This is a genomic window from Frankia nepalensis (assembly GCF_016786325.1).
Classification (GTDB): Bacteria; Actinomycetota; Actinomycetes; order Frankiales; family Frankiaceae; genus Pseudofrankia; species Pseudofrankia nepalensis.
In genome coordinates this window covers 1-41,461 of sequence record NZ_JADWYU010000120.1, presented here as the reverse complement: position 1 = coordinate 41,461, position 41,461 = coordinate 1, and the positions used below count along the sequence as shown (strand labels likewise).

Genomic DNA, 41,461 nt, shown 5'->3' with positions numbered 1-41,461 from the left:
AGCCCCAGGAGGGGCTCCGGCCGTCGGCCGTTAGCTGGCTGTGCTCTGGTGTCAAGCGCTGGGGGCCGCGGCCCTTCGCTTGTTGGTCTTCGGATCCAGCCGGCGCAGCAGCCAGGACGTGATGCCGATGAACACGACGCCGCCGACCAGGCCGAGGCCGATGTCGGTCACGTACTGCTTTGACGTGTGGTCGAACAGCGCGTCCCGCTCTGGCGCCCGCGGGTTGACCGGCACCTCGCTGTTCGGCACCACCTGGCCGTTCTTGGTCTCCGGGCGCTTCAGGCCGGCCTTGGTGAGCAGGTTGAAGTCGCCGACCGAGGCCATGGCCGCGTAGCCCCACCGGGCGGGCGAGACGACGGCGGCCTGCTGCAGGCCGGGCGTGCCCGACACCGGCACGATGCCGGCGCTGAACACCAGCTGGATCATCGTGACGACCACCATCAACGGCATCGTCTTGTCGGCGTTGTCCACCAGCGCGGAGATCATCAGGCCGACCATGGCGGAGGCGAAGAGCACCACGAACACCGCGAGCATGAATTCGAGCAGCGTGTTCACCAGCAGCGCGTCCGGCGGTATCCGGGTGCCGATCGCGATGAGCGTGAACGGGATCGCCTGCAGGAGCGAGATGACCATCAGGACGAGGACCTTGGAGCCCACGTAGGCGCCCCGCGACAGACCGATCGCCCGCTCTCGGCGATAGATCTCGCGTTCCTTGACGATCTCGCGGATCGAGTTCGACATGCCCATGAAGCAGGCACACAACACCATGATCAGGACGATCGTGGGTGCGTCCGAGTTGGGCGAGAAGTTGTCGTTGGTGTCCTTGAAGTCACCGCCGATGGCCAACGGAATCGCGCCGAGCACGAACGGCAACGCGATCGACAATCGTAGGTAGCCCTTGTCGGACGCGATGACCGCGAATGTTCGTCGGCTCAGCGTGAACAGCTGTTTGACCACCGTCTGCTGCCGGATGCTGGGCAGCTCCTCCGGGGCCGGCCGGGCCGACGGCGCGGTGACCGCCGACGGCACGTAGTGCCGCGACGCCCGGAACTTCGACGCGGAGTCGGCGCCCGGCGTGGCCTCCAGGCCGCGGAAGACACGCGGGTAGTTGCTCTCGCCGAAGAACGGCAGCGCGTCCTGCGGCGGGCCGAAGTAGGCGACGTAGCCGCCCGGCGCGAGCACCAGGACGTAGTCACAGAGGTCGAGCTGCAGCACGCTGTGCGTGACGACGATGACCGTGCGGCCGTCGTCGGCGAGCTTGCGCAGCGACTCCATGACGTTGAGGTCCATGCCCGGGTCGAGACCGGAGGTCGGCTCGTCCAAGTAGAGCAGGGTCGGGCGGGTGAGCAGCTCCAGCGCGACAGAGGTCCGCTTGCGCTGGCCACCGGACAGCCGGGAGACGACCGTGTTCGCGTGCTGGGTGAGGCCGAGCTCGCCGAGCACCTCGTCGACCCGGGCGGTGCGCTCGGCCGGGGTGACGTCCGGCGGGAACCGCAGCTCGGCGCCGAGCTCCAGGGCCTTCCGGACGGTCAGCGAGGTGTGCAGGATGTCGTCCTGCGGCACGTAGCCGATCCGGCGGCGCAGCTCGTCGTACTCGTCGTACAGGTCCCGGCCGGCGTAGCGGACGGTGCCCTTGTCCGCCGGGCGGAAGCCGGTGAGCGCGTTCAGCAGCGTCGACTTGCCGGCGCCCGACGGGCCGACGACGCCGAGCAGCGCGCGTCCGGGCAGCCGGAACGTCATGTCGTGCATGAGCTGCTTGCCGCCGCCCGGCGCCCAGACGTTGAGGCCGTCGGCCTCGAAGCTGACGTCGCCGGAGTCGACGTACTCGACGAGCTGGTTGCCCTCGAGCTGGAAGACGTGGTGCCCGACGGCGATCACGTCGCCCTGGTTGACCCGGCCGCGCTGGACCCGCTTGCCGTTGAGGAACGTGCCGTTCGCCGAGTCCATGTCGACGAGGTCGACGTTGCCGCCCCGGACGGTCAGCTGCGCGTGGTGCCGGGAGGCGAGCAGGTCGGTGATGGTGACGTCGTTGTCGCGGCCGCGACCGATCGTCATCGTCCCCTGTCGCAGCGGGTAGGTCGTGCTGCGGTCGTGCTCGCGGTCGAGCCGGGAGTGCCCGCTGACCTCGGCCTGCTCGTACTCGCGGTCGTAGCCGCCCGTGCCACGGCGGCCGCCGTCGTCGTAGTCGTCGCGCCGGGTCGGCCGGGTGGGCCGGTTGCCGCCGCGCGGCGGGGTGTACCCGCTCTGGTTCGGCAGCATCGTCTGCATGTCGGCGTCCGGGCTGTACCGGTCGTCGTAGCCGGAGCGCTGCGCCGGCAACTCGGTGACGATGATGACCTCGGGCCCGGTCGGCGTACCCAGCCGGAAGCGGGTCTCGCCGCGCACCTCGACGGTGTTCAGCATGCGCTGGCCGTCGAGCCAGGTGCCGTTCGAGCTGACGTCACGCACGGCCCAGCCGTAGGCGGTCGACTCGATCATGAGATGCTGCCGGGAGACCCGGCTGTCGGCCATCACGTAGTCCGCGTTGCGGGCCCGGCCGATGATGAACCGCGGCTGCCCCGTCGGAACGACGATCTGGCCGGATTCGTTACTCACTACTCTCAGAACGGCCGTGGACACGTGTCTCCCCCTTCAGGCCGGGACGCTGGCCGGGCTGCCCCGCCGAGCTCTTTGAGCCTTTTCCGTCTCATCCGGTGCGCACGAAGGCCGGTCCCCGTCCGAAACGACGATGGAAACGGCTCACTCTGACCGCCTGCCGCCAATCTGCCCAGCGCCGGGACACCCGGACTCCGGGACGTCCCCCAGGCGTGGGACGCGTAGTGCGGCGGCGTCACTACCGGACCAACCTCGTCTCGAAACGACCGATCTTGCGGGATGGCCGGATCGTAGCGTCGCGTACCCCGGCCGGTTCCGGCCGGGTGACCGGACGGACGGCCCCTTGGCCCGCCTGCCGGGCGTACCCCACGGGGCGGGGTCCCATCGGCACGTAGCGGCCTCGGCCGGCCACGCGCCGTGCGGCCCACGACGTCACCACCCACCATCCGGACTCCCGCTCCTCCCGATTGGCCATCCGGTCGGCACGCGTCGTCCGACGCGTCCCGCATCCGTTGCGACGAAGGTACCGACCCGTCGACGAGATATCCGGATCGGACCGGTCTGAGCATGCCGTCACCCGTCCGCGAACGCGTACCTGTGTCGCTGAACCGACCCGGATCGCCCAGCCGGGAGCGCCTCACCGCCAGGTCACCCCACCGACGGGCAACCAGGTAACACTGTCAGCCCCAGGGATGCCGGGAAACATCAGGAACATCCCTGGGCACCCAGACAGGTCACGGGCTCCCCGGAGGGCCCTTGGCGCGCGAGACTTCAAGCACCTTCGACACGCTCACGACCGATTTCCATCGATCATGGAATTCGACACAGCCGCGTTCGACGCCGCCGCTTCGTGGGTCACCTAGTCGACAGACCCGGCGACCGGGACGCTCCCAGGGAGATTCCCGCGCTCTGGAAGGACAGCGCTCAGGCCGGCGACAGGGCTGATCGCCGGCCATGGCGCTACTTGGCCTTCGGGGCCTCCGGCAGGATGACGTCCTTGGCGTTCGCGGTCAGCGACAGCCCGGTCGCGTCCGAGCCGGCGCTAACGATGTTCAGCTCGAACGGCAGCTCGTCCGGTAGCGGCACCTCGACCGGGGCAGTCAGGCCCGGCGGCAGCTTGAGGCCACCGCCCTCGTTGAAGTCGACACCGAACGCATCAATCTTGATCTTTCCGGAGATGCTGGTCGGCCGGATGAACAGGATGTTGTCCTTGACCTCGAAGGCGCCGATACCGCTGAACTCAATAGTCGCGTCGGACAGCGGGTTGGCGTCTCCCAGCCCCGGGATCCCCAGGTTCCCCAGATTTCCAAGGCCTGGGATGTCGCCCAGCCCCGGAAGATCGGCGAGGTCCCCAAGGTCGCCGTTGAGATCCTCCGCCGTCGCGGTGCCCGTGAGCTTGACCTTCTTGCCATCCTCGGCCGGCTCGAGCTGCAGGTGGAGCGGCTGGTCCTTGAGGAAGGCGTTCAGGTCGGTGTAGTTCATCTTCACGGTGGCGGTGACGTCGTCCACCGGGATCTCGCCGATGTTGCCAGTGATCGCGTCCCCGAGCGGGACGTGCAGGCCCTTCAGGTGGGCGTCCACGCTACTGATCTTGGGGCCCGGCGTGGGGATCTGCTCCACCACGACGCCGAGGTCCTTGAACTTGCCGAGCAGCGGCTGGGTGAGGAACGGGAAGCCCCCGATGCTCACCTTGCGCACGATCGGTGGCTGCTCCCCTTCCTTGAGCTCAAGACTCACCGCGAGGCTGTCCTCGACCGACTTGCGCATCTGGCCGACCGCGAAGTTCGCCGCGAGCCGGTCGGCCGGGATGAAGCCGACCACCAGCACCAGCAACACGATGAGCGCGATCTTCCGGCCGCGCCTGCGCCGCTTCGGCTTCTTCTCCTCGGGCGCGCCGCCGCCCGGGACGGGCGTACCACCGGTCGCCGGCGCGCCGAGCACGTAGCCGCCTGTTCCCGGCCCGCCGGCACCCGCGCCGTCGACCCAGCCGCCGCCCTCGCCCGCGCCCCAGCCGCCGCTGTCCCCTCCGGCGACCCAGCCTCCCCTGCCGGCTTCGTACTGGCCGCCGAGCGCGGTCGCCTGCTCTTCGGCGCTCGCCGGGCCGCCACGCGCGCCCCAGCGCAGCTGTTCGGTCGGCTCGCCGGCGCCGGCGCCCTTGTTCAGCGACCGGGGACCGGTGGCGTCCTCGGAGCCGACCCGTCCGATGTACTCGGTCGGCCGGTCCCGGCCGGGCCCAGCCGCGCCGGCGGGGTTCTGGGCGGGCCGGGGCGTGCCACCCGACGTCGACGGCGACGGAGCAGCCGGGGGCACGGGGGGCGCGGCGGGAGGCGTGGTCCGGCGGGCCGGCGGGACCGGTGCCGGGTACTCGCCGGGACGCGGCGTCGGGTAGCGCTCCGCCGGGATGCCCGGCTGCGAGGTGTACCCGGCGCTGCCCGGGCCGCCCTGCGCCTGGTCACGCCGCGGCCGGACCGTCTCGTCGCCGGAGTCGCGGCGCGACCGGGCCGGCGTGTCGCCCCCGCGGCCGGGCTGGCCACCGGGCGCGCCGGGACCCCGCCCGGATGCCGGCTTGAACCAGTCCGCGGGCGGCGGCGGACCGGCCGGGCGGAAGGACTCCGCGGGCGGCGGCGGCGCGCTCGGCGCGCCAGGACGACTCGGCCCCTTGCGCCCGGTGTCACCGGAGTCACGCCGGAGCCGGGTCGCCTCCGGCGAGTCGTACGCCTCGTCGTCTGCAGCGTTGTTCACGGGGTTATCTCCGATCAGGGACGCGCCGACCCACGCGCGCGAGGACATCCCCACCCCGTCGGCTCATCTTCCGGATGGTCGCACGTCCTGGCCCGCTCTGGGGCGTCCGGGGCGTGATCGTCCTCGCCACACGGTGTCCAGTTTCTGACCGCTGCCCCGTCCGGTCGGCCGCCGCGGGCCCGGCGCCTCCGGGAGGCCGCGCGGCCGGCCGGCGGCGTCCCGCGCGAGGACGTACCCGGCACGGGAGGTGCCGCCGCCGGACCGGTACGCCCTCAGGGGCGACCGGATACCGGACGGTGGTCAGACCTCGAGGGGAAGGGTGGCGGCCGCGCGGCGCGGGCCCGGCGCGGCCAGGCGGAAGACCGTGCCCCGCGGGGCCGCGTACGCCTGCCAGAAGTGGTCGGCGACCGCCTGCGGGCGCAGCGGGCCGGACGGGCCGACCCGGCCGTCCAGGACGACGGTGCGCAGTCGCACCCCGTGGTCGGCGAGCGTCGGTCCGACGGCCGCGGCGAGCGCCGCGAGCCCGGCCTTGCCGACGGCCAGCGCGAACCGCCCGCCGGGTGGCTCCGTACGGGTGCCGGCCGCCGTGACCAGGATCGTCGCGCCGACCCGGTCGACCAGCAACGGCGTCGCCGCCTGGACGGCGGTCAGGGCGCCGGTGACGTTCACCGCGAGCGTCTGGTTGAGCACGTCGGCCGGGACGGAGAACGCGTTGCCACGGATCGACAGCTTCGCGTTGTAGACCAGCACGGTCAGCCCGCCGAGGTCGTCGGCGAGCCCCTCGAGCGCGGCCGTGAAGCCGGCCGCGTCGGTGACGTCGGCCACCGCGCCGCGCATGGTCAGCCCGGCGCTGGCGAGCTCGCCGGTGAGCCGGCCGAGGGTGTCCGCCGAGCGGGCCACCACGCCGAGCCGGAAGCCCTCGAGGCCGAAGCGGACGAGCAGCTCGCCGCCGAACGCGGCGCCCGGCCCCACCAGGATCAGCCCGCGCGTGGCCGGCGCCGCCGGCTCAGGCACGGCGGTCGCCGGTGGATCGGGTGGCATGCGTCCCATCCTGGCCTGTCCGCCCGCCGCCCCGCCGCCGAGTTGCCGAGAAATCCGCCGCCGTTCCCGGCGGCGGGCACGCCGCTAGTGGTGGGCGAGCTCGCGGGCCTTGCGGGCGCGCGCCGCCTCCGCCTCGACCCGCAGCGGGTGGCTCTTGCGGTAGTAGTAGAACAGCGGCGGGAAGACGAACAGCGGCGGGATCGCCATCAGCAAGGCGAAGATCACCACGGCACCGATGACTTCCACTCCGCACCTCTCCCTTTCGCGCCCCGCCTGGGGCGCCTGGCAAGCGTTTCGCGCGCCGTGGCCGGTGTCCCCCGAAGGCCGGGCGAAGCCCGGCACCAGGAGCCCGGTGGCCGCGCCTCGGGGCGTCACACCCGATGCGACCGACGGCTTTGTCAGCCTATCCACCCGGGCCGCGCCGCGCTCCCCCGGCTAGCCCGCGCGCCCGCGCGCCCGGCCGGGCGGCCGGGCGCCCCGGCGACGCGGCGCTACGGGATGAGCACGCCGGGGTTGAGGACGCCGGCCGGGTCGAGCGCCTGCTTGACGGCGCGCAGCACGCGGACGCCGACGTCGCCGATCTCGGCCCCGAGCCAGGCCAGGTGGTCGGTGCCGACGGCGTGGTGATGGGTGATCGTCCCGCCGGCGGCGACGATCGCGTCACTCGCCGCCGCCTTCGCCACGGCCCACAGGCCGGACCGGTCCTCGCTGTGGCCGGCGACGACGGTGAAGTACAGCGACGCGCCCGTCGGGTACAGGTGCGAGACGTGGCAGAGCACCACCGCCGGCACCCCGGCGGCGGCGTAGGCCTTCGCGAGCGCCTCCCGGACCGCCCCGTACAGCTCCCCCAGACCCGACCAGAACGTGGCCGTCTCCAGCGTCTCGGCGAACATCCCGGCGTCGAGCAGCGCGTCGCGCAGCCGCGGGCCGTGGAACCGCCCGCGCACCCACTCCTCGCCGACCTCGGCGCCGAGCGGGCGGGCGCCCCTGGCGCCCAGCAGCGCGGCCACGTCGGCGGCGTGCCGGCGCACCCGCTCGGGCTCGCCCTCGAAGCCGAGCACGACGTAGCACCCGCCGGCGTCGCCCGGCGCTCCGGTCGTCGACTCGCCCGCGGCATGGGCGTTCGCGGCGCCGGCCGCCGTCTCCAGCTCGTCGGAGAGCCGGGCCACGGCGGGCAGCAGGTCGCGCTGGGCGAGCGCGCGCAGCGCCGCGAGGCCGGTGGCGAAGTCGTCGACGCGCCAGCCCTCGTAGCGCCGGGCGGCGGGCAGCGGCCGCACCCGGACCCGGACCTCGGTGATCACCCCGAAGGCGCCCTCCGAGCCGAGGACGAGCTGGCGCAGATCCGGCCCGGCGGCGGACGCGGGCGCGCGGCCGAGCTTCCAGTCGCCGACGGGGGTCGCGACCCGCAGCCCGACGACGACCGCGTCGAACCGGCCGTAGCCGCTGGAGGCCTGCCCCGCCGACCGGGTGGCGGCGAATCCGCCGATGGTGGCGTACTCCCAGGACTGCGGGATGTGGCCCAAGGTGAGGCCGTGCTCGGCCAGCAGGGCCTCGGCGTCCGGACCGCGCAGCCCCGGCTGGAGCGTCGCGGTGAGCGACACCGGGTCGACGTCGAGCAGCCGGTCCATCCGGCGCAGATCGAGCGCGACGACGGCGGCGAACCCGGCCCGGCGCGGCGCGAGCCCGCCGACCACCGACGTGCCGCCGCCGAACGGCACGACCGCGACCCGGTGCTCGGCGCAGGCCGCCAGCACCGCGGCGACCTCGTCGTGGCTGGCCGGCGTCAGCACCGCGTCCGGCGCGGCGGAGGCGTCGCCGGCGCGCAACGCGAGCAGGTCCAGGGTGGAGCGGCCACGGCTGTGCCGGACTCGCCATTCGTGGTCGGTGCGCACGTGCTCGGCGCCGAGGACCCGGACAAGATCCGCTCGCGCCGGCTCTGGCAGCTTCGACGGCGCGAGCCGCACGGCCGCCAGCTCGACCGGCGGGCTCGGCCGGTCGGCGAACCCAAGCCCGGCGACCAGCAGCTCCCGTGCCGCCGGAGGCAGCCGCGCCTCCTCGCCGGCGCGCCGCCAGCCGTACCACACGGGCTCACCCGCCCCGTCCGGCCCGGTCCGGGCAATGGACCCGGAGCCGGATCCGGTCTCGTCCACCGCGGGCGACTCGCTCACCCGACCACTGTGCCGGACCCGGCACGCCACGTCACTCCCAGCCGGTGCGCGCCACAGCCAGCGCGCGGGGCCCGCCGGCCGCGAGGCCGGCCTGGCGCGGGCCACGGGCCACCCTCCGGCCGTTTCGAAGGTCGGGATGGACGGACGAGCCGTCGACCGCGCACGCTGAGGGAGATCCCCGCGTCGGCGGGGACGGCCCGGGCCTGATCCACACCTCGGGTGATCACGCACACCGGCCCGAAGACCGCGAACTGCCCCTCTCCCGGTCAACCCTCACATTTGACGGAGATCACACCGGTGTCCAACTTGGGACGGCACGCCCTCCCCGGCTCGTTGACCGGGGTGTGGACGCCACGAGCCAGATGACCGGGGCCGGCGGCGGGCCCTCGCCCCTGCCCGGGTCCTCGCTGTCGGCGGCGCGGCGCGACCGGGAGCTCGCCCGGCTCGCCGGCGGCGAGGTCGTCGACCTGCTGGTCGTCGGCGGCGGGGTGACCGGCGCGGGCGTCGCGCTCGACGCGGCGAGCCGGGGGCTGTCGGTCGCGCTCGCCGAGGCGCGCGACCTCGCCTGGGGCACCAGCCGGTGGAGCTCGAAGCTGGTACACGGCGGGCTGCGCTACCTGGCCAGCGGCGACCTGCGGCTGGCGACCGAAAGCGCCCAGGAGCGCGACATCCTGCTGCGCCGGACCGCCCAGCACCTGGTCCACCCTGTCCCGATCATGGTGCCGCTGACGCCGGCCGTGAGCCAGGCCGACGCGGCGGCGATGGACGCGGGCCTGCGGTTCGCCGACCTGCTGCGCCGCGGCGCGCGCACGCCCAGCGGCACCCTGCCTCCGCCGCGCCGGCTGACCGCCGTGGAGACCCACCAGCTCGCCCCCGCGCTGCGTGCGGCCGGGCTGCGCGGTGGGCTGCTCTACTGGGACGGGCAACTGGTCGACGACGCCCGCCTCGTCGTCGCGATCGCGCGCACCGCGGCGTCCTACGGGACACGGGTGCTCACCCGGCTGCGCGCGGTGGCGCTGAACGGCACCGAGGCGCTCGTCGAGGACGCCGCGACCGGCGGCACGTTCACCCTGCGGGCGCGCGCCGTCGTCAACGCCACCGGGGTGTGGGCGCCGACGCTGGCACCCGAGATCCGGCTGCGGCCGAGCCGGGGCACCCACCTGGTCGTGGCCGCCGGCGCGTTCGGTGGCACCCGCACGGCACTGACGGTCCCGATGCCGGGCGAGCGCAACCGCTACGCGCTGGTCCTGCCGCAGGACGACGGCCGGGTCTACGTCGGCCTGACCGACGTCCCCGCCGACGACGTGGCCGACGTGCCGCGCCCGAGCGCCGCCGAGATCGAGACGCTGCTCGGGGTCGTGTCCGCGGTGCTGGACGCCCCCCTCGACCGGGCCGACGTGCTCGGCGCCTTCGCCGGGCTGCGCCCGCTGCTCGACCTGGCCGACGACCAGAGCGCCCGCGGGTGGCGACGGCGCGGGGGCCGGGCCGAGGCGCGCAGCGCTGACCTGTCGCGGCGGCACGCGGTGCGGGTCGGGCCGGACGGGGTGGTCACCGTCGTCGGCGGCAAGCTGACCACCTACCGGCGGATGGCGCGCGACGCGGTCGACGCGGCGGTCGCCCACGCGGGGCTGGCCGCCGGGCCGTGCCGCACCGCCCGGCTGGGGCTGGTGGGCTCGGCGCCACGCGCCCGGCTCGCCGCGATCGACGCGCCGAGGCGGCTGGTGGAGCGCTACGGCACCGAGGCGCCGGCGGTGCTCGCCGAGGCCGGCGGCGACCCGGGCCTGCTGGCGCCGATCGCCCCGGGCACCTCGGTCACCGGGGCCGAGCTGCTGTTCGCGCTGCGGCACGAGGGGGCCCGCGACGTCGACGACCTGCTCGACCGACGCACCCGGATCGGGCTGGTCGAGGCCGACCGGACCGCGGCGCTGCCGGCCGTCGCCCGGCTGTTCGAGGCCTTCGCGGCCTCCCCGCCCGTCCGCTGACCCGGCCGGCGCTCGGTCGGTTCAGCCGATCGACGCCGCGAGCGCCGGCCAGCGCAGCTCGACGACCGCGTTGTCCTCGTCCTGCTCGGCGCGGACGGTCAGGGCGGCCGGCTCCGGGCCGGCCGGGTCGGCGTCGCCGGTCTCCGCGAGCCCCGGCTCCGGCTCCGGGACGGACGACCAGTCGAGGCCGGCCCCCACCGGGGCGGCCGGCCAGTCGAGACCGGTCGCCGCGGCCTCCGGGGCCGCCAGCGGATAGGACAGGTAGCCCTCGCCGGCCGCGCCGTCGCAGAGCAGGGTGACCATCACCCGCCCGGGCGGCGTGGCCAGCAGGGTCTCGCTGACCAGGTCGACGATCTGTTCGCGGACCTCACGCGGCACGGCGGCCAGATCCCCGGCGACCTGCAGCACCACGGTCGCGCCGCGCGCCTCGGCCGCGTCGATCGCCGTCTCCAGCTCGGCGAGCGGGCCCGCGCGCCCGCCGGAGCCGACGAGCATCCGCCGCAGCGCCCGGGCCCGGCTGGCGCACAGCCGGCGGATGTCCTCGTCGCGCGGGTCGGCGGAGCCGTCCACCACGGCGCGCAGCAGCGGGAGCACGTCGCGGTCGAGCCGGGCGAGGCGGCGGGCCCGGTCCCGGCGCACCGCGGCCGCCGCCTCCTGAGCGGCGCCGAGCTCGGCGTCCAGCGCCGCCGCTCGTGTGGTCGTCTCCGCGGTCGCCATCAGCACGGGCCCGGCGACCGTCACCAGCAGTTGCAGCGTCGAGAACCCGTAGAGCGTGCCGAGCAGCCGAACCAGCTCCAGCGGGCTCGACCCGACCCGCGGCAGGCTGACCGCCAGCGCGGTCCCGGAGACCACGGCGACCGCGGTGGCCCAGCGCGGCCACGGCTGGGAAACCGTGATCGAGAACAGCAGCAGGGTCGGGGCGATGATCCCCGCCCAGTTGTAGATCCTGATCACCTCGCCACCGGAGGTCGTCGCGGCGCCGGCGAGCACGCAGGCGACGGCGAAGCCCAGCGTCGCCAGCGACTCGGGACCGGTGAGCGGGCGGTGCCAGGTGACGGCGGCGATCAGGCCGGCACCGGCCGCGACCACCGCCCACAGCAGGAGCGAGGCGACCGGCACGATCGGCTCGAGCGCCGCCAGTGAGGGCGTCGAGTGGCCGCGGTAGGCGATCGCCGGCAGCGCGAGCACCGCGACGCCGGCCAGCAGCGCGACACCGACGGCCCGCCTGGCGGCCCGTTCGTAGGACCGGCGCAGGTCGGCGCCGTCAGGCGAGCCCGCGACCGCCGGCCGCGGCGCCTGCCAGTGCAGCCCGACCGTGGTCCCCTCGCCCGGGGCCGAGTCGATGCGCGCCCAGCCGCCCACGTCGGCCAGCCGGCCGTGCACCGACCCACGCAGGCCCAGCCGGACCTCGCCGGCCCGGTCAGCCCGGTCGGCCCGGACAGCCGGCCCGGCGGCGTCCTGGCTCGGTTCCTCGTCGGGGCGGGCCGGGTCGAACCGGGCGGCGTCGAAACCGGCTCCTTCGTCGCGGACCTCGACGCGCACCCCGTCCAGCCAGCGCGCCACGTCGACCCGGGCGGCGGCGACGCCCGCGTGCCTGCGCACGTTGATCAACGCCTCGCGCAGCGCCGCGGCGAGCGCCGTGACCACGTCGGCCGGCAGCCGCTCCTCGCGCCGCGCCGGCCCTGCGGCCGGCGGGCCGAGGCGCGCGGGCCGGGCCCACCGGGGCGCCTCGACGCGCTCGATGCTCACCGTCACCGCCAGGCCGTCGTCCCCGGCCTCCTCGACGACCTCCGCGATCAGCCGCGCGAGCTCCGCGTCGGAATCGGCCGGCGGGCCGGCGGGCGGGCCGATGGACAGGTTGGCCTCGCCCCCCGCGCCGGCGAGCATCCGCTCGACCTGGGCGACGATGCGCTGGCACCGCTCCCGGACCCGCGCCAGCGCCGCCGAGGCCTCGGGACCCGCCTGGCCGGCGCCGCCCGCGCCGCCGAGGCCGAGGCCGGCCAGCATGTTCAGGACCGTGTCATGCAGGAAACGCTCATGCGCGCGGTCCGCCCGAGCCTGGGCGGCCGCGACCGCCTCGGCGCGCGACCGCGCGCCGACCGCGTCCAGCCAGGCGTCGGCGGCCAGCGCCACCCGGCGCAGCCGGACCACCGCCTGGCGCATCGCGACGCCGGTGAACAGCAGCAGCCCGGTCGACGTGATGACCTGCGGGCGGTGCTGGTAGGCCGGCAGGAGATGGGCCGCGGCGAGCAGCGTCAGCGCCACCAGCGACCAGCGGGTGCGCAGCGCGTTGACCGCGTGCAGCCCCGCCAGCATGACGGTGATCAGGATCCACGAGCTCGGGTCACCCAGCGACGCGTCGGGCACCGTCCACGGCGCCGTCAGCCCCACGGCACAGCCCACGGCGACGTGGCCGAGCACCGTCGGCCGCGACGGCGTCCGGCGGGCGGTGACGATCAGGCAGACGGTGCCCCAGGCGAACACCAGAGCCGGGCCGAGCAGCCGCCAGGGGTGCACGCCGTACCAGTCACGCCACCAGATCGCGACGTAGGCGACGGTGAAGACGAGCGCGAGGCCGCGCAGCACCGCCAGCCCACGGAAGATCACCGTGGCGCACGTGTCCAGCGCGCGGGCACCCACCCTTGTCCCCCACCGATCCGCCGAGCTCCAGATGTTCCCACGCGCCGGGCGGCGCGGGCAGCGCCGGGGCACGAACGTGGCGGTGGCCGCCGGGTGGCTACCGCCCGGCGGCCGGGACGCCGACCCGGTAGGCGAGCACCTTCGAGTCCCGGGTCGCGGCGCGCTCCTCGGGCACGAAGGAACGCGCGGTGCAGACGAACAGGGTGTGGCCGTCGCCACCGCCGAGCGCGCAGGCATACGCGCCCTCGACGCCGGTGGACACCTCGTCGACGACCTCGCCTCCCTCGCGGACCCGCAGCACCCGGTTGTGGAAGGCGTCGGCGACCCAGAGCGCGCCCTCGGCGTCGGCGCAGACGCCGTCGGGGGCGGTCGGGCGGTCATCCGCCGGTAGCCCGGGGGCCCGGCGAGCGCCGTCCGTCAGGTCGGCCCACAGCCGCGGACCGCCGAGCGCTCCGTCGGCGGCGACGTCGAACGCGGTCAGCCGGTGCCCGAAGGTCTCCGCGACGACCAGGGTCCCTCCCGCCGGCCCGGCGGGCCCGGCCGGCGGGATGATCACCGCGCCGTTCGGGAAGCTGAGGTCCTTGGCCGCCACGCTGGTGGTGCCGTCGGGGTCGACCCGGACCAGCACGGTGGGCCGCGCCGGTTCGCCGGCCATCAGGTCGAAGCCGAAGTTGCCGGCGTAGGCGTGCCCGGCCGCGTCGACCACCAGGTCGTTGAGCGGGCCGCCGCAGTAGCCGGACAGGTCGGCGTGCGTCACCAGGTCGCCGTCGGGCTCCTGGCGCAGCAGGCGCCGGTCGGCCATCGAGACGATGAGCAGCCGGCCGTCGGGCAGCCAGCCGAGGCCGGCGGGCTGGCCCACGGTCCTGGCCATCACCTCGACGGCGCCGCTGTCCGGGTCGAGGGCGATGACCTCGCCCAGGTACTGGTCGGACGCCCACAGCCGTCCGTCGTGCCAGCGGGGCCCCTCGAGGAACGAGCGGCCGTCGAGCAGCACCGCGGCCTGGGCGGCACGCGCAGGGCCTGAGGACACCCGGAACTCCATCCGTCGGCGTGAGCGATTCGTCCCCGTCGCCCGCGTCGCCCGACGGATCCTGGTCCACACCGTAGCCGGATGCCTGCTACGAGCCCGTGGACACCCCCTGGCTGTCAGCGCGAACGACCTTCCGCTGTCACCTGCCCACACATGAGCGCTCGGGAGTCACCGCGGGAGCCGGACGGTTCGCGCTACGCGATGCCGACCGTCCGAACCCGCCAGCGCCGGGCGGGGCCGGGCGGGGCCGGGCGGGAGGCTCCCGCCCGGTCCCGCGGGCGGGCTCAGCCGGCCTGGGCGGCGGCGACCTTCTCGAGGGTCGGCCGCAGTTCCGCCAGCTGCCACGGGATGTTGAGGATCGTCGGGTTGTTCACCGCGCCCGCCGTGAACGCGTCGGCCTGGTACACCCGGCCGGCGACCACCGCGGGGATCTGGGCGAACAGCGGGTTGGCGCCCAGCTCGGTCCGCAGCTCCGCCGAGGCGAACCCGATCAGGAGGAAGTCCGCGTCGAGCGCGCCGATGTTCTCCATGCTCAGCGAGCGGTCCACGACGTTCTCGGTGACCTGGGGAGACAGCCGCATCCCCAGCTGGGAGTACAGCTGAACCGAGATCGTCTCCGGATCGTCGATCACGGCCAGCCCGTCCGGCTCGTAGTAGTAGCTGTAGCTGTAGGTCTTGTCCTTCAGCCCGGGCAGGGCGGCGCCGAAGTCCGCGATCTTCTTCTCGGTGTCGGCGATGGCCGCCGCGACGTCGTCCTCGCGGCCGACGGCCTTGCCGATGACCGTGCTCACCTCCTGCCAGGTGGCGATGCCGGCCTCCTCGCCGTAGGCCACCGTCGGCGCGATCTCGCTGAGCTTGTCGTAGTAGTCCTCGAGGCCGTAGAAGTTCGTGGCCAGGATCAGGTCGGGCCGCAGCCCGGCCACCTGCTCCAGGTTGAGCTCCGAGAAGGTGTCGAGCGCGGCGGCTCCCGAAAGATCGATCTTCCCTTCGAGCCAGGGGAACGCGCCGTCCGGCTTGAACTCGTTCTTGCCGTACGCGACCGGAGTGATCCCCAAGGTCGCGAGGGTGTCCTCCTCATAACTGAGCGCGACAATCCGCGTCGGCTCCTTCTCGATGGTGGTCGAGCCGAACTTGTGCTCGATCGTGACCGGGAAGCTCGCCGCCGCCGACTGGCCACCGCCGGGCGTCGCCGGCTCGTCCGAGTCGTCGCCACCGCACGCCCCGGCGGCGGTCAGCACGACGACCGCGACGGCGGCGACCAGCGCCGTTCTTGCCCGTCCTAAGGTTCTCATTCCGGTTCTCCTCCTTCGTTTCCCCGACCGTGGGGCTTTCCGAAACCGCGGCCCTCGTGGCGGCCCTCGCGTTCCGGTCTTTCGCGCCTCGCCTCGTCGCGCCCGCCGCCGAGTCGCGCGGCTGCCGGGTCGGGGGCATGCCGGCGCGCGGCGGCGCGCGGGGCGGCACACGGGCCTGGGCGGTCATCGGCCGGCGACCCCCGCGGCGGCGCGCAGCGCGTCCAGCGCCCGGACCCAGGCCGAGGCGAGCTCACGGACCGCGGCCGCGGGCGGCCCGCCCGGGCCGGAGCTCCACCGGGCGACCAGCTCGGTGCCGTCGGCCCGGTCGAGCGCGCGCACCAGGACGGTCAGCCCGAACGGGTCGGGCCGGTCGGCGTTCCAGTCGGCGAACAGCGCCTCGTCCTCGGCGGCGACGTCCCAGTCGCCCGGCCGGGGGCGGGTGAGCCGGCCCTCGTAGTTGAGGTAGACCGCCGGCCGTCCGGCCGCGGCGAGCACCGGGGCCGTGCGCGGGTTCAGGTAGCGCAGCAGGCTGTAGCCCGTGCCGCCGTCCGGCACCGCCGCGAGCAGCGCCCGGGTCCGCGCCACCGCGGCGGCCAGCGCCGCGTGGTCCGGCCCCACGCGAGCTGGACCCGCGTGATCCGGACCCGCCTGGTCGGGCGCCAAGCGATCCTGGACAGCCGCGCCGGTGAACGCGTCGCCGCGGGACGCGCCGCCGGCGGATGCCGGGGCCGAGCCGAGCTCGACGGCGTCGTGGCCGAGCCAGACGGGGACGACCTCGGCGAACCAGCCGACCGTGCGGGACAGGTCCAGGTCGTCGACGAGGTGCTCGTGACGGCCGTGTCCCTGCAGCGCGACGAGAACGCCACTCACGCCGGGCTCGTCGCTCGCCTGCCCGGCGAGCCAGCGCCGCCGGCAGTCGGCGACCGCCAGCGACAGCGCGGTGAGCAGCACCTCGTCGACCCGCGCCCCGAACGCCGCCGGCACGGCGGCGAGCAGGTCGGCCGCCCGCGGTCCGGTCAGCGTGACGCTGACCGGCCCGCCCGGCTCGCCGCCGCCGGGCTCACCGTCGCCAGGCCCACGGTCGCCGGGCCCACCGTCGACATGCGCACCGCCGGCATACGCACCGCCGCGAGGCTCGCCGCGGTCCGGGTCGCCGGGCGGCCGGGGAAGCGAGGTCCCCTGGGCGAGCAGCCGCGTCCAGAAGGGCAGCTGCGACTCGACGTCCGGGGCGAGCGCGCGCTCGGCCAACCGGCCGGCCCACCGTCGGTACGACGTCGGCACCGGGGCCAGCCGGGGCTCGCGCCCCGCCGCCACGGCCGCGGCCGCCTCGGCCACGTCCGCCAGCAGCACCTGCCAGGACACCCCGTCGACGACGAGATGGTGGACGAGCAGGAGCAGCCGGCCCGGACCGCCAGCACCGGCGTCGAACCACACGCAGCGGACCAGCACGCCGCGGTCCGGGTCCAGCTCGGCGTCCGCGGCCCGCGCGTGAGCGGCGATGATCGCGGCGAGCCGCCGCTCGCCGCCGCTCGTGCCGGCCAGCCCGCGGACGTCCACGCGGCGCGCCCAGGAGTGGACGTCGGCGGAGCCGGGCGGGGCGACGTCGAGGAGCCAGTCCGGCTCCCGGCCCGCACCGCCAGCGCCGCCGGCCCGGACCAGCCGGGCCCGTAGCAGGTCATGCCGGTCGGCCAGGGCCCTCAGGACGGCGACCAGCGTGTCCAGGTCGAGGCCGGCCGGCGCCTGGAGCAGGACCGGCGAGGAGAAACCATCGACGCCACCGCCCTCGTCACGCAGCGCGCGCAACGCGGGGGTCGCCGCCGCCAGCCCTGTGCCTTCGTCGTCGCCACCGTCGAAGCCGGCGCCGGTGGCGGCGCCCGAGGCCGTCCGGACGCCGCCGCCGCCGGGACCGTCGTCACCGTTCAGGCTGCCGTCGCTGGTAAGGCCGCCGTCGCCGAGGAGACCATCGCCGCCGGCGGGAACGTCGCCGTTGGGAAGAGCACCCGCGCGAGCGCCGTCGGCGGGCCGCCGCCCGGCGCCGCGGCCGTTCGCGGCGGCGCGGGCCTCGAGGGCCGCGGCCAGCTCCGCCGGGGTCCGATGCCGGAACAGCTCGCGGGCGGCGAGCGGGAACCCGTCCGCGCGCAGCCGGCTGACCAGCCGCATCGCGACGATGCTGTCGCCGCCGAGCGCGAAGAAGTCGTCGTCCGCGCCGATCCGGGGCAGCCCGAGCGCGGCGGCGAACAGCGCGCACAGCCGCGCCTCCAGCTCGGTCGCGGGCGCGCGGCCAGCGGCGCCCGCGGCGAGGTCGACGGCGGGCAGCGCCGCCCGGTCGAGCTTGCCGTTGGGGGTCAGCGGCAGCCGCCCAGGCACGGCCACCACGGCGGCCGGGACCATGTACTCCGGCAGGTGCTCGGCCGCGTGCGCGCGCACGGCCGCCGGGTCCAGCCCGGCGCCCTCGGGGACGGCGTAGGCGACCAGGCGTCTGGCGCCGGACGCGTCGGCCACCGCGAGCACGGCGGCCTGCCGCACGTCCGGATGGCGCATCAGCGCGGCCTGGACCTCGCCCGGCTCGATCCGGAATCCCCGGATCTTGATCTGGTCGTCGGCCCTTCCCAGGAAGTCCAGCACCCCCGGGGTCCCTGCCGGATCGACGAACGGGGTCCCTGCCGGATCGACGAAGTCGATCTGGGAGGTCGTGATCTGGGAGGTCGTGATCTGGGAGGTTCGCGCGCGCCAGCGCGCCCGGTCACCGGTGCGGTACAGGCGCGCGCCGGGCGGGCCGAACGGGTCGGCGACGAACCGGGAGGCGGTGAGGCCGGCGCGGCCGTGGTAGCCGCGGGCAAGCCCCCGGCCACCGACGTAGAGCTCGCCGACCACGCCGACGCCGACCGGCCGCAGCGCCGGGTCCAGGACGTAGGCCCGGGTGTTCGGGTCGGGTACGCCGATGGGGACGGGCCCGCGCCAGTCCGGGTCGGCCGCCCAGAGCGTCGAGTTCACGGTGGCCTCGGTCAGCCCGTAGGCGGCCACGACGCGCAGGTCGCGCGCCCAGCGCCGGACCGTCTCCGTCGGCACCATCTCGGTACCGACGACCAGCACCCCGCCCGCCGGCAGCGCGCAGCCCGGCGGCAGCGCGGCCACCAGCGAGGGCGGCAGGATCATGTGGGTGGCGCCGTGCTCGACCAGGTAGTCGGTGAGCTCGGGGCCGGCCACCCGGCGCCCTTCCGGCACGATGACCGAGCACCCACCGACGCACAGCGCCATGCACAGGTCGAACACCGTCACGTCGAACCCGACGGAGGCGAACTGCGCGACGCGGGAGCGCTCGTCCACGCCGAGCCGGTCGACGGCCGTGGCGACGAGGCTGCCGATGCCCTCGTGGGTGACGACCACACCCTTGGGCTGTCCGGTCGACCCGGAGGTGTAGATCACGTACGCGGCGTCGTCGAGGCACAGTTCGGCCGTCCCGGGGCCCGGGGAGGCCGGATCGTGGCTGGCGAGCGCCGCGACCGTCGCCGGGTCGTCGAGCAACACCAGCCGGCGGCCGGCGCGATCGCGCTCAGCGGCGCCGCCGCCCCCGTCGGCGCCAACGCCGTCGGCGGCGACGGAGACGGCGTTGGCCTTGGCGTTGGCGTTGGCGTTGGCGTGGCCACTGTCGCCGTCGTCGTCGGCCCGGGCACCTGGCCCGGCCTCGGAGTCGCCCGCGGCCAGGGTGGACAGTTCGGCGGCGCGGTCCGTGGTCGACAGCACGAGCCGGGCGCCCGCGTCGGACAGCATGAACGCGACCCGGTGGGCGGGATGGTCCAGGTCGATCGGCAGATAAGCCGCCCCCGCCTTGAGCACGCCGAGCAGGGCGACGACCAGGTCGACCGAGCGCCCCACCGCGACGGCGACGACGTCCCCGCGCCGCGTGCCGCGGGCGGCGAGCAGCCGGGCTAGCCGGTTCGCGCGCGCGTCCAGCTCCGCGTAGGTCAGCGCGACGTCCTCGCAGACCACGGCCGCCGCGTCGGGCAGGCGCCGGGCCGTCGCCTCGAACGCCGCGGGCCAGGTCAGCTCGACGACGTCGCGGTCGGTGCGGTTGAAGTCGACCAGCACCCGTGCCCGCTCGGCCGGGTCGAGGACCGGCAGCGACCCGATCCGCGTCCCCGGCCCGGCGAGCGCCGCCTCGACCAGCTGGCGCAGCCGGCCGGCCAGCGCCTCGACCGTCTCGGGGTCGAACAGGTCCGCGCTGTAGGCGATCCCGACGGTCAGGCCGGCGGCCTTCCCGTCCGCCCCGGCGTGCCCAACGGAGGGGTCCTCGGCGGTGGGGTGCTCGGCGGTGGGGTGCTCGACGAAGGGGTGCTCGACGAAGTCGAACGACAGGTCGAACTTGGCGGTGTCGGTCCTGACCGGCTCGGGGCTGGCGGCGACGCCCGGCAGGTCGAGCTCGCCGGCCGCGTCGGAGGCCGGCAGGTACACCACCATCACCTGGAACAGCGGGTGCCTGGCGAGCGAGCGCGGCGGGTTCACGGCGTCGACGACCCGGTCGAAGGGCAGGTCCTGGTGGTCGAGGGCCGCGAGGTCCACGGCGCGCACCCGGGCGAGCAGCTCGGCGAACGTCGGGTCGCCGGACAGGTCCGTCCGCAGCACCAGCGTGTTCAGGAACAGGCCCACGACGCCCTCGAGCCGCTCGTCGACCCGGCCGGCGACCGGGCTGCCCAGGGGGATGTCGTCGCCCGCGCCCAGCCGGTGCAGCAGCGCCGCGACGGCGGCTCGCAGCACCATGAACACGGTCACGCCGTGCTCGCGGGCGAGCGCGCGCAGCCCGGCGACCAGCTCGGGGTCCCAGGTCCGCTCGACGACGCCGCCGGCGTGGCTGGGCTGGGCCGGCCGTGGCCGGTCTGTCGGCAGGCTCAGCTCCTCGGGCAGCCCGGCGAGCGTCCGGCGCCAGAACTCCCGCTGGCGAGCCGCCCGGCTGTCAGCGTCGCGCTCGTCGCCGAGCAGCGCGCGCTGCCAGCGCGCGTAGTCGGCGTAGGTCAGCGGCGGCGGCGCCCAGCGGGGCGCGTGCCCGGCGGCCCGGGCGCGGTAGGCGGCCGTCAGGTCACGGGCGAACGGCCGGTCGGAGCCCTCGTCCGCCGCGATGTGGTGCACCAGGAACTGGACGACGCGCAGCGCCGGCCCAAGCCGGAGCACGGTCACCCGGACCGGGATCTCGGTCTCGAGGTCGAACGGGTGCGCGGCGGCGGCCGCCAGCCGGTGCGCCAGCGCGTCCGGCCGGTCCGGCTCGACGTCCTCCACCACGAACGGGACCCGCGCCTCGGCCGCGGCGACGACCCGCCCGACCGGGTCCCCGTCCGGCGCGGGGAACACGGTGCGCAACACCTCGTGCCGACCGACCACGTCGGACACCGCCAGCCGCAGCGCGTCGACGTCGAGCGGGCCCGTGAGCCGCCAGGTGATCGGGATGTTGTAGGCCGGGCTCGGGCCGGCGACCTGGCCGAGCACCCACATCCGGCGCTGCGCCCAGGACAGCGGGGCGGGCTGGCCGGGATCAGGCTGGCCGGGATCGGCGGCGAGCGCGGGCCACGCGGCCCGGGTGGCGTCGAGCTGGCCCACCAGGCCGGCGACGGTCGGCGCGTCGAACACCGCCCGCGGCGCCACGTCCACGCCGAGGACCGTCCGGATCCGGCCGCGCAGCCGCATCACCAGCAGCGAGTGCCCGCCGAGGGCGAAGAAGTCGTCGTCGACGCCGACCTCGGCGACGCCGAGCACCTCGGCGAACAGCTCCGCGAGCAGCTGCTCGCGCCCGGGCCGTGCCCGGCGCCCGGCCGGGCGCGGCGACGCGTCCGGGGCCGGCAGCGCCGCGCGGTCGAGCTTGCCGTTGACCGTGCGCGGCAGCTCCGGCAGCGCGACGAACGCGGCCGGCACCAGGTACGCGGGCAGCCGGGCGGCGACGTGGGCGCGCAGCGCCGCGAGGTCGACCGCCGCCGCGGCGTCGCCAGCGCCAGCCGCGCCTGCCGCCTCGCCCGCCAGGACGGTGGCGGGAACGACGTAGGCGACGAGCCGGGCGGCGCCCGGGGCGTCCTCGCGGGCAACCACCGCCGCGGCCGCGACATCCGGGTGCTCCGCCAGAACGTTCTCGATCTCGCCGGGCTCGATCCGCAGGCCGCGCAGCTTGAGCTGGTCGTCGGCGCGGCCGAGCAGCTCCAGCGTGCCGTCCCCGCGGCGGCGGGCCCGGTCGCCGGTCCGGTACATCCGCGCGCCGGGTTCGCCGAACGGGTCGGGCACGAACCGGGCGGCGGTCAGGCCGGGGCGGCGCAGGTAGCCGCGGGCGAGGCCGCCCCCGGCGAGGTACAGCTCACCGGGGACCCCGTCCGGCGCGGGCTCCAGCGCGGCGTCCAGCACGTACACCCGCGTGTTGGCGACGGGCGCGGCCCACTCCGCCGGGGTGCCGGGCGGGTCCGCCGCTCCCGGCCGGCCAGCGGAGTGCCAGCCGTAGGCGTCCACGGTGTACTCGGTTGGCCCGTACAGGTTGTGGACGGCGGTGCCGTCGAGTGCCCGCAGCCGTTCCCACAGCGCCGCCGGGGTCGCCTCCCCGCCGACCACGAGCACGCTCGGCCGGTGCGTGCCCGGCTCGAGGAAGCCGTGCCGCGCGAGCTCGGCCAGATAGCTCGGGGTGACGTCGACGACCTCGACCCGCTCGGTGGTGACGTAGCCGGCGAACACGGCCGGGTCCCGCAGCGTGGCCTCGTCCACCACGTGCAGCTCGTGGCCGGCGAGCAGCCACAGCAGCGGCTCCCAGGACGCGTCGAAGCCGAACGGCGCCGCGTGCGCGACGCGCAGGACGCTCCCGCCGGCGGCGCGGCTGGCCGGGTCGATGACGTCGGCGCGCTGCGCGGCGAACAGGTTGGCCAGGCCCCCGTGGGTGCCGACGACGGCCTTCGGCCGGCCGGTCGAGCCGGAGGTGTAGAGGACGTAGGCCGCCCCGGCCGGGGGCCCGCCGGTCGCGGCGGCGGACGGGAGGTCGGGCGGGGTGCCGGGGAGCGCGGCGAGGCGCGTCCGGGTCTCCGCCTCGTCCAGGAGAACGGTGACCGCGTCCGTGGCCGCGGGCAGCCGGCCGGCGAGCTCCGTGGTGGTGACGACGACGGCGGGCGCGGCGTCGGCGAGCAGGAAGGCCAGCCGCTCCTCCGGCTGGTCGTGGTCGAGCGGCAGGTAGGCGGCGCCGGCGGCGAGCGCCCCGAAGATCGCGGGGACCATCAGTTCCCGTGGCAGCGCGAGCGCCACCACCGGTTCGCCGGCCTCCCCCGCGGCCAGGCCCCCCGCCCGGCCGGCCGCCGGGTCGGCGAGCAGCCGGGCGAGCCGGTTCGCCTGGGCGGCGAGCTCGCCGAAGGTCAGCCGCCGCCCGCCGGTGACCAGGGCGACCCGCTCCGGGTGGGCGGCCGCCGCCAGGGCGAGCAGCTCCGGCACCCCGGCCGGCGACGCATCGGCCGGCGACGCATCGAGCACCGCGCCGGTCGCGGCGGCCAGCGCGGCGGCCCGCTCGCCGGCCCCGACGAGTGGCAGCCGGCTGACCGGCCGGTCCGGGTCGGCGCCGGCCGCGTCGAGCAGGGCGACCAGCCGGTCGGCGATCCTGGCGGCGGTCGGCGCGTCCAGGACGTCGAGCGCGTACTCGACCAGCACCGTGACCTGGTCGCGGGCGGCCCGGTCCACGAAGGTGATGTCCAGGTCGAACTTGACGACGTGGAAGTCCGGGTCCGGCCAGCTCGCCGGCAGGCCGAACAGCCGCCGGTCGTCGTCGGTGAGGTGGTGGTAGCCGGCCATCACCTGGAACAGCGGGTTGCGGCCGGCGACGCGGCGCGGGTTGAGGGCGGCGACCACGTCCTCGAACGGGACGTCCTGGTGATCGAACGCCGCGAGGTCGGCGCGGCGAGTCCTCGCCAGCAGCTCGACGAAGGTGGGGTCTCCCGACAGGTCGGACCGCGGGACCAGGGTGTTGACGAAGAACCCGACCAGCGGCTCGAGGGCCTCGTCGGTGCGCCCGGCGATCGGCACGCCGACGGGAATGTCGTCGCCGGCGCCCAGCCGGTGCAGCAGGGCCGCGACGGCCGCGTGCGCGAGCATCGACATGCTCGTCCCCGTCCGGGCGCACAGGGCGCGCAGGGCGGCCACCGTCGCCACGGGCAGCTCGCGGGTCTCCCGCCCGCCCGCGCCGGCGCGCACCGGCGGGCGGGGCCGGTCCAGCGGCAGCGGGATCTCGTCCGGCAGCCCGGCCAGCGCCTCCGCCCAGAACCCGAGCTGGCGGGCCGCGCGGCTGCCCGGGTCGGCCGGGTCGCCGAGCAGCTCACGCTGCCAGCGGGTGTAGTCGGCGTACTGGACCGCCAGCGGGGGAAGGCTCGGCGCCCTCCCGGCCAGCCGGGCGGCGTAGGCGGCGTCCAGGTCGAGCAGGAACGGGCGGTCGGACCACTCGTCGGTCGCGATGTGGTGCAGCACGATCACCAGCACCGTGCTGGCCGGGCCGGGGCGCAGCACGGTCAGCCGCAGCGGCGGATCGGTCCGCAGGTCGAACGGCGCGGACGCCGCCGCCCTGACCCGCTCGGTGACCTGTTCGGGCGCGCAGTCGAGCGCCGTCACCTCGGGCCGGACGGCGCCCGGGTCACCGACGAGCTGGTACGGCTCACCGTCGTGCTCGGCGATGACGGTCCGCAGGATCTCGTGCCGGTCGATCACGTCGCCGACGGCGGCCGCCAGGGCGGCTAGGTCGACCTGCCCGGCGAGCTCGATCACCAGCGGGTAGTTGTAGGCGTTGGTGCCTTCCGCGAACCGGTCGACCAGCCAGAGGCGGCGCTGCGCGGGTGACAGGGGGATCCGTTCGCCTGGCTCGCGGGCGGCCCGGGTCGGCCGCGGCCGCGCGGCCCCGGGCGCGGCCGTCGCCGCGCTGGCCCCGGCGGAACCGCCGCCGGCCTCGCCGGCGACGTCGGCGCCGGCCGCGGGAGTGGCCCGCGGCGCGAGCGCGGCGACGGTCGGCGCCTCGAACAGGTCGCGGATCGCCAGGTCCACGCCGAGCGCGCCGCGGATCCGGCTGACCAGCCGGGTGGCGAGCAGCGAGTGGCCACCGAGGGCGAAGAAGTCGTCGTCGACGCCGGTCTCGGGCAGCCCCAGCACGTCGGCGAACAGCGCGCAGAGGGTCTCCTCCACCGGGGTGGACGGCGGCCGGGATGAGCCGCGGGCCACGGCGGGCTCGGCCGGCGGCAGCGCCGCGACGTCGAGCTTGCCGTTGGTCGTCAGCGGGATCCGGGCCAGCGGCACGAAGGCGGCGGGGACGAGATAGTCGGGCAGCTCGACGCCGAGGTCACCGCGCAGCCGCCCGACGAGCTCGGCGGTGTGCCGGGCGGACGTCGGGTCGTTCGCGACCCGCGCCCGGCCGGCGGGCACCGGGCCGCCGGCGGGACGGGCCTCGACAGGACGGGCGTCAGGAAAGCGGGCGTCAGGAAGGTAGACGTCGGCGCGCGGGCCGGCTCCGGCCGCGCCGGCGCGCAGGAGCACCGCGTCGAGCAGGCCCGGCCCGGCGGCGGCGCGGGTGACCAGCGGCTCGTAGCCGAGACGCTCGGCGAGCAGGCACAGCCGCTCCGGGTCGACGGCCCGGCCGGCGGCTGGCTCGGCCGCCACCGTGCCGAGCGCGACGGCCGCGGCGACCTCGTCGGCCACCCGGGCGTCCGGCAGCCTCGTCAGGCGCAGCGCGGCGGGCCGGTCCGTGGCCAGCAGGGCGGCGAGCCCGTCGAGGTCCGCGATCCGCTCCCCCCAGACCAGCGCGGGGGCGGCGGCCAGTGACACCGGTGGGCTCGCCGGACGCGGGCTCAGCACCACGTCGAACCGGTGCCGGCTGAGCTCGTTGCTGGCCAGGCCTCGCTTGACACGTACCGACACCGCCGCGTAGTGCTCGGCGCCGAACGCCGTGAAGAACTCGGGCGCCAGGACCAGCTCCTTCTCCAGCGCCACCCGGCGGTCGACGGCGGCCACGAGCCGGGCGGCCGGGACGGCGCCGCCGCCGGCGCGGGCGAGCTCGATCGCGGTGTGCAGGACGGGCAGCCGGCCCAGGTCACGCACGTCTCCGACGAACACCGCGCCGCCCGGGGCGAGCAGCCCGAAGACGCCGGTGAGCACCCGGCGCAGGTACTCGGCGCCGGGGAAGTACTGGGCGACGGAGTTGAGCACGACCGTGTCGAAGTAGCCGGTCGGCAGCCCGGTCAGGTCGTGCGCCGGCCGGTGGCGCAGCTCGACCGCGCCGAAGCGGGCCGGGTCCGCGTCGAGCTCGGCGCGCAGCTTCTCGAGCACCGGCGCCGCGAAGTCCGTGCCCCAGTAGCTCTCGCACCCCGGCGCGAGCTGCCCGAGCAGCAGGCCGGTGCCGACGCCGATCTCCAGCACGCGGCGGGGCGCGAGCTCCCGGATCCGCGCGACGGTCGCCGCGCGCCACTCCCGCATCTCCTCGACCGGGATCGGCTGGCCGTCGTAGCTGGAGTCCCAGCCGGCGAAATCCTCCCTGGTGAGGGCGGTGGGGATCGCCGTGTACTCGTCGGTGTAGACCTGCCGCCACTCGCCGACCTGGTCGGCCTCGGCGGCCGCCCGGTCGGCGGCCGTCGGCTCGGCGGGGACGACGTAGGCGACGAGCCGCCGCCCGCCGGGCTGCGCCGGGTCGTCCGCGGCGACCACCGCGGCCTGGGCGACCCCGGGGTGCCGCTCGAGCGCCGAAGTGATCTCCCCGAGCTCGACCCGGTGGCCCCGGATCTTCACCTGCTCGTCGGTGCGGCCGAGGAAGTCCAGGTTCGCCTCGCCGGCTCGGCGCCGCACCAGGTCGCCGGTGCGGTACATCCGGCCGCCCGGCACCGACGGGTCCGCGACGAACCGGGCCGCGGTCAGGCCCGGCTGGCCGAGGTAGCCGCGGGCCAGGCCGGCGCCCGCGACGTAGAGCTCGCCGGGTACCCCGTCCGGGACGGGGCGCAGCCAGCGGTCCAGGACGTAGGCCCGGGTGTCGCGGATCGGCCGGCCCACGGTGGGCGTCGCGCTGTCGGCGGTACCGGCGCCGAGAGTGTTGATCGTGTACTCGGTCGGGCCGTAGAGGTTGTAGCCCGCCGTCCCCGTGGTGTCGCGCAGCCGGTTCCACAACGTGTCCGAGACGGCCTCGCCGCCCAGCATCACCAGGCACGGCCGGTGCCCGGCACCGGCGGCGGCACCGCCGGCGGCGCCGATGGCGCGGGTGGCGCCGGCCGGTTCACCCGGGCCGGTGGGCCCGTCCGCGAGCAGGCCAAGCTCCAGCAGGTGCTGGGCGTAGGTCGGGGTGACGTTGACGACGTCCACCCGGTGCTCGTGGCAGTAGGCGACCAGCGCCTCGCCGTCGCGCCGCAGGTTCTCGTCGCAGATGTGCACCTCGTGGCCCTCGACCAGCCAGAGCAGCTCCTCCCAGGACATGTCGAAGGCGAACGAGACCGTGTGCGCGATCCGCAGCCGCCGCCCCAGACCTCCCAGATCGGCTTCGCCGATCCGGCAGGAACCCCGGGCCAGGGCCACCGTCGGGTCGAAGATCTCCTTCTGGTGGTTGAGCTGCATGTTGGTCAGGCCCCGGTAGGGGGTGACGACGCCCTTCGGGCGGCCGGTGGAGCCGGAGGTGTAGATCACGTACGCGGGATGGTCGAGCCGGCCGGCGCGGCCGCGCGCGAAGCCGCCCAGCTCGGCGGCGGTGAGCTCGCCGGCGTCCTGGGCCGCCAGCCGCTCGGCGGTCGCCGGCTCGTCGAGCACCAGCCAGCCCGGTCCGCCGGCGTCGGGGGCATCGGCGTCGGGGGCGTGTGCCGGGCCATCGAGGGCGGGGGCGCCGGTGGCGGAGGCATCGACAGTGAGGGCAGCGACAGTGGGGGCGTCGACGGCACCGAGGTAGCCGGCGGTGGCCCTGGTGGCGAGCACCAGGGAGGCACCCGCGTCGGCGATCATCGCGTTCAGCCGCGGGGCGGGGTGGTCCAGCTCGAGCGGCAGGTAGGCGGCGCCGGCCCGCAGCACGGCGAACAGCGCGGCGACCATGTCGAGCGACCGGCCGAGCGCGAGCGCGACGACCCGCTCCGGCCCGGCGCCGTGCGCGCGCAGCAGCCGGGCCAGCCGGTTCACCCGGCCGTCGAGCTCGGCGTAGCTGACCCGCCGGGAGCCCGGGCCCGTACGTGGCCACCCATGACTCAGCACGAGGGCGGTGGCGTCGGGGGTGCGCGCCGCCTGGGCGGCCAGCAGGTCGGCGATGGTCTCGTCGGCGGCCTCCCGGTCCGTGCCGCCCGGGCGAGCGGGCGTCTCGTCGCCGGACGGCGGCGGCTCGTGCGCGGCGGCCAGCGCCGCGCGCTCGGCCGGCAGCAGCACCTGGACCGAGCCGACCGGAGCGGCCGGGTCGGCGGCCAGCGTGTCGAGCAGTGCGACGAACCGGCGCACGAGCGCGTCGGCCAGCGCGGCGTCGACGACGTCGGGGCGGTATTCCAGCCGGACGGTGATCCGCGCGCCGGGGAACAGCACGAAGGTCAGCGGGTAGTGGGTGTGGTCGACGCTGGTGCCGCCGGTGATGCCGTAGCGGGCGCTGGTGGCGTCCGTCGCCACCTCGTCGATGAAGTTCTGCAGCACGTACAGGGTGTCGAACAGCTCCGGATGCCCGGCGGCGCGCTGGATCTCGCCCAGGCCGAGGTACTCGTGGTCCATCAGCGCGACGCGCTCGGCCTGGACGCGGCGCAGCAGGTCCGCGACGGTCTCCGCCGGGTCCAGCCGGACCCGGGCGGGAACCGTGTTCAGGAACAGGCCGATGACGTCGTCGATGCCGGGCAGCTCGGTCGGCCGGCCGGCCACGGTGGTGCCGAACACGACGTCGTCGCCACCGGTCGCGCTCGCCAGCACCAGCGCGAGCGCCGCGTTGAAGACGGAGTTGATCGTGAGACCGGCCTCACGGGCGAGCGCCCGCGTCGCGGCGGTCGTGCGTTCGGGCAGCTCGACGGTGATCCGCCCGGGTTCGACCGGCGCGAGCCCACGGGCGGCGGGCACCACGAGCGTCGGCCCGTCCAGGCCGTCCAGGGCCGCGCGCCAGGCCGCCGTGGCCACGGCGGTGTCCTGGCGGGCGAGCCAGTCCAGGAAGTCCCTGTAGGAGGCCGCCGGGGCGGGCGGCCCGGCGGCCTGCCCGGTCTCGCCGTCACCGCCGGGATCGCCGCCCGGGTCGGCCGCGTAGAGCCCCAGCAGCTGGTCGATCACCAGCGCGCCGGACCAGCCGTCCCAGAGCAGCACCTGGCGGTTGATCACCAGCCGGTCGCGGCCGTCGCCGAGGTGCAGCAGGAGGAGCCGGAACAGCGGCGGCCGGGTGACGTCGAACGGCGTCGTCCGGTCGCGATCGGCCAGCTGGGCCGCGCGCGCGGCGCGCTCGGGCTCGGCGAGCCCGGACAGGTCGACCTCGGCCAGCGGCGCCGGCAGTCCGGTGAGGATGACCTGCGCCGGCGCGGGCAGGCCGTCGCTGACGAAGCCGGCCCGCAGGACCGGGTTGCGCCGCATGAACTGCTCGCAGGCGCGCCGCAGCCGGTCGCCGTCGAGCCGGTGGGCGAAGTCGAGGCTGAACTGCGCCGTGTACGCGTCGCCGGACCGGTCGAGGGCCGAGTGGAACAGCAGGCCCTCCTGCAGCGGCGACAGCGGCCAGATCTGTTCGACCGGCGCGGGGCTCGCCCGCCTGATCCGCTCGACGTCGGCCGGGGAGAGCCCGGCCGAGTCGATCCGTCCCTCTGCCGGCCCCTCGGCGGGGCCTCCTGCCTGGTCCTCGGCCTGGCGCGTGGCCTGGCCAGCCCGCCGGCCGGCGGGCGCGAGCGCGGCGAGCTCGCGCAGCGCGGACACCCAGCCGTCGGCGATCCGGGCCGCGTCGGCGGCGGGCAGCACGGTCGACAGGTAGGTGAACGTCGCCCGCAGCGTCGGGCCGTCCGCGCCCTGGACGCAGGCGGCGTCGCAGGTCAGCGGGTGGCCGACGGCGAGGTCGGGGTCAGGGTGCGCGGCGAGCGCGTCGCTCTCCGGGGCGAGCGCCCAGTCCGCCGCCGGGTCGGCGTCGAACCGGCCCAGGTAGTTGAACAGCACCTCCGGCCGGGCCGCGGCGGCCAGCGTCGCGGCGGCGAGCGGGTTGGCGTGGCGCAGCATGCCGTAGCCGATGCCGCCGTCCGGCGTCGCCCGCCACCGCTCGGTCACCAGCCGCAACGTCTCGGCCGCGTCCAGCCCGGCGGCGGCCGGCAGGCGGACCGGGACGATGCTGGTGAACCAGCCGACGGCGCGGGACAGGTCCAGCCCGGGGGCGATCTCCGCGCGGCCGTGCCGCTCCACGTCGACGAGCAGGTCGGCCGAGCCGTCCCAGCCGCGCTCGTGCCGCCAGCGCGCGACCGCCACCCGCAGGGCGGCCAGGAGCACGTCGGTTATCTCGGTGCCGGCGGCGGCTACCCCACTCGCCGGCACCGTCAGCAGCGGGACGGTGACCGCTGGCGGTACCTCGACGACGTGCCGGGCGGTGTCCGCGAACCGGCCCGCCGCCCCGCCTCGGCCCGCCAGCGCTCGGCCGGCGCCGCCGGTGGCGTCGATGGGGTGGCCGGCTCCGTCCGTTCCGCCGGTGAGCTCAGTGCCCTCAAGGGGACCCGCGGGATCCGCGAGACCCGTGGGATCGGTGAGCCCGGCGCCGGGGGTGAGCGTCGCGGTCCAGTGCGCGAGCTCGGCGAGCCTGTCCGGGTCCTGGGCGCGCTCCGCGAAGACCCGGGCGAACGTGCGCAGCGAGGTGGGGACCGGGGCCAGCCACGGCGGCTGGCCGGCGCGCGCCGCCGCGAAGGCCTCGCCGAGGTCGGCGAGCAGGATCCGCCATGACACGCCGTCGACGACCAGGTGGTGCGCGACCAGCAGGAGCCGGCCGGGCTCGGCCGGGCCGGCGTCGAGCCACACCGCGCGCAGCATCGCCCCCGCGTCCGGGTCGAGCGCCTCGGCGGCCGCCGCCGACTCGGCGGCGACGACGGCGCGCACCTCGGGCGCGGCCAGGCCCGCGATGTCGACGCGGGTCAGCAGCCCGCCGACGGCCACCGTGCCGGGCGCGGCTGTCCGCAGCAGCCACAGCGCGGGCGCCGGGCGCAGCAGCCGCGCGCGCAGGCCGTCGTGCCGGTCCAGCACGGCATCCAGCGCGGCACCCAGCGCCGCCAGGTCGGCACCGGCCGGCACCCGGACGAGGAACGCCTGGTTGAGCCGCCGGATCGGGCCGCCCCACTCGGCGAGCCGGGCGACGACCGGCAGCGGGGTGAGGACGCCGACCCCGTCCGGGTCGTGGCCCGGCTCGGCCGGCGCGCCGGCGGCGGCGTCCCCGGCGGTGGCGGTAGCGGCGGCGCCGGCCGCGCCGGGGATCGCGGGGCTGACGCCGCCGGAACCGTCCTGGACGGAGCCGTCCTGGACGGAGCCGTTCTGGACGGCGGCCGCCAGGGCCGCGAGCGCGGCCGGGGTGCGGTGCTGGAACACCTCGCGAGGGGTGAAGGTGATCCGCTCGCGCCGGGCACGGTTGACGAGCTGGATCGCGACGATGCTGTCGCCGCCGAGGGAGAAGAAGTCGTCGTCGACGCCGACCCGTTCGACGCCGAGGACGTCGGCGAACACCGCGCACAGCGTCCGCTCGGCCGCGGTGCGACCGGCGGTGGCGGTGACGGGCGCTGCCAGGTCGGGCGCGGGCAGGCTTGCCCGGTCGAGCTTGCCGTTGCGGGTCAGCGGCAGCGTGTCGAGCACGACGACGGCGGCCGGGACCATGAACTCCGGCAGCGCGGCGGCGGCGTGCCGGCGCAGCGTCGCGCCCAGGTCGGCCGCGTCGTCCGCCGAGCCGGGGCGCGGCACGACGTATCCGACCAGCCGCCGCTGACCCGGCCGGTCCTGGCGGGCGAGCACCACCGCGGTCTGGACAGCCGGGTGCTCGGCGAGCACGCTCTCGATCTCGCCGAGCTCCACCCGGAAGCCGCGGATCTTGACCTGGTCGTCGGCCCGGCCCAGGTACTCCAGCCCGCCGTCCGGCGCCTGCCGCGCCAGGTCCCCGGTGCGGTACATCCGCTCCCCCGGCGCGCCGTCGGGGCAGGCGACGAACCGGGTCGCCGTCAGGCCCGGCCGGCCCAGGTAGCCGCGGGCTAGCTGATCGCCGCTCACATACAGCTCACCGGCCACCCCCGGCGGGACCGGGGTGAGGTGCTGGTCGAGGATCCGCGCCCGCAGGCCGGGAATGGGCACGCCGATCGAGCTGCCCTTCGCCGCCGCGGCGCTCACCCGGTCGAGACGCGCGTAGGTCACGTGCACCGTCGTCTCGGTGATGCCGTACATGTTGACCAGCGCCGGGGCGTCGTCCGGGTGCCTGGCGTACCAGGTGGCGAGCCGTGAAAGATCGAGCGCCTCGCCACCAAAGATCACGTAACGCAGGGCGAGCGTGGACGGGTCGCCGCCGAGATCCGCCTCGGCCGCCATCAGCTGGGTGAACGCCGACGGCGTCTGGTTGAGCACGGTCACCGACTCCCGGCGCAGCAACTCGAGGAACTGCTCGGGTGACCGGGCGACGTCCTGGTCGACGACGACGAGCCGGCCGCCGCGCAGCAGCGGTCCCCACAACTCCCAGACGGAGAAGTCGAACGACGCCGAGTGGAACATCGTCCACACGTCGGTGTCGTCGAAGCCGAACCAGTGGTCCGTGTTCGCGAACAGGGCGGTGACCGCCTCGTGCGGGACGACGACGCCCTTCGGCCGCCCGGTGGACCCGGAGGTGTAGATGACGTAGGCCGGCGAGCTCGGGAGCGCGCGGCGGTCGGTGTCCAGGGTGGGGCTGGTCGTCGGCGCGGCCGCCAGCGCGGCCAGCACCGCCGGGTCGTCGAGCACGAGCAGCGGCGCGCCGGACCGGGCCGGCAGGGCGTCGCGGGCCCCGTCCACCGTGAGCACGCACGCCGGGGCCGCGTCGCGCAGCATGTAGGAGAGTCGGTCGGCCGGGTAGCCGACGTCCAGCGGGAGGTAGGCGGCGCCGGCCTTCTGGACGGCGAGCAGCGCCACCACGAGGTCGGTCGACCGGCCGATCGCGACCCCGACGATCGACTCGCGGCCGACGCCGCGGGCGACCAGCAGGTTCGCGATCCGGTTCGCGCGGGCGTCGAGTTCGGCGTAGGTGAGCTCGGTGTCCCGCCAGCGGGCGGCCACCGCCGTCGGCGCGCGCAGCGCCTGCTCCTCGAACAGCTCCGGCAGGGTCGCGCCGCGTGGGCGCGCCCGTCTGGCCGGGCCGTCCGCGCCGCCGTCGACGGCGACACACCCGTCAGCGGCGGCGTCACCGGTGGCGTCACCGGTCGCGGCGTCCTCACCGGCGGACGTGCCGGCGAGGACGGCCGCGGTGAGGTCGGCCGCGCTGGCGCCGGCCGCGGTGACGACGACGGACGGAGCGCTGGCCGGAGCGACGGCCGCGCCGAGGGCGCCGACGGGCGTCTCCGGGGCGTCGACGATCGCCGCGAGCAGGGCGAGCAGCCGGTCGGCGAGCGCCGTCACGGTCCGCTCGGCGAGCAGGCGCGGGGCGTACCCGAGGGTCAGCCGCAGGCGCTCGCCGGGGATCACCCGCACCGTCAACGGGTAATGGGTCGCGTCGAGGCCGTCCAGCGAAACGACGCGCAGGTCGCTGCCCGCGGGTAGCAGGGTGGCCCGGTCGAACGGGTAGGACTCCAGCACGAGCAGGGTGTCGAACAGGTCGCCGAGCCCGGCGGCGGCCTGGATGCCGGCCAGCCCGAGCAGCTGGTGGTCGGCCAGCGCGCCCTGTTCGGCCTGCACGCGGCGCAGCAGCCCGGCGGCGCTCTCCGCCCGGTCGAGCGTGACCCGGACCGGGACGGTGGCGTTGAACAGCCCGACCAGGTCGGCGACGCCGGGCAGCTCCGGCGGGCGGCCCGCGACGGTCGTGCCGAACACCACGTCGTCACGCCCGACCGCGCGGGCGAGCAGGACGGCCCAACCAGCGCGCAGCACCGTGGCGAGGGTGACGCCCGCGGCCCGGGTGAAGCGGGCGAGCCGGGCGGTCAGCGCGGCGTCCGCGAACCGTTCGACGGTGGCCGTGCCCGCCGAGTCCGCCGCGCCCGCCCGGCCGGCGGGGCCGGCCGGCGCGTCACCGGCGAGCATCGTGGGCTCGTCCAGCCCGGCCAGCGCCGCCGCCCAGGCGGCCGCGGTGGTGTCCCGGTCCTGGCGGGCCAGCAGGCGCAGGTAGTCGACGTAGCCGGTCGACGGCGGCGAGCTCACCCGGCCGCCCGCCGTGGCGCCGGCGCCGATGCCCGTACCGGCGTCGGCGCCGGCCGTGCGCGGCGCGGCCGGCGGGGACTCGTACCGGGCGAAGAGCTCGCGCAGCACGAGCGGCAGCGACCAGCCGTCCAGCACGATGTGGTGCGCGGTCACGACCAGCCGGTGCGACCCCGGGCCGGTCGTGAGCAGGAGGAAGCGCAGGAGCGGCGGCGCGGACAGGTCGAAGCGGGTTAGCCGGTCGGCGTCGGCGAGCCGGGCCGACTCGGCCGCGCGCTCGGCCTCCGGCCAGCCGGACAGGTCAGCCTCCGTCCAGTCCGGCTCGAGCGGCCCCAGCACGAGCTGCGCGGGAACGCGCGCGTCGGTGACGAACGCCGTCCGCAGGTTGTCGTGCGCCGCGATCAGGGCGCGCGCCGCCGCCCGCAGGCGCCGCCGGTCGAGCCGGCCGTCGAGCTCGACGGCGAACTGAAGGACGTACACGTCCGGCGCGCCCGGCGTCTCCGGCCTGTCCGGCGGCCTTGGCTCGTCCGCCGGGTCGCCGTCGGCCAGGGCGTGGAAGAGCAGCCCCGCCTGGAGAGGCGACAGCGGCCACACCGCTGTCATCTCCGGGAACCGGGCTCGCCACCGGGCGACGTCCGCCGGCTCCACCTCAGCCAGTTCGACGACCTGCCCCAGCTCGGCCACCTCGGCCAGCTCAGCGGGCGCCGGCTCACCCGCCACGGTCCCGCCGGCCGCCGCGGGCAGGGCCTCGGCGGCCGCCGAGGCGCCGGACGAGGGATCGACGGAGGAAGGATCGGTGGACGAGAGGTCGGCCGACGAGGCGGCGTCGTGCTCGGCCACGCCGGGCTCCGCCGCCGGACGCCCGGTCGTCAGGCGGTCGGCGAGCGCGGCCGGGGTGGGATGCGCGAAGACGTCGCTCAGGCCCAGCGCGAGGCCGGCGGCCCGGGCGCGGGCCAGCACGCCGAAGGCGAGGATGCTGTCGCCCCCCAGGTGGAAGAAGGAGTCGTCGGCGCCGACCCGCTCGAGGCCGAGCACAGCGGCGAACGACGCGCAGAGGAGTTCTTCGGCGGGGGTCACGGGCGGCCGGGCGCCGGCCGTCGGGCGGGGGATGCCGGGCGCGGGCAGGGCGCGCCGGTCGAGCTTGCCGTTCGGCGTCGTCGGCAGCTCGGCGACGGCGACGAACGCCGCCGGCACCATGTATTCCGGCAGCGCCGCGGCGAGGTGCTCCCGCAGCGCGCGGTCGAGGCCGTCCGGCAGCGGCTCGGCGGTGCCCGCCGCCGGCCGCGGCACGCCCGGGCCGGCCGGGACCACGTACGCGACCAGGCGGCGGGTGGCGCCGGTGTCCGCCCGGGCGGCGACCGCGCAGCGGGCGACCTCCGGGTGTCGCCCGAGCACCGCCTCGATCTCACCCGGCTCGATCCGGAAGCCGCGCACCTTGACCTGGTCGTCCACCCGGCCGACGACCTCCAGCTCCGGGGTCACCGGACCGGCGGCGGCCGGCTCCCGGACCCGCCAGCGGGCGAGGTCACCGGTGCGGTACAGCCGCGCGCCGGCTGGCCCGAACGGGTCGGCGACGAAGCGGCTGGCGGTGAGGCCCGGCTGGCCGAGGTAGCCGTCGGCCACCCCGTCGCCGGCGATGTAGAGCTCGCCGAGGACGCCGGGGGCGACCGGGGCCAGCGCCGTGTCGAGCACGTAGACCCGGGTGCCGCGGATCGGCCGGCCGATCGACGGCAGACCGCCGCCCGCCAGCACCGGGCCGCTGGTCGACCAGATGGTGGTCTCGGTCGGGCCGTACATGTTCCAGACCCGTCCGGCGCGCGCGGTCAGCCGGTCGGCGAGCGCCGGCGGCAGCGGCTCGCCGCCAGCGAGCACGCGCACGCCAGGGAAGGGGACGGCGTCGGCGTCCAGGATCGACGCCCACAGGGACGGGGTGGCCTGCGCGAGCGTGACCTCACCGGCGGCGAGCAGGGCGGAAAGCCAGGCCGGGTCGCGCGCCTCGTCCCGGTCGGCGAGCCGCACGGCGGCGCCGGCGGTCAGTGGCGCGAGCAGCTCGAGAGCGGCGATGTCGAAGGAGAACGTGGTCAGCGCGAGCACCCGGTCACCCGGCCCGAGGCCGAACCCGTCGACCATGGCCGCGAGGAACGTCGACAGCGCGCGGTGCGGGACGACGACGCCCTTGGGACGTCCCGTCGAACCGGAGGTGTAGATCATGTACGCGGCCGTGGCCGGGTCGGCGTCCGGCCACGGCGTGTTCGCCGCCTCGGCGCCCGGCCCGTCCGCCATCCGGTCCAGCAGGACGACGAGGACGTCGTCCGGGACCGGCAGCGAGAGGAGCAACGCGCTGGTGGTGATGACGAGGGCGGGCCGGGCGTCGGCGAGCAGGTGGGCGACCCGGTCGGCCGGGTGGTCGGGGTCGACGGGCAGGTAGGCGGCGCCGGCCCGGCTCACCCCGACCAGCGCGACCAGCAGGTCGGCGGAGCGCCCCACGGCGAGCGCGACCAGCCGGCCCGGGCCGGCCCCGAGCGCGCGCAGGTGCCGGGTGAGCGTGGCGGCGCGGGCGGCCAGCTCGCCGTAGCTCAGGGTCGCGCCGGACGTGATGACGGCGGGGGCCTCCGGCGCGGCCAGCGCCCGCCGGGTGAACAGCTCGGCCCAGCTCGCGGCCTGGCCGGGTGCCGGGTCGGGCGCCGCGGTGTCGTTCCACTCGACCAGCAGCCGATGGCGTTCGTCGTCCTCGAGCAGCTCGAGCGCCCCGACCGGCCGGTCCGGGGCGGCGAGCGCCGCGCCCAGGAGACGTTCGAACCGGCGCAGCACGTCGGCCGCGACGGGAGCCGCCAGCCGGTCGGTCAGGAACGTCGCCTCCAGGTCCAGCTCGTCGCCGTCGAGCTCCGCGACGACGCCGAGCGGGAGCTGCGCGGCGCCGCCGCGCACCGGGCGCCGCCGCGCGCGCAGTTCCGGGGCGGCGGCGCCGCCCAGGTGCTCGCCCGGCCGGGCGCGAACCGCGAACGTGGTGCCGAACAGGCTGGTGACGGCGTCCGTCCGGTCCGGGTTGACGGCCCGGACGACGTCCTCGAGGTCGACGTCCTGGTGGGCGAACGCGCCCCGGCACACCTCGCGGGTGTGCGCGAGGACGGCGGCGAACGAGTCGGAAGGGCGGATCCGCAGCCGCAGTGCGAGGGTGTTGCCGAAGTAGCCGATCAGGCGGTCGGCGCCGGGCCGGTCGCGGTTGACCACCGGCGAGCCCACCACCAGGTCGGTCGCGCCGCTGTACCGGTGCAGCAGCGTGCCGTAGCCGGCCAACAGCGCCATGAACGGGGTCGCGCCGTGCTCGGCCGCGAACGCCCGCACCCGGCGGGCGAGCCCGCCCACGGCGCGTCGGGTGACGAGGTCACCCGACGGGCCGCCGTCAGCCGTGCTTGCTGAGAGGTCACCAGCCGCGCTCGCTGAGAGGTCACCAGCCGCGCTCGCCGTCGGGCCGGTCGTCCCCCGGTCGCCGTCCGGCGTCAGCGCGCCGTCACCGGGCAGCCGTGCCGGCTCGGGCAGACCGGCCAGCCGCTCCCGCCAGTAGTCCAGCCCGGCCGCCGGCGCCGGGGCTCCGCCGGCGGCGGCGTCCAGGTACTGCGGGGCGCCGGCGCGTGTCTCGGCCGGCGGCAGGCCGCGCCGGTGCCGGTCGTAGTGCTCGAGCAGCTCCCCGAAGAACACCGCCCACGAGCCGTCGTCCCAGGCGATGTGGTGCGCGGCCAGGACGAGCGTGTGCAGCTCGTCCGCCTGGCGCAGCAGCGTCAGCCGCAGCGGGGACTCGGCGGCGAGGTCGAAGGAGTGCCGGGCCGCGCGGGTCACGGCCGCGTCCACCAGGCTGTCGCCCTCGGCCGCCGGCTCGGCGCCGAGGTCGAGGCTGGCCCAGCCGGGCGCGAGGTCGGCATGGACGACCTGCTCGGGCTGCCCGTCGGCGGTGGCGTGGTAGGTCGTACGCAGGATCTCGTGGCGGCTGGCCACGGCGTTCAGCGCCCGGCGCAGGTCGCCTGCGTCCAGCGGGCCGGTGAGGTCGAAGGCGACGCAGATGTTGTAGGCGACGCCGCCCGGGTCGAGCTGCTGGAGGAACCACATCCGCAGCTGGCCGGGGGTGAGCGGGTATCCGTGGCCGGGGATCCGGCCGGCGGGCGCCGGCTGGTCCGCGGATCGGCGCTCGGACGGCCGGCGGCGGGCGGCGAGCTGCTCGGCCGCCAGGCGGCGGCGCAGCAGCTCGCGCTTGCGCTCCTGGGAACGGGCGCCGCCCGCCAGGCCGTTTCCGTCATCCCCTCGGGCGGGGTCCGAGGTTCCAGGCTCCGGGGTGAGTCGGGAAAGGCTCATGGGGTCCACCTCTGGAAATACGCCGGCCGCGAGCGAGCCGACATCGGGGAACGAGCGGTGACGAGCGAGGGCGGGCGCGGGTCGGGCGCGCCGCGGGTGGCGCCGGGCACGGGTGGGTGGGAGGCGGGCGAGCGCGGTCGGGCCGGCCGGCAGCGACACGACGGCGGGACGGCGCGAGACGGCGTCGCCGGAGCGGGGGGCGTCGGCACCACCGCGCGCCACGGCTCGCGGCCGTGGCGCGCGGACGGCGTCAGCGGTCGAGCCGCCGGCGCAGCTCCTTCTTGTCGATCTTGCCGACCGCGGTCAGGGGAAGGGCGTCGAGCACGACCAGCCGGTCGGGCAGCTTGATCCGGGCGAGCCCGCGCTCGACGAGGTGCCCCCGCAGCTGGCCGAGCCCGGGCGGCTCCGCGCCCGGCGGGGGCACGACGACGGCGCAGATGCTCTCGCCGACGGTCTCGTCCGCGATCCCGACCACGGCCGCCTGGGCGATGGCCGGGTGGGCGAGCAGCTCCTCCTCCAGCTCGCCTGCGCTGATCTTCTCGCCGCCCCGGTTGATGACGTCCTTGACCCGGCCCTCGACGACGAGGTGGCCCGACGGCAGCCGCCGCACCAGGTCGCCGGTGCGGTAGAAGCCGTCGGAGGTGAACGTCACCGCGTTGTGCGCGGCCGCCCGGTAGTAGCCGCGGATCGTGTAGGGACCGCGGGTCCACAGCTCGCCGACCTCCGTGGGCGCGACCTCGGCGCCCTCGCCGTCGACGACCCGCAGCTCGTCGGCGTCGGCGAGCGGCCGCCCCTGGGTGGTCGCGACCAGGTCGGGCGGGTCGTCCAGCCGGGTGAAGTTGAGCAGCCCCTCGGCCATTCCGAAGACCTGCTGGACCGCGCAGCCGAGCGCCCCGGGGATCTCGCGGGCCAGGCCCTCGTCGAGCCGCGCCCCGCCGACCTGCAGCAGCCGCAGGCTGGTGAGGTCCGGCCGTTCCCAGCCGGCCGCGTCGGTCCACATCCTGGCGAGCGCCGGGACCAGGGCGGTCACCGTCACCCGCTCGGCGGCGATCAGCCGGAAGGCCACGTCCGGGCTGGCCGAGGCCGCCAGCACCACCGTCCCGCCGGCGCCGAGGGTGCCGAGGATCCCGGGGCAGGCGAGCGGGAAGTTGTGCGCCGCGGGCAGGGCCGCCAGGTAGACGTCGGCCGCGGCCAGCCCGGCCACCGCCGCGCTCGCGCGCGCGTTGTAGGCGTAGTCCCGGTGGGTGCGGGGGATCAGCTTGGGCTTGCCGGTGGTGCCACCGGAGATCAGCATGAGCGCCACCCCGGCCGGGTCCTGCCGCGGCGCCCCGGCGTCCGGCGCCCGCGCCCCGGGCGGCGAGGCTCCCGCGGGACCGGCGGCTTCGCCGCGCCGGCGGGCCGCCGCGCCGGCGGCCGCCACCGCGTCCAATGCGGTGAACGGGCCGGCCTCGCCCGCGACGAGGACGTGGCGCAGCGAACCGACGGCCTCGGTCAGCTCTCCGGCCAGGTCGCGGTAGTCGAAGCCCTCGTGACGGTCGGCGATCACATAGGCGACCGCGTCGGAGAGCCGGGCGAAGTGCTCGATCTCGGTCCGCCGGTGCGCGGGCAGCGCCAGCACCGGGACGGCGCCGAGGCGCGCCAGCGCGAACAGGACGGTGACGAGCTCCGCCCGGTTGGGCAGGTGCAGAATCACCCTGTCCCCCGCGGCGAGGCCGAGGGTGGCGAGGCCGGCGGCGAGGTCGTCCGCCTCGGCGTCGAGCTCGGCGTAGCTGATCCGCCGGTCGCCGGCCACCAGCGCGGTCGCGTCCCCGGACCGGCGTGCCCAGGCGCGCGGCAGCTCGCCCAGGGTCTCGTCCCGCCAGTAGCCGTCGGCGCGGTAGCGCCGTTCGAACTCCTCCGGCCAGCGCGCCCAGTCATCCGCCAGCGGGTCGGCGACGGCCGCGGCGCGCTCGCCGGGACCGGCGGCCCCGGTGGCGGGCTGCCCGGCGGCGGGCCGCCCGGTAGCGAGCTGCCCGGTGGCGGGCGGTTCAACGGCGGCCTGGCCAACAGTGGCCTCGTCAGCGGAGGCCTGTCCCGCGGAGCCCTCGTCGCCGGTGGCGGCCCGGTCCCCCCGGTCGGCGGCGAGCGGTTCGGTGCCTGGCTCTCCCCCGGGCGTGGCCGCGAGGAGCGCCTCGACCTCGCTGTCCGACAGCGCGTCGATCTCCAGGACGAGGGACGCGACGCGGTCGAGCCGCCCCGGCGACGGCTCAACCCGGCGCAGCGCCTCGGCGAACCCGGCGATGGTGGGGGCGCCGAACAGGGCCCGCACCGAGACGTCCTCGGTGTCGAGCTCCTCGCGAACCCGCGCGACCAGCGCGGTCGCCAGCACCGAGTCGCCGCCGAGCGCGAAGAACTCGTCGGACACGCCGGGGTCCGCCGCCGCGAGCACCTCGCGCCAGATCTTCAGGAGCACGCGTTCGAGGTCGTCGCGCGGCGCGGACCGGGCGGCCTCACCGCCGGCGACGGGGCCGGCCAGCAGGGCGCCGACGGCGCGCCGGTCGATCTTCCCGTTCTTGGTCAGCGGCAGCTCGCCGAGCACCACCACCCGGTCCGGCACCATGTGCGGCGGCAGCGCCAGGCGCAGCGCCTCGCGGACCGCCGCGGCGGCCACCGCGGGCTGCTCGACCGGCGACGGCCCAGCCACCAGGACCACGGCGGCGCTCAGCGACGGCCCGCGGCCCGGCCCGGCCGCGGTGACCGCGGCGACGCCGGCGCGCACGCCGGGGACCGCCAGCAGCGCCGCCTCGACCTCGCCCAGCTCGACCCGGAACCCGCGGATCTTCACCTGGTCGTCGCCGCGGCCGAGGAACTCGACGGTGCCGTCGGGGGTGTAGCGGGCCAGGTCGCCGGTCCGGTACCAGCGCGCGCCCGCCAGCTCGACGAACCGGCTCGCCGTGAGCTCCGGGTCGGCGAGGTAGCCGAGCGCGACGCCGTCGCCGCCGATCCACAGCTCCCCGGGCACGTGGTCCGGGCAGTCCCGGCCCAGCGGGTCGACGACCCGCAGCCGGACGTTGCGCAGCGGCGTGCCGTAGGGGACGCAGCGCCATTCGGGCGGCACCGGCCCGCCCGCGGGCACCTCGAGGATCGTCGAGTGGATCGCCGTCTCCGTGGTGCCGCCGAGGGCGAGGAAGCGGCAGCCCGGCGCCGCGGCCTCGAGCCGGCCGGGCAGGTCGACGCCCACCCGGTCGCCGCCGAGCAGCACCGCCCGCAGGCTGCCGAGCGGCCCGCCGGCGCCCAGGAGGAGGTCCAGCACGGTCGGGACGCAGTTGAGCACGGTGACGGCGTGCCCGCCCACCAGCTCGGCCCAGCGCCGCGCCT

The 41,461-nt window shown here is 76.5% G+C and carries 11 protein-coding genes; 1 reads left to right on the top strand and 10 read right to left on the bottom strand.

What is annotated here, in order from left to right; translation table 11 throughout:
- Positions 1–51 precede the first annotated feature (51 nt).
- The 5 genes from I6A81_RS15780 to I6A81_RS15760 form a co-directional block, all read right to left on the bottom strand.
- A complete protein-coding gene (locus I6A81_RS15780; protein ID WP_203005091.1) occupies positions 52–2,619 on the bottom strand; it encodes an FHA domain-containing protein in 2,568 nt (855 codons plus the stop codon).
- A gap of 936 nt (positions 2,620–3,555) precedes the next feature.
- Entirely contained in the window at positions 3,556–5,337 is a 1,782-nt protein-coding gene (locus I6A81_RS15775) for a DUF2993 domain-containing protein (RefSeq protein ID WP_307874689.1), read from the bottom strand.
- 300 nt (positions 5,338–5,637) lie between these two features.
- Positions 5,638–6,387 carry an SDR family NAD(P)-dependent oxidoreductase gene (locus tag I6A81_RS15770; protein ID WP_203005089.1) on the bottom strand — a complete coding sequence of 250 codons (750 nt, stop codon included), beginning with the start codon at positions 6,385–6,387 and terminating at the stop codon, positions 5,638–5,640.
- A gap of 75 nt (positions 6,388–6,462) precedes the next feature.
- Positions 6,463–6,624 carry a hypothetical protein gene (locus I6A81_RS15765; RefSeq protein ID WP_203005094.1) on the bottom strand — a complete coding sequence of 54 codons (162 nt, stop codon included), beginning with the start codon at positions 6,622–6,624 and terminating at the stop codon, positions 6,463–6,465.
- A gap of 245 nt (positions 6,625–6,869) precedes the next feature.
- Positions 6,870–8,498 carry an FAD-binding oxidoreductase gene (locus I6A81_RS15760; protein ID WP_203005093.1) on the bottom strand — a complete coding sequence of 543 codons (1,629 nt, stop codon included), beginning with the start codon at positions 8,496–8,498 and terminating at the stop codon, positions 6,870–6,872.
- Between the two features lie 410 nt (positions 8,499–8,908).
- Here I6A81_RS15760 and I6A81_RS15755 point away from each other — a divergent pair, with 410 nt between their 5' ends.
- Positions 8,909–10,528 (top strand): glycerol-3-phosphate dehydrogenase/oxidase, encoded by a 1,620-nt coding sequence (locus I6A81_RS15755; protein ID WP_203005092.1) that lies wholly within the window; start codon positions 8,909–8,911, stop codon positions 10,526–10,528.
- Between the two features lie 21 nt (positions 10,529–10,549).
- On the opposite strand, the gene I6A81_RS15750 is transcribed toward I6A81_RS15755, so the two are convergent.
- The 5 genes from I6A81_RS15750 to I6A81_RS46505 all read right to left on the bottom strand — a co-directional run.
- The gene (locus I6A81_RS15750; protein WP_203005088.1) at positions 10,550–13,168 is read right to left on the bottom strand and encodes an ATP-binding protein; all 2,619 of its coding nucleotides are present in this window, start codon (positions 13,166–13,168) and stop codon (positions 10,550–10,552) included.
- A gap of 97 nt (positions 13,169–13,265) precedes the next feature.
- Complete coding sequence (locus tag I6A81_RS15745) at positions 13,266–14,198, bottom strand: SMP-30/gluconolactonase/LRE family protein (RefSeq protein ID WP_307874688.1); 933 nt, start codon at positions 14,196–14,198, stop codon at positions 13,266–13,268.
- 284 nt (positions 14,199–14,482) lie between these two features.
- The gene (locus I6A81_RS15740; RefSeq protein ID WP_203005086.1) at positions 14,483–15,490 is read right to left on the bottom strand and encodes an iron-siderophore ABC transporter substrate-binding protein; all 1,008 of its coding nucleotides are present in this window, start codon (positions 15,488–15,490) and stop codon (positions 14,483–14,485) included.
- Positions 15,491–15,673: 183 nt separating this feature from the next.
- Positions 15,674–38,104 (bottom strand): non-ribosomal peptide synthetase, encoded by a 22,431-nt coding sequence (locus I6A81_RS15735; RefSeq protein ID WP_203010218.1) that lies wholly within the window; start codon positions 38,102–38,104, stop codon positions 15,674–15,676.
- A 250-nt stretch (positions 38,105–38,354) separates the two neighbouring features.
- A partial coding sequence (locus I6A81_RS46505) for an AMP-binding protein (protein WP_307874687.1) occupies positions 38,355–41,461 on the bottom strand: 3,107 nt, incomplete at its 5' end.

Excerpts from the sequence above, each read along its gene's own strand:
- I6A81_RS15770 (WP_203005089.1), bottom strand. The coding sequence starts at position 6,387 with ATGGGACGCATGCCACCCGATCCACCGGCGACCGCCGTGCCTGAGCCG.
- I6A81_RS15735 (WP_203010218.1), bottom strand. The coding sequence starts at position 38,104 with ATGAGCCTTTCCCGACTCACCCCGGAGCCTGGAACCTCGGACCCCGCC.
- I6A81_RS15740 (WP_203005086.1), bottom strand. The coding sequence starts at position 15,490 with ATGAGAACCTTAGGACGGGCAAGAACGGCGCTGGTCGCCGCCGTCGCG.
- I6A81_RS15755 (WP_203005092.1), top strand. The coding sequence starts at position 8,909 with ATGACCGGGGCCGGCGGCGGGCCCTCGCCCCTGCCCGGGTCCTCGCTG.